We start from the raw sequence: 57,671 nt of genomic DNA, 5'->3' as shown, positions 1-57,671 counted from the left end.
TTTACCGTGGCCGCAAAGGAGTAGCGGGTATTCACCTGGCTCTGTTCATGCAGCGCATCCTCGAATGGTTACCGCTGCAGCCAGACCCGGTGCCCGCCACACCGGAGGGACTTACCGATTTCGACTCCGCACTGCGTGGCGCACACTTTCCCTCCATCGCGGGTCCCGACATTGCGCTCGCCCGGCTGAAGTACGACGAAGCGCTTGAGCTCCAACTCGCCGTTGGTGCACGTAAACGCACTCAAGCGAGTCTCACCGCTCCGGCCTGCACGGAGGTCACCGGAGGGCTTCGCGACGAGCTACGCCGAGGACTGCCGTTTTCGCTTACCGACGGTCAGGTCGCGGTCGCGGCTGATATTGCGCACGACATGTCGCAGACCAGCCCTATGAACCGCCTGCTGGCAGGTGAAGTCGGCTCGGGTAAGACCGTGGTGGCCCTGCTGGGAATGCTGCAGGCCGTCGATGCCAGCAGACAGTGCGCGATGCTGGCGCCGACGGAAGTACTGGCCCAACAGCACTACCGCTCACTGACAGCGATGCTCGAGCAGGCTGGAGTAGCCGTCACTGTGCGACTGCTGACGGGATCGATGTCGACGAAGGAGCGCCGGGCAACCCTGCTGGAGGCGGTCAACGGGGAGGCGGACATTGTCGTCGGCACGCATGCGCTGCTCAGTGAGGGCGTGGAGTTCTTCGATCTCGGACTGGTAGTTGTCGATGAGCAGCACCGCTTCGGTGTGCGCCAGCGCGACCAGCTGCGCAGTAGGGGACGGGGCGGAATGACACCGCATCTGTTGGTGATGTCGGCAACCCCGATTCCGCGCACGGTAGCGATGACCATTTTTGGCGACCTCGCGGTATCGCAGTTGACGGAATTGCCAAAGGGACGGCAGGAGATCCAATCCTTTGTCGTACCGACGTTGGAAAAGCCACGCTGGGAGGCACGGACCTGGGAGCGCATTGGGGAAGAAGTGGCCAAGGGTAACCGCGCCTTCATTGTCTGTCCCCGCATTACCCGCGATGAAGAACAATTCCTCGACGAGTCTGTGGAAGCGGTGTTCGACCGCGCGCAGAAGAAACTGCCCGGTGTTCGTATCAGTCAGTTGCACGGCAATATGGCACCGGAGGACAAAGACCGCGTGATGCAGGCCTTTGCCACAGGACAGCTGGATGTGCTCGTGTCCACCACTGTTATCGAAGTCGGCGTGGATGTACCAGAGGCCACAATCATGATGATTCGCCGCGCCGAGAGCTACGGTATCTCGCAGATTCACCAGCTGCGCGGTCGCGTCGGCCGTGGTGACCGGGGTGGACTGTGTTTCCTGTGTACACACACGCATTCGCAGACACCGGAGCGTACCCGGTTGGAACGCATTGCCGCCACCACCGATGGCATTCAACTGGCGGAGTTGGACCTGGCCACGCGTAGTTTTGGCGATCTACTCGGCGATGACCAATCGGGATTGGCAACTGGCCTCGGCCTGGTGGATCTCACCACCGACGGCGAGATTATCGAGCGCACTCGGCACGACGCCACGGCTCTCCTCGACGGCAACGAGAAGCTTGTGGCGGAGCTTATCTCCGATATTGATGAAGAGCAGTCGAACTACTTGGACCGCTCCTAGTAAGACCTAAGTAGACTGTTGGGCATGGTAAATGTCTGTGCACCTTTTGCAGGAGTAGTCCGCTGGGAGGTCGCCGAGAAAGACTCGGTGACGACTGGTCAGGTCATTGCGGTCGTCGAGGCCGTCAAGCTAGAAGCGCCGGTTTTAGCGCCCTGCCCGGGTACGGTCGCGGAGGTGGCGGCAGATCAATTTGTGGATGTCGAAGGTGGTCAGCTGCTGGCACGAATCACGCCAGCAACTCACAGCGCGACGGCACAGAACAACGGCAACGAGAACACATCGCACGAAGGGAAGTAGATGACCCGCATTATTGCAGGTGAGGCGCGCGGTCGCAGACTAGTCGCACCCAAGGGAGAGACCACTCGGCCAACCAGTGACCGCGCGAAAGAAGCCATCTTTTCGTCCTGGTCCACACGCTTTGGGTTAGAGGGAACTCGCGTTCTCGACTTGTTCGCGGGCTCAGGTGCGCTCGGTTTGGAAGCGGCTTCCCGTGGCGCGCGTTCCGTCGTATTGGTGGAAAACGACCCGAACGCCATTGCCGCCATTGAAAAGAACATTCACACCGTGGGGCATCCCGATGTGGCCGTATCTCCGATGAAAGTGTCGTCGTACCTTGCGGGCGCGCCGGGCGAGCCTTTTGACCGCGTCATCGCCGATCCTCCCTACGAGCTGGCGGGGGAGGCCGTTACAGAGATGCTGGAGGCTCTGCGCAGCTTCCTCGCGCCGGGCGCGGTCGTGACTGTGGAGCGTCACCGCGATGACGAGGAGACGCAGTGGCCCGAGGGCTACGAGCAGCTCCAGCAGAAGCTGAAGCGTCGCATTCACGGTATGGCGCGGTTCGACACCGCTATCTACAACGCTTAACGTTCTTCTTTACGCTTTACGACGGCCAAAGGTGGTTTGACCTCTATGACTCACGCATGCTGCCCCGGTTCCTACGATCCCATGACCTCTGGTCACCTCGATGTGATTGAGCGTGCCGCGCGCCAATTCGATCAGGTGACCGTGTTAGTTACCCACAACCCGAATAAGCAGGGCATGTTCAACGTCGAAGAGCGCATGGACCTCATTCGGCAGTGCACGCAGCGCTTGGACAACGTGCGGGTGGACTCCTGGGCGAAGCTGTTGGTGGACTACACCTCCGCGCAGGGGATTACCTGCCTGGTCAAGGGACTGCGCTCGGCAGCAGACTACGAGTACGAGGCTCCTATGGCACAGATGAATCGGCGCATGACTGGCATTGAAACTCTCTTTGTGGAGGCTGATCCGAAGTACGGTCACGTGTCGTCGACACTGATGAAGGAAGTTGTTCGGTACGGCGGTTCGGTGGAAGGCCTAGTTCCTGAGCCTGTCTTGCACGCCCTGCAGCTCAGACTGAAGTAGCATATAAGTCATGTTTCGCGTCTTCGAATCTCTTGATGAACTGGTCCAGATCCTAGAAGAGGCACACGGCGTGCCACTGTCGGCCAATTGTATGGTCCCGCGTCAGCGTGTTCTCGAGTTGCTCGATGAACTGAGGGATGCTTTCCCTGCTGAGCTCGATGACGCGCAGGATGTCTTGGACCAGCGGGATGAGATTATCAACGATGCTGAAGCCCGGGCGAACAACACCATTTCGTCTGCGGATGAAGAAGCCCATCGTATTGTCGACGAGGCAGAGGCCCGCGCTAATCACACCGTCGAGGATGCCAATGCCCACGCGGCTGGCACCGTCGCGGCCGCTGAGGACGACGCCCGTCGTCTCCGCGAGGATGCTCAGCACGAGTACGACAGCATTGTGGATCGTGCTTCTGCCGAGTCCGATCGCCTGATTCACGCTGGTAACGAATCCTACGAGCGTTCCGTTGCGGAAGGCCGTGAGGAGCAGGCTCGCCTGGTCGCTGAATCGACGGTCGTCCGCGAGGCCAACGACGAGGCGAATCGTCTGCTGTCCGACGCACACGCGGATTCCTCTCGCCTCCGCGAAGAGTGTGACCGTTACGTTGACTCCAAGCTCGCCGAGTTTGAGCAGACCCTCCAGGAGACCCTGCGCAATGTCGGTCGTAATCGCTCCGTACTGCGTTCGGGTGCCGGTGCCGTCGGCGGTGGTGCAGGTGCGCAGAACGCGCCGTCTTCCTTCTCTGATGGCCAGGAACGCCGCCGGTACGAGCGTTAGGGCATCTTCGGGGTAGACTGAGGTCTATCATGACTGACTCATCCCCATTTATTCTGGACGTTTCTACATGTCTGCAGGACGACATGCCCGAACAGTTCCGCAAGGTAGGCGATAGCCCTGTTCGCGTCGGTGCCGAGATGATTGGTATTGCCGAAGGCGAGGAGGTTGTCGTTGACGGCATTGTCACGAACCTCGGCAGTGGCGTCATGGTTGACGCGACTGTGACTGCCAAGGCCACCGGTGAGTGCGTGCGCTGCCTAGCCCCGCTGAATCCGGAGCTCAGCTTCCATATTTCGGCTGTCTTTTCCAACAACGAGGACTTCATCACAGGCGACGATGCCGAGGAAGAAGACCTTGAGGACGAAGTTGGTCAGATCGTCGACAATACGGTGGATATCACTCAAGCCGTCATCGATGAGGCGGGCTTGAATCTGCCCTTCAATCCGACCTGTCTGGATTTCGGTTCCAGCTGTGCTGAGTCGGACTCGGAAGTTCCGGAACCAGACGGCATCTCGGGTGAAGAGGAGCGTATTGATCCGCGTTGGGCTGGCCTGGCGGAAAAGTTTGGCTCGCTCGGGGACGATAAGTAATCGACGACGACTTAGACGAAGACTTTAAAGGAGATATAACGGATGAGCCGCAAGCGTCGGCTAACCGGTGAGGCGGCTAGAAAGGCGGCCTTTGAGGCCGTCGATCACGCCCCGCTGCTGGAAAAACTCGGTGTTGAACTACCAGAGGAGTCCCTAAAGCTCGCTCTGACCCACCGCAGTTTCGCAAATGAAAATGGCATGCTGACCAATAACGAGCGTCTAGAGTTCCTGGGCGACGCCGTGCTGGGCATGTGCGTTGCTGAAGAACTCTACCGTCGTTTCCCGGACCGCGCTGAGCAGGATATTTCCAAGATGCGCGCAGGTGTCGTGAACATGTACGCGCTGGCTGACCTGGCCCGCAGCATCGGATTGGGGGAGCACATTCTCCTCGGTCGCGGTGAGAAGGCCACCGGTGGAGCGGATAAACACTCAATTCTCGCTGACACCACCGAGGCGCTGCTGGGTGCCATTTACCTGCAGCATGGCTTTGAGGTTGCCCGCGAGACCGTTCTTCGCCTGTTTAACCAGATGATTGACGATGCCCCGACGGAGTCTCGCGGTCGTGACTGGAAGACGCTGTTGCAGGAGCGCCTGGCAGCCAAGCAACTACCGGCTGCTGAGTACACCGTGCGCACCACCGGCCCCGACCATGACCTAACTTTCTACGTTGACGTGCTGGTTGACGGCGTGGTTAAGGGCAGCGGTACCGGCGCCACGAAGAAGGAAGCCGAGATGCACGCCGCGCATCAGGCGCATACTGCACTGGCATAATGCCCGAGCTTCCTGAAGTCGAGTCCGTACGCCGCGGTCTTGACGCTTATGTCGTCGGTGGCCGCATCGACGATTCCTTCGTCTACAACGCTCGTGCCGTGCGGCGCCAACCCGGTGGTGCCGCAGAATTTATCGGTCGTACGCGCGGGCGCACGGTTATCGCTACGGATCGCCGCGGCAAGTTCATGTGGCTCACGCTTGACGACGACTCCGCAATCGCCATCCACCTGGGTATGAGCGGCCAATTGCGTGTGGAAGCTCCGTACACGCCCGATACGCTGCCCGGACGCCACACCAGGGCCGCATTTGACATAGCCCTGCCGGACGGCGCTCGGCACCTAATAAACTTCAACGATCAGCGCACCTTTGGTTGGGTCTGGGCCTGTGAATTGGTCGAATCCCACGGTCGCTTTGTTCCGGAACCCGCAGCCAAGATCGCCCCCGATCTATTGGAGCCAACTGTCGATGTGGTTGCACTTGCACACCGCATGATGAAGTCGCGTTCGCCAATCAAGGCCGTATTGCTCAATCAGAACATCGTGTCCGGCATCGGCAACATTTATGCCGACGAAATGCTTTGGGCAGCGAAGGTCGATGGGCGCGTGCCGGCGTGCGACCTTTCGGTCCGTCGATTAGCGAAACTTCTGCGGGAGGGCCAAGCGGTACTTCAGAGGGCGCTAGCGGCCGGCGGCACGAGCTTTGATGCACTATATGTGCATGTCAACGGCGAAAGTGGCTATTTCGAGCGGAGCTTGAACGCCTATGGCCAAGCGGGGGAGCCGTGCTCGAGGTGTGGGCGCGCAATTGTCCGTCTGCCATTTGGGAATAGATCGAGTTATCTGTGTCCCACCTGTCAGCGCTAGAATTTCCTTATGAGTTTCATGGAGCAAGCAACCGACTGGGTAAATGCTTGGAATGACAAGTATTGGCTGTTCATGATTCTGCTACTCAGCGGTGCAGGCCTGTACTTCTGTTGGCGGACCATTGTGGTGCAGCTTCGGTACATCCCGGAGATGTTCAAGGCAATTGCCGAAAAGCCGTCTGACATCTCCGAGGGGGTCAAGGGCATCTCGGCCTTTAAGGCCTTCACAATCTCTGCTGCCTCGCGTGTCGGTACCGGTAACGTCGCAGGTGTGGCGGTGGCAATCACTACGGGTGGGCCAGGTGCCGTGTTTTGGATGTGGCTACTCGCTGCGATTGGCGGTGCTACCAGCTTCGTGGAGTCGACGCTGGCGCAGCTGTACAAAGTCCGCGATAAGGACTCCTATCGAGGAGGGCCCGCGTACTACATCACCAAGGGGCTAGGGGAGAACTGGCGCTGGATGGCGTCGCTGTTCGTCATCGCTATCACGGTGACCTATGGGTTCGTGTTCAACGCGGTGCAGTCCAACTCGATTACGGCGGCTGTGGCTGAGTCAACTGGTCTGGATACGCCGATTCTTAAGTTCTGTGTCGGTGTAGTGCTGGCGATTCTGGCCGGCGTCATCATTTTCGGTGGTGTGCAGCGTATTTCGGCGGTGACACAGATTATCGTGCCGATTATGGCCGTGGCTTACATTATCCTCGGCCTGATTGTCTTGGCTCTCAACATCACCGAGGTGCCGGGCATGATCAAGCTGATTTTTGAGCACGCCTTCGGTATCCGTGAGATCGCTGGTGCCGCTGTCGGTACCGCCATGATGCAGGGTATTCGCCGTGGTCTGTTCTCCAATGAGGCCGGTATGGGTTCCACACCAAATGCGGCGGCGACGGCGTCGGTGTCGCACCCGGTCAAACAGGGGCTCATCCAGACGATGGGCGTCTACTTCGACACCTGGGTCGTCTGTACTATCACCGCAGTTATCATCCTGTTGTCCGATCCGACCTTCGGCGGCGATGCGGAGGGCACCGCGTTGACTCAGGCTGCGCTGTCGGCGCAGGTGGGTACGTGGGCCATCCACGCGGTCACGGTTATCATCTTCTTCCTCGCGTTTTCCTCGCTGGTGGGTAACTACTACTACGCCGAGGCGAATATCCCGTTCCTGTCAAAGAGCAAGGCTGTTTTGAACACCGTGCGCGTCCTGGTTATCCTGTGCGTGATTGGCGGAGCTGTCGGTTCCGTGCCGCTTGTCTGGTCGCTTGCAGATACGTTCTCCGCACTCATGGCCACCATCAATATCATTGCCATTCTTCCGCTGGGTGGCGTAGCTGTCGCGCTTCTGCGGAACTACTCCGAGCAGAAGGCCAAGGGACTTAATCCAGTATTCCACCGCGATGATCTGCCAAATCTCCGCGGCCACGACAAGATCGAGTGCTGGGATGGTTCCGACCCGATGACGGTGCGTGAGTCCGATGCCGCTTAACGACGTCCGCCTCACCGCATGGGTACACGGACGTGTTCAAGGTGTCGGTTTTCGCTGGCACACCCGCGCGACGGCACTGGAGTTGGGGCTGGTTGGTTACGCCCAGAACTATCCAGATGGTCGGGTGTTAGTTGTTGCCGAAGGATCGCGGGCAGGCTGCGAGAGTTTGCTCGCTTGGCTGGAGGGGCCGAATACTCCTGGCAATGTGACGGCAGTGGTGCCCCTATGGCAGGAACCGAAGGGTGCATTGAGCACGTTTGACCGTCGTTAAGCGGGTGCTAACTGCCTTCCTTTCCCCCATCTCGGTGTAGGAAGCCGAAAAAATCGAAAAAGTTTTATCCCTCGCTCTGTGTGATTGATTTTGCGCAGGTAGCGAGGGATTTTTCGTGTCTTGGGGTAGTCGGTTGGGACGCTAAAGAGCTCTCGGAGCGCTAGAAAATTACGCAAGTGAGAAAAAGAATACGCAAATACGGAAGAAGAGTGGTTTAAGTTAATAACTACCTACTGACAGACAGGGGAGGCAGAAATGACGCCTGAAGAAGTAATTGCACAGTCGGGAAACTCAGCGTGGATGCTAATCTCGGCTTCGTTGGTCTTGCTCATGACACCGGCGCTCGCGCTGTTCTACGGCGGCATGTCGCGACAAAAGTCGGTGCTCAACATGATGATGATGAGCTTTGGTGCTGTCGGCGTTGTCGGTGCCATTTACGTGTTGTGGGGCTGGTCGATGTCCTACGGATCGCAGTCGATCGGTGGTGTATTTGCCAACCCGTTCGAGTTCTTCGGACTGCGTAATTCGATTACGGATGGCGACGGCAACTACATTGCGGGTGCAAATGGTTACCCGAACATCATTGACATTGGATTCCAGCTCACGTTCTGCTCTATCTCCGTGGCGCTGATTTCTGGGGCGCTGGCAGAACGCGTGAAGTTCTCCACCTGGTTAATCTTCGTCGGTTTCTGGACAACGCTGGTGTACTTCCCAATGGCCTTCATGGTTTGGGGCGGTGGACTGCTAAGTCACTCTGCAGAGAGCCTTTCGGCAAAGCTGTTTGGGACCGCTGACGGCGAGGCTGCCATCGCTCCAATTGACTTCGCTGGCGGTACGGTTGTGCACATTGCTGCTGGTACCGCCGCCTTGGTGCTGGCGATTATCGTCGGCAAGCGCAAGTCTATCGACGGTAGCCAGCATCGCCCGCACAACCTGCCACTCGTCATGCTCGGTGCTGCACTGCTGTGGTTCGGCTGGTTCGGCTTCAACGGCGGTTCGGCATTTGCTGCCGACGGTGTCGCTGGTCTGGCATGGCTAAATACGACGGTGGCAGCGTGCCTAGGCATGCTCGGCTGGATTTCACTCGAACGTTTTCGTGATGGACATCCCACTTCGCTGGGTGCCGCGTCGGGTGTTATCGCAGGGCTTGTGACTATTACTCCGGCCGCAGGAGATATGAACCCGGTGACTTCAATCATTCTGGGCTATATCGGCGGTGTGCTGGCTTGCTGGGGCGTTGGTTTAAAATACAAGTTCAACTTCGATGACACCCTGGATGTGGTTGGTCTGCATCTGGTTGCAGCTATGTGGGGAACGATTGGTGTTGGCCTGCTGGCTAACGATCGCGGACTGCTTACCGGCGGTGGCATCGACGGCCTTAAATTGTTCGCCATCCAGATCGTTATTGCGGTCATCGCAGCTGTGTTCTCGGGCGTGCTGACGTACATCATTGCCCGAGTTCTGAAGGTAACCGTCGGCTGGCGAATCCATGGTGAGCAGGAACATTCTGGTATCGACGTCGCTCAGCACGGTGAGTCGGCCTACACGTCGGCCAAGCAGCCGGCTGCGTAAACAAGGCTGTGTAAACGAGGCTGTGAAAACAAGTGGGTCCTTGGGTTAATTCAGCTCCAGTCCACAACTGCAGGTAAGATAATGCCCCATGTATTTGAAATCGCTGACTCTGAAGGGCTTTAAATCCTTCGCTTCGGCGACGACGATGAAATTCGAGCCCGGCATCTGCGCAGTTGTCGGTCCGAATGGATCTGGTAAGTCGAATGTCGTCGACGCCCTCGCGTGGGTTATGGGCGAGCACTCCGCCAAGACCCTCCGCGGCGGCAAAATGGAAGATGTCATCTTCGCGGGTACTTCCGGGCGAAAGCCCTTGGGGCGCGCGGAGGTTACTCTTACCATCGACAATTCCGATGGAGCACTTCCCATTCAATATAAAGAAGTCTCTGTCACTCGACGCATGTACCGCGACGGCGCCAGCGAATACGAAATCAACGGTTCTCGCGTCCGCCTCATGGACGTCCAAGAACTCCTCAGTGACACCGGCATCGGCCGCGAGATGCACATCATCGTCGGCCAGGGCCGGCTTTCTCAGATTCTGGAGTCACGGCCTGAGGAACGTCGTGCGTTTATTGAAGAAGCTGCAGGCGTGCTCAAACACCGCCGTCGCAAGGAAAAAGCGCAGCGCAAACTGCAGTCGATGCAGGCCAATCTCGACCGACTGCAGGATCTGACAGGTGAGCTTTCCCGTCAGCTCAAACCGCTAAAACGTCAGGCTGAGGCTGCCTCTCGCGCTCAGACTGTGCAGGCGGACCTGCGCGATGCCAAGTTGCGTTTGGCTGCCGCGGACTTCGTGGACTTGCAGGACAGCCTCAATGACATTGCTGGTCAAGCCAAGCTCATTGAGGAAAAAGTAGAAGCTGCCACGGAGCGAGCTGAGATTGCCGCTGAGCGCACTGCAGAACTTGAAGCCGAATTGGAGGACATCACTCCAGCTGCCGACTCCGCTCGTGACCTATGGTTCCGACTCTCCGCACTCGGTGAGCGTATTCAGGCGACAGCCCGCATTGCCGCCGATCGCGCGGCCGACCATTCCGTCGCTCCGTGGGTAGGCCCAGATCCGGACTTCCTGGAGCAGCGTGCTGACGATGCCGCCACCGAAGAAGCCACGCTTGCAGAGGCAGAGGCAGAGGCTCGCGAAAAGCTGGAGGAAATCCGAGAAACGCTTTTCGATGCCGAGGAAACCTTCCGCGAAGCCGAGGCCGAGCACCTCGCTGCTGTTCGCGCTATCGCGGACCGTCGCGAAGGAGTGGTTCGCCTCATTTCCGCAGAAGAATCTCTGCGCACTCGCTTGGAAGCCGCCGAAGCCGAAGCTGCACGCCTTGTCGAGCAAACCAATGAGGCCGACGAACGCCGGGCCGATGCCACCGAAGCCGTGGAAAACGCCGCACAGGAACTAGCTGAGGCCGAATTCGAAGGTCCCGAGCTGCAGAGCGCGTATGAACAGGCTAACCGGGAAGCAGAGCTGGCCTCTACACGGTTGAAAGAACTCCGTGCTGACGAGCGCGACCTCGAGCGCAGCGTCTCAGGTTTGTCCGCCCGCATCGAAGCTCTAGAGACCGCCCGCACCGCCGCTGCCAACGACGGCACCGCGTGGCTACGCGAAAAGCACGAGCTCGGCGTTCTCTCTGAAGTCATTGATGTCGACGCTGGCTGGGAGAAGGCGCTCACCGCAGCCCTCGGCGCAGCCGCCGAAGCACTGGTCAGCGAGGGCAGCGGAGATTCGCTTATCGACGAGCTGGTGGCCGCGGGCAAAGGCAGTGCCGTCGTTATCAATTCTGCGGATGCATCTGATTCTTGGCGCTTGGACATCACTTTGCCCGCACAGGCCTCCTGGCTGCTCGACCATGTGACAGTGCCTGCGGAGCTTTCGGGTTCGTTGACCTCTCTGCTGGTTGATGTCGTGGCCTGCGACGACGAACTCGTTGCCCGTGAGCTGGTGACGCAGGATACTCGACTGCGCGTTGTTGACCGCGATGGTGTGCTGCGTGGCTCTGGTTGGGTAGCTGGCGGTGCTGGTGGGACTGCATCAGGTGTGGAAATCGCCGCCGACATTGCTAAGACTCGCGATGAACTAGCAGAAGCACAGGTGCGTTTGAGTGACCTCGGTGGTGTGCTCTCCGGCGCACAGGCCGAAGAAGAGGACCGCCGCACTGACGCTGCGGCTGCCCGTGCCGCGCTGCGTGAGCATCAGAGTCGTATGAAGGTCCTCACGGATACCCGAACTCGGGCCACGGCGCAGCTGTCCGGCGTGGTGCATGATGCCGAACGCGCTGAGCAGCGCGGAGCCGAAGCCGCGGACCGAGTAGCGAAGCTCCAGAAGGAGTTGGCGGAGGTTGCGGACCGCTTGGCTCGCGTTGACCGTGACCCCGAGGAGGGGGAACCGTCGACAAGCGAACGTGACCGCGCCTCGGAGGCTCTGACGGCAGTGCGCGCCATGGAGACAGAGGCGCGTCTGTCGCTGCGTACGGCAGAGGAGAGACTGTCGAGTGTACGAGGTAAGGCCGAGCGGCTTCGACGCCAGGCTGCGTCGGAGCGCGTAGCGAAGGCGCGCCATGAGCAGGCGCAGATGGCTAAGGTTGCCCAGCGCGAATTGGCAGAAGTTGTCGCGGAGCTGGCTGAGGATTTGCATGCGAAGGTCAACGTGTCGTTGGCGCGGGCAGAGGCCGATCGCGACGATGCCGAGGCGCAGAAGAAGACGGTGTCGCAGGCACTATCGGCGGCCCGGACGGAGGCAAATGCGGCGCAACGTGAGCTGGCACAGCTAACGGATTCCGCGCACCAGGGAGACATCGCCCGTGCACAGGCGCAGGTCCGCGTGACCGAAGCTGCAGAGCGCATCGTCGACCAGTTGGGGCTGTCTGTCGATGACCTGCTCGCGGATTTTGCTCCTGATGAGAACTTTGACCGCGCAGCCGTGACGAAGCAGCTCAAACGGGCGGAGAAGGATCTGCGTGTGCTGGGCCGCGTCAACCCGTTGGCGCTGGAGGAGTACAAGGCGATGGAGGAGCGCTACTCTTTCCTATCCACGCAGCTCGATGATGTCCTCAAGGCCCGCCAGGACCTCACCGATGTTGTCGAGGAAGTCGATGCCACGATTCTGCAGCTCTTCACAGACGCGTGGAACGATGTCGAGGCAGAATTCCCCGCGGTCTTTCAAACGCTTTTCCCGGGCGGTGACGGACGACTGGTTCTCACTGAGCCTGACAACCTGCTCACGACAGGTATCGAGGTTGAAGCCCGCCCACCGGGCAAAAAGGTCAAGCGGCTGTCGTTGCTCTCCGGCGGCGAGAAGTCGCTGACGGCGCTGGCAATGCTCGTCGCTATTTTCCGCGCGCGCCCGAGTCCCTTTTACGTACTCGACGAGGTGGAAGCCGCACTTGACGACGTTAACCTGCGTCGCCTTATTGCGTTGCTCGAGGAACTCCGCGCGACCAGCCAGCTGATTGTCATTACGCACCAGAAGCCAACAATGGACGTTGCGAATGTGCTCTACGGTGTGACCATGCGGGGCGATGGTGTGACTCGAGTAATCTCGCAGCGAATGTCACCGGCATCCGCAACTCCGTCGACAGGAGCGGAGTAGGCGCGGAGTAAGTGAGGAAGAGTCGTTGATACTGCATAATGAGAGTTATGACTCCAACTCAGTGGATACTCCTTGTCGTCGCGATTGTCGTTATTATCGCGCTGCTTTTTGTTGTGGGCTATGTCCGCAGGAAGAACCAGCGCATTTCCTTTGCGAAGGAAGATACTAAGGAACTCACCCAGCAGGAGAAGTCTGGGAATTACCAGGCCACTAGTGGTTTTAACTTCGCTCCGGCCGGTGGTGGGATTGATACCCGTGAGAAGCAGCCGGTTGAAAAACCGATGCCGAAACCGGCGGAAAAGCCGATTGAAAAGCAGGCTCCGGAGCCAGAGGAAAAGCAGGCTGATAAACCTGCCGATCAGCCAGACAGTTCACTGCTGAAACCAGAAGGCCGACTGGTTATTCCGGATAACCCCACCGAAATGGAGGGGGATTATGACCGCGTAATGCGGGAAATCCCAATCGATTTGCCTACGGCCGGGGAAGAGGAATCAAAGCCCGAGCCGGAACCACAACCAGAGCCGCAAGCAGAGCCTGAGGTAGAGGTAGTTCCTGCTCCTGAACCGGAGCCGGAACCGGAACCGACTCCCGAACCAGAACCGACGCCAGAGCCGGAGCCGACGCCAGAGCCAGAACCAGAACAGCAGATTGACTCCATCGACCCGGCTGAGGGACGTCTGGGTCGCCTGCGCGGTCGTCTGTCCCGGTCGCAGAATGCAATTGGCCAGTCTGTGCTCGGCATCTTGGGCGCGGGTGACCTTGATGAGGACGCGTGGGAAGAGGTCGAGGACATCCTGGTGATGGCTGACCTCGGTGCGGCTGCGACGCAGCGTGTCGTCGATAAGCTGCGCGAGCGTATTGCCAGCCAGAAGGTGAGCACGGAAGAGCAGGCACGCGCCCTGCTGCGTGAGGTGTTGATTGAGGAGTGCCAGCCTGAGATGGACCGCTCCATCCGCGCACTTCCGCACGAGGGCAAGCCCGCAGTGATTCTGGTGGTCGGTGTCAACGGCACGGGTAAGACCACGACGACGGGCAAGCTGGCTCGTGTGCTGGTTGCCGGTGGCCACCGTGTTGTTCTCGGTGCAGCGGATACCTTCCGTGCTGCTGCAGCCGACCAGCTGGAAACCTGGGGGCGACGCGTTGGCGCGGAAACGGTTCGTGGCGCTGAAGGCGCGGATCCTGCTTCTATTGCATTTGAGGCAGTTGCTCACGGTATCGAGTCCGGCGCTGATGTGGTGCTCATCGACACCGCCGGCCGCCTGCACACCAAGGTCGGTCTGATGGACCAACTGGACAAGATTAAGCGCGTGGTGGAGAAGAAGGCTCAGGTTGACGAAGTCATCCTGGTTTTGGATGCGACGGTTGGCCAAAATGGTCTACTGCAAGCTCGTACTTTCCGGGATGTCGTAGACATCACCGGCGTTGCTCTGACCAAGCTGGACGGTACCGCGAAGGGCGGCATTGTATTCCAGGTGCAAAACGAGCTCGGCGTGCCGGTGAAGTTGGTTGGCCTTGGTGAAGGTGCTGACCACCTAGCGCCGTTTGAGCCGGAGAGCTTCGTAGACGCACTGCTCGGCGGCCGCAAATAGTAACTAACATCGATGAGTGAGTTTTCCATCGATTGGTGAGTACAGCGTCGGCCGTGGTCCCGGCAGAAATAAAGGCCTCGGCGCCACCGCGTAGATTTCTGTAGAGGATACGCGGGGCTCCGAGGCCTTTACTGTTGAGGTGCTAGGGATCTAGCGGAGAGTTGTGCTAGGAATCCTTAGAATTCTTGCGTGCGAAGCGGGTAGCTGCCACGCCACCGACCAGGAGTGCGAGAGCCGCACCGCCGAGGGCAGTCGCCTGAACACCAGTGACCGCTAGACCAGTGTTCTTGGTCCCGGTTTGCTTACCGTCATTCTTAGGGTCGTCGGGCTTGTCGCCTGGATTTTCCTCCCCAGGATTCTTGTCGTCCCCAGGCTGTTCGTCACCTGGGTTTTCATCATCACCCGGTGCGTCGTCGTCACCTGGGTTTTCATCATCACCCGGTGCGTCGTCGTCACCTGGGTTCTCATCGTCGCCAGGGTTCTCATCGTCGGAAGTTGGACAGTAGCCGTAGACTCCGGTTGCCGGGTCGATCTTGCTCATATCACGCGGGGAACCGTCGGGGCACGTTGCGGTGTCATCGACTCCCGGCGGAATTCCGTCATTCTCTGGGGCATCTTCATCAGGCTCCGGAGTTGGGCCGGAATCATCTGAAGTGCCACAAGCGCCGTAAGCTCCGGTTGCCGGGTCAATCTTGCTCATGTCACGCGGGGAACCGTCGGGACAGGTCTGGGTGTCCTCAACGCCCGGTGGGATGCCATCGTTCGATGAACCTCCTGGATCCGGGTTTGCAGCGTCATCTACACACTGGAAAGTACCGCCAACATTTTCAAAATGTTGACCGGCGGGGCATTCCGACGGAGCGGGGTCAGGAATCTGTGCGGTGGCGGCACCAACGCCGATGAGCATGCCGGCTGAAGCGGCAGCGGCCACCATGGTCGAAGAGAGCTTCTTCATTTGGAAACCTCACAATGCCTTAGGAAAGCCCTGCAATCAATGGGCTTAAGGGGGAACACTGTTCACGCTTTTGATTCTAATAACTAATTACAGTCTTTGGTGGCATGAGTTTGGGGAGGGGGTAAAGCAAAATTGTTGACTCGTCCAAACCCCAGTAAGGGAAAGTGGGAACTTATATTTACAACGCTGAGTGAGTACACCCGCTGTGATTGGAGCGTTTATAGAACTCGCCACTATCGGCTCGGTATGGGGCTTTTCTGTCTTCGCTAATGGATCCGAATCTTCTAATGTCTTATAGTTTTCGCTCATCCTCGCTAGCGAAGCGTGGTATCTGGTCGTGTCGGGGTGGCGAAAGGCGGGTGGGGCGTAGAGGTTTGGTAAAAAATCGGTGCCTGTGGGGTTTATGCTTCGAGCTAAAGGAGTTATGACTTTTCGGAGGTATGACGCACAAAAATGCTCCCGATGCTGAATTTGCATCAGGAGCATTTTATGTTTCGCTAGCGGGGTAGAACCCTAAGCTTCTTAGCGGTTCTTGCGGGCGATGCGGGTAGCGGCGACACCGCCGACCAGGAGAACCAGAGCGGCTCCGCCCAGGGTGGTGGCGTCAACGCCGGTGGCTGCTAGGCCAGTGCTCTGAGTGGAAGAAGCCTTCTTGGACTCAGAGCTATTCTGCTCAGACTTCTTGGAGTCTGAAACCTTCTTTACGTTCTCGGAAGAGGTCGTCTTCTTGGGCTCGGACGCCTTCTTCTCAGCCTTTTCCTTGGCCTTCTTCTCTTCCTTCGTGCACTTGTTTTCGTTCTTGCACTCAGTAGAGATCTTGATGTCAACGTTTACCTTGACATCCTTGCCGTCCTTACCTGGCTTACCGTCCTTGCCGTCTTTGCCCGGCTTGTCGGTATCCGGCTTGTCCGTGCCTGGCTTGTCGGTATCCGGCTTGTCAGTATCCGGCTTGTCCGTGCCTGGCTTGTCCGTGCCCGGCTTGTCAGTATCCGGCTTCGTCTCGTCCTTGACGCAGACACCGAAGACGTTGGGGTTGCCCGGGACTGGCTTGCTCATGTCGAAGTGCTCGCCCTCCGGACACCGCTTATCAGAAATGCCTGGGTTCCCGAGGTCGCCCGGCTGGGGCTCATTGTCACCCGGTGTTTCAGGCTTAGGAGCTTCCTGGTCTGCGACGCACTGGAAGGTTCCGCCGACGTTTTCAAAGTGCTGGCCGTCTGGGCACTTGTCTGGCATCGGGGCCGGAATTCCGTCAGTGGAATCCTGCTCAGGATGGTCTGCAACGCACTGGAAAGTGCCGTCGACGTTTTCGAAGTGCTGGCCGGCGGGGCGCTCGGTCGGCATTGGGTTCGGAATCTGTGCAGTAGCGATGCCTGCGCTTGCAATTATGCTGGCGGAGAAGGCGGCGGCGATAGCCGTAGTGAACTTCTTTATGAAAACCTCTCAAGGATTCAAACGGTCAGAGGTCAATGAATATGATTTCGCCGTTCATCCCTCATTGTGCACGGCGGAAAATAAAACCAGGACAACAGCGGTTAACTAGGTTCATGATTAACCATAAACCGGTTGATATATGAATGGCATTGGAGGTAGTTATAGGAATAGCTCCAGGTGCGCAGTGGCGCACTTCGACCTGCCGCAATGCTGCCGGTTTGCAATTTGACCGACACCATTTCGGGGGAAGTGTGCACTAAGGTCGCCCTTAGTGAAAGTTAGCTACTGGCGTTATTTGTCTGTTACTTAACTGGTGGTAGTTAGATTGTGTAAACGTTCTTTATGCAGTAGGGCAACCCTGTCTGGGGTCGTGCTTAATTATCACGTTAAAATAATGAATAGCAATTTAACGTTCCCGGGGGTAGGAGAAAGTCACCCTATTGCCGTTTTCTACTTCCCATTGGGCACACCCGAATTGGGGTGTTTAGGGTGGATGGGCTGCAATAGTTGTCGATAGGCGAAGCTGTAGATATGTGCCAAACGGAGTGTCCAGCGGGTACGGTAGAACAGTTAAGAAAAGACAAGGCAAAAGGGGAGCTGGAAACTTGTTTGAGTCTCTTTCCGATCGTTTGACGGGTGCCCTGCGGGGGCTGGGTGGGAAGGGTCGCCTGACTGAGGCGGATATTAACGCCACCGCCCGTGAGATTCGGCTGGCTCTTCTGGAAGCCGATGTCTCCCTCGAGGTTGTCCGTACCTTCATCAAGCGCATCAAGGAACGCGCTAACGAAATTATTGGCAGCCAGACGGTCAACCCGGCCAACCAAATCATTGAGGTTGTCAATGAGGAACTGATCAATATCCTCGGTGGCGAGACTCGACGTCTCAATATGTCGAAGCAGCCGCCGACAGTCATCATGCTGGCCGGTCTGCAGGGCGCTGGTAAGACCACCTTGGCCGGTAAGTTGGCCAAGTACCTCACGGATCAGGGGCACACCCCAGTTCTCGTTGCTTGTGACCTGCAGCGCCCAGGTGCGGTGCAGCAGCTGGAAATCGTGGCTGAGCGTGCAGGCGTGCCGTGCTTCGCGCCGTTCCCGGGAACCAGCCTCGATTCCACCCATGAAATGGGCACCAGCGAGGACAACCCGGTTGACGCCGCGTTCCGTGGCCTCGCTTATGCTCGCCAGCATCGCCACGATGTGGTGATTATCGATACCGCAGGTCGCCTTGGTATCGACGAGGTACTGATGAAGCAGGCCCGCGATATTCGCGATGCCATCAATCCGCATGAAGTTCTGTTTGTCATCGACTCCATGATTGGTCAGGACGCGGTAGAGACCGCCAAGGCCTTCCGAGACGGCGTTGACTTCACCGGCGTTGTCCTGACCAAGCTCGATGGCGACGCGCGCGGTGGCGCTGCTCTGTCTATCCGTGAGGTCACCGGTAAGCCGATTCTGTTCGCCTCCACGGGCGAGAAGTTGGAGGACTTTGACGTCTTCCACCCAGACCGCATGGCCAGCCGCATCCTGGGCATGGGTGACCTGAAGACGTTGGTTGAGGTCGCTTCCAAGGAAATCGATCATGAGCAGGCTGCAAAGTCCGCCCAGAAGATTGGTTCGGGCGAGTTGACTCTCGAGGACTTCCTCGAGCAGATGATGATGGTCCGCAAGATGGGCCCAATCGGCAACATCCTCAAGATGCTCCCCGGCGGCGCGGAAATGTCCAAGGCCGCGGAAATGGTCGATGAAAAGCAGCTTGACCGCATCGAGGCGATTATCCGCGGTATGACTCCGGAAGAGCGCGAGAATCCGAAGATTCTGAACGCTTCACGACGTCGTCGTATCGCCAACGGTTCCGGTGTGTCTGTTTCGGAGGTTAACCAGCTCATCGAACGCTTCAATGAGGCGCGGAAAATGATGGCGCAAATGGCCGGCCGATTTGGTATGGGTGGTGGTCGCCCATCGAACCGCAAGGCCAAGCGTGGTCGAAAGGGTAAGGGCAAGAATAAGCGCAAGGGCGCTAACCGGGGACCGACGCCGCCGAAGGCAATGCGCGGTGGCGGAATGCCCGGTATGCCTGGAATGCCGGGTATGCAGGGCATGCCGGGTATGCCTAGCATGGCTGAACTGCAGAAGCTGCAGAAGCAAATGGGTAACCAGCTGCCAGAAGGTATGGAGGACTTTGACCTCAACAATCTCGACTTCGGGAAGGGCAAGAAGTAGCAGGGACTAGAAGTAGCTAATCCCGCAAGGCCTTCTGAATCTGGCGGTCCATTTCAGGACTGAAAGTGGCCGCTAGTTCATCGGTGATGTGATTGCTGTCGCGGTAGACGTAGATATTGCCGATGACCTTACGGCAGGTGGTCGGACCGCAGAAGATGTCGGAAAAATCTAGACTGTGCCCGTTGGGGAAGTTCGCAAGAATCTCCTCAGCGGGATTTTCTGCATTTAGGGCAGTTTTGCGGTGGATAGTGCAGTCTTCTTCCGCTTCTTCGCACACGCTGGGGGAGAACTGACTCAAGTCCTCCCGTAGCGCCCACGGGTTATCGCGGATGGCGAAGAAATCAATTCCGCGTTCTTGTAGCGCAGCGAAAAACGAGACATAGCCATCCGGTGTGTAATCGCCCGGCTGCGGGGGGTCCGCCTGGAATAAGGGCCTGGTCGAAGTGGTGAAAACCATCTCTGGTTGAATCTCATCAATTTTCTGCAGAGCCTCGAAAGTCCAGGCCACGCAGACATCGCCGACTCCGTGGATTGGTTCTAAGGTCGCGGGACAGCCCTGTCGAAGGAGAACAACCACTCGGTACCCGTTGTTTTTGCCGTAGGCATCGATTGGGGCGAACCAGTGTTCCATGTGCGAGCCCCCGATGATGACGATCGATTCACTAGCATCCGGATCACCATAAACACACGGCTGGGTCTCATCGCGCCAACGGCGATTCGGTGGGAAGTATCCGACGTCCTCACCGCCTGTCGCAAGGCAGCCATCGAGGGCAGGTTCCGGCCAAAGGTCAGTGATGAAATCGGTATTCGGCTTTGTGGCTGCCTTGGGGACCTCGTACCCGTCGGTAAGCGCGAGTGCACCTGGATAGACTGCTGGATCTAGGCCGGTGGCGGAGGCGCGATCGACGCGTACCTGTTGCACGTTGACAAGGCTGGACATGCCGACCAATGCAATGACGACAACAGTGCCGACTACCGCTTGACGACGGGCCGGGCGACGATGCTTAATTGCGTGGATTGCATCGCCGACGACGGGCTGAGTCCGGGTCGGTCGGCGAGTCGATTGAGCCAGCGGCAGCTCGACATACTTGTTGGTGAGCTTGGCCAAAATGAAGGAAACGACGATCACTGCGGTGCCAAGCTTCAGTCCCGGAGTATCGCGGTTTAGGTAGTTTATGGCCAGGATGAGAAGAGGCCAGTGCCACAGGTAGAGCGCGTAGGCGCTCTGGCCTATCTCGCGCATTGGGCGGCTGGCCAGGAACTTGGAGATCCAACCCGCCTCGGGGCCAGCGATAATAATTAGCGCAGCACCTCCGAGGGGCCATAGCGTCCAAGGGCCTGGGAACTGTGCGGCGCCGTCGAAGATGAAACCGGTGGAGACCACCAGTGCGAGGCCGATACCTGCTAACAGCACTCGTAGAGGCTTGGGCATGGGGATGGAGCCCCGGACAAGAATCAGTCCGAGTAGTGCGCCGAGGCAGAGTTCCCAGAGGCGGCTGACAGTGGAGTAGTAGTTCCACCCCTGGTTCTCGGAGTGCATGTAGAAGGCATAGGCAAGCGAGCCGAGAGTGATAACTGTCAGCAACGGGGTGAGGATTCGGCGGAGTCTACCGCCAGTAGCGTCGGTACGCTTCGCCTCCACTGGTGAGGTGACAGTCCCGACAATCCGAGATGAGCGCGTCATCCAGGCGAGTAGGAAGATGAGCAAGATTGAGCCGAGGTAAAACTGACCCTGCACCGACATTGACCACAGGTGCTGCAGTGGGGAAGTTTCGCTCTCTGCGGCAGCGTAGTCCGAGCCCTGGAGTGCCAGTTCATAATTTTGGTAGTAGAGCAGGCTGGCGCGGAGTTGCTGGGCAATGTCGATGGTGCGAAGTGATGGAATGAAGTAAATGACAAACAGGGTTGTCGCAAAGAGGACCAGCACCAGTGTCGGGATTAGGCGACGCAGCGTGCGCCAGATGCTCCACCATGGATTGATGGACTGCCGGGGGTTGATGGCATTGCGGTACTGCGCGCCGAAGAAGAAAAACCCGGAGAGCAAGAGGAATACGTCCACACCACCGGAAACGCGGCCGACGTAAACGTGGAAAAGGACTACGAGGGCAATTGAAATGCCCCGTAGTCCGTCCAAGTCATACCTATACTGGGTGCCGGTGGTTTTCATAGAATGTTACGTTACCGCACTGTCAACGACGTCCAGCTTTAGTGGGTGTGCAGCGTTTCGAGTGCGCAGTTTTGTTAATTTCCAAAAACTGCTGGTAACATACCTCAAGTTGTCTCAATGAGAACCCTCAGCTGAGGCACGACTGCGAATTCATCGGATCCGGCCACGGCCGCCCGGTGGTCACGCGCAGTGTAAATATCCCAAGGGCAAAACCGGTCCGAGGCACTTCGGTAGTTATTACTCGTGAGCTCGGATGCATAAGTATTGTCCAGTGACATAGAAGAAAGAGGAAAACCTCATGGCAGTCAAGATTAAGCTGCAGCGCCTGGGTAAGATTCGTACCGCTCAGTACCGCGTTGTCGTTGCTGATGCTCGTACCCGTCGCAACGGTGCGGTTATCGAGAACCTGGGCATCTACCAGCCGAAGGAAGAGCCGTCGATCATCAAGATTGACTCCGAGCGCGTTCAGTACTGGCTGGGCGTCGGTGCACAGCCGACCGAGCCGGTTCTGGCTCTGCTGAAGGTCACCGGCGACTGGCAGAAGTTCAAGGGCCTCGAGGGTGCAGAGGGCACCCTGAAGGTTGCTGAGCCGAAGCCGACCAAGCTCGAGCTGTTCAACAAGGCTCTGGAAGAGGCCAACAACGGCCCGTCCGCTGAGGCCATCACCGCTAAGCGCCGCGAGGCCAAGGAAGCAGCTAAGGCTGCTAAGGAAGCTGAGGAGGCCGCAAAGGCTGCCGAGGCTGAGGCTGCTGAGTCCGAGGCTTCCGAGGACGCCGAGTAATAAGGACGCTGAGTACGCCGCTTAGCTAATCCGGGCGCTACCTTATACTTCAAGACGAAGTGTTAGGTGGCGCCTTTTTTGCTTTACGCGGGTGTTTTACAGAGCCTTTATAAGAGAGGGAGTGTGCGCGTGTCGGTAGCTGACATGGTGCTTATTGGCCGAGTAATTAAGCCCCACGGTGTACGCGGGGAAGTCGTCGTCGATGCGACAACGGATGACCCGGAAGGGCGTTTCGCAGTCGGGGCCACGCTGTTGGGTGTACAGGCCGGCCGTGAGGAACAGCTGACTGTTAAAGCGGCACGCCCGCACCAGGGGCGTTTGCTGGTTCGCTTCGAAGAGATTCCGGGTCGCAATGAGGCCGAGCGTCATCGGGGTATGAAGTTTTATGCCGAGCCCGTCTTCGAAGACGAGGACTTTTACGACTTTGAACTCGAAGGCCTGCGCGTTGTCCACAACGGCACCGATATCGGCGAGGTCACTTCTATTGTTCGTGCTCCCGCTCACCGTCTCCTTGAAGTCACGCTTGACGGCGGCGGCCGGGAGGTTCTTATCCCTCTGGTAGAGGAAATCGTTCCGGAAGTAGACCTTGAGAATTCTACCGTCACCATCACGCCACCGGAAGGACTGTTGGAGCTGTGAGCTTACGTCTCGATGTAGTCACAATCTTCCCGGAGTACCTCGAGCCACTGCGTCATGCGCTGCTGGGCAAGGCAATCGAACAGGACATTTTGAGCGTCGGAGTGCACAACCTGCGCGACTGGGCGACAGGTGTACACCAAGCCGTGGATGACTCGCCCTACGGCGGTGGCCCCGGCATGGTTATGAAGCCGGATGTCTGGGGTCCCGCCCTCGACGAGGTCGCGACGCTGAAAGCGGAGCAGTCGCTGACATCCGCTGTGCCACATTTGGACAATATCCGCCATGATCAAAAGCTGGGTTTGGCCGAGGAATCTTCCTATGCTGCAGCGGAAGTGCCGTCGTTAAGCGAAGAAGATTCAGCGAAGCCCCTGCTGATTGTCCCGACCCCGGCGGGCGAGCCGTTTACGCAGCAGATGGCGCAGGAGTTCTCACACGAGGAGCACATTGTGTTCGCGTGCGGGCGCTACGAGGGCATTGACCAGCGCGTTATTGATGATGCCGCTAATCGTTACCGCGTGCGTGAGGTCTCTATTGGGGACTATGTGCTGATCGGCGGGGAAGTAGCGGTGCTGGTGATTGCCGAGTCCGTCGTGCGGTTAATCCCAGGTGTGTTGGGCAACCGCAAGAGCCACGAGGAGGACTCTTTCTCTGACGGTCTGCTCGAAGGGCCGTCCTACACCAAGCCGCGCGAGTGGCGTGGACTGGAAGTGCCGGACGTTCTCCTCAGTGGCAATCACGCGCTGGTGGACCGTTGGCGGCGCGATCAGTCACTCATTCGCACGGCCGAGCGTCGTCCGGATTTGCTTGCCGACGTCGACCTCAGCGCCCGTGACCAGGAAACAATTCAAGAGGCCATTGGGGAAGTAACCGAGGAGAACTGCTAGTGGCACGTGTTCGAATTGCGCGACCCCGGCACGTCATTGGTTGGTTAGCTGTCCTCGGGGCACTGGCGTGGTTCACTCAAACGCAGCTGGCGGGGAGCGTAGATCAGTCGTTTGCGGGTTGGGTCAGTGACCTGCATGGGGCACGGGATGGCCGCGTCGATAGTTTGATGCTGACTTTGAGCGAGATTATCCGGCCGATTTACGTCGCGCCGGTCACACTTGTTGCTGCGGCACTCCTATGGTTCCGCTTCCGTGCGTGGGCGTTGCTACTGCCGGCGTCATTCGGTTCGTCGATTGCGGTGACTTATGCCATGAAGTGGTTTTTGGGCCGCGACCGACCGGGCGAGGAGTTCTCGCTGGTCAACCTGCACGATGCGGCGTTTCCTTCTGCACATGTGGCAGCGGTTACCTCCAGCGGCATGGCCGCGATGCAGCTGGCCATCCCCGTATTGCGGCGCACAGCCCGCAAGCTGCTCGACCTGGCCATCATCGCGCTTATCGGTGCTGTGGCACTGTCGCGCGTGTGGGTCGGGGCGCACTGGCTCACCGATGTTATCGGCGGCCTCATCGCCGGAGTTATCGGCTTAGCAGTTGCGCTGCTAGTTCTTAGGAGATGGCCACGAGCACGGCGCTACGCGCTGCCTTAGTCTCCTCGTAGAAGGCCACGAGTTCGCGGTACCGCTGTGTCGCAGTGGCTTCGTCGATAAGCGAACCGTTGTCTGTGATGCGGGCGTCTAAGTCGATGTTTGCCAGCGTCTGGTGCACGTCGCCGACGCGATCGGCGCGGATGACTGCAGACAGCGGCTTGCGGCAGACGCGGTCGGCGCCGAGGATGGCCTCCGCCAGCGGGTCGCCGAGCGCCTGGCCGTCGATGGGATTGCCGGTCAGGGTGCGCAGCAGGGACTCCCAGTCCGTGTCGATGTCCAGGGCGTCTTCGTCCGGAACGTCGACGAAGTGCTGCAGAATAATCTTCTCCGCGCCGTCGTTAACAAGCCCCGCCGTGCCGCCGTCGCTGGTCGCCGCAGGTGCTGCGACCTCAACTAACCGCGCTGCCTCCTCATCGGAAATGCGCAGGTATTCGGCACAGAGTTTCTGCTTCATGGGGCTCCTTTTCCGGTGTTAACTGCGAGCCTTCTGTGGGGCGTTCGCCAATTGGTACTTCCACGATAGTAAAGTTGCCCGGGTGATTTCATCAGTAATTGCCCGAGAACTCGCCGCCACTGGTGCGGACGTTGCCGAAAGTGCCGTCGCCGCCGCTATCAAGCTTCTCGACGAAGGCAACACCGTGCCTTTCATCGCCCGCTATCGCAAAGAAGTAACCGGCGGGCTCGATGACACACAGCTGCGTTTCATCGAGGAACGCGTCGTCTACCTGCGCGAACTAGAAGAGCGCAAGCAGACGATTCTCGCCGCCATCGAAGAGCAGGGAAAGCTTAACGACGACCTCAAGGCCGCCATCCTCGCCTGCGACACCAAGGCACGGTTGGAGGATCTCTACCTGCCGTACAAAAAGAAGCGCAAGACCAAGGCCGATATTGCGCGTGAGGCCGGGTACGAACCGCTGGTGGAGGAGCTACTGGCCGACCCCGCCGCGGACCCCGAGACTCTGGCCACTAAATACGGCGAGGCAGCTGGTAAGGATGCGAAGGACGCTCTGACCGGTGCCCGTGCCATTTTGGTCGATCGCTTCGCTACTGATGCTGATTTGGTTGGCTCTGTCCGTGAGCAGGTGTGGTCTTCTGGTTCCGCCGCCGCTGCCGTGGTGGAGGGCAAGGAGACTGCGGGCGCGAAGTACCGCGACTACTTCGAGCACAACGAACCGCTGGAGACCATGCCCAGCCACCGTGTGCTGGCCGTGCTGCGTGGAGAGGCCGAGGGCATCCTGACTCTCAACATCGATGCGGGTGAAGATGAGACCTACGAACACATGATTCGTGAGGCCTTTGAGCTTCCCGACGGCGGTGCCTCCAAGTGGATTGACCAGGCCGTTCGTTTCGGCTGGCGTACCAAGTTGGAAGTGTCCGCTGCCCTCGACGCCCGCACTCGACTGAAGGAGCGCGCTGAGGCTGAAGCCGTGGATGTCTTCGCCCGTAACCTGCGCGACCTGCTGCTGGCTGCCCCTGCTGGTCAGCGCGCCACTCTCGGCCTGGATCCGGGATACCGCAATGGTGTGAAGTGCGCCGTTGTCGACTCCACCGGCAAGGTGCTCGACACTGCCATCGTCTACCCGCACCAGCCGCGCAATGACTGGTCTGGCGTCAAGGAGCAGCTGGCCACTCTCTGTGCCACGCACCGCGTGGAGCTCATGGCTATCGGCAATGGCACCGCTTCCCGCGAGACCGAAACCCTGGCCCGCGAAATAGCCGATCTGATTGCTCAGGCCGGAGGCCAAAAGCCGACCCCTGTGGTGGTCTCTGAGGCCGGTGCTTCCGTGTACTCCGCATCGTCCCTGGCCGCAGCTGAGTTTCCGGACATGGATGTCTCTCTCCGCGGTGCTGTGTCGATTGCCCGCCGCCTGCAGGACCCGCTTGCCGAGCTCGTCAAAATCGATCCGAAGTCCATCGGCGTCGGGCAGTATCAGCACGACGTTTCCCAGACCAAGCTCGAGCACTCTCTCGATGCCGTGGTGGAGGACGCCGTGAATGCTGTCGGCGTGGAGGTCAACACCGCTTCCGCACCGCTGCTCGGTCGCGTTGCTGGCGTGTCCTCGACCGTTGCGGACAATATCGTCGCCTACCGAGACGAAAACGGCGCCTTCACCTCCCGCAAGGAACTGTTGAAGGTTCCGCGTCTCGGTCCCAAGGCCTTCGAGCAGTGCGCTGGCTTCCTGCGCATCCACGGTGCCACCAACCCGCTGGATGCCTCAGCTGTGCACCCGGAGTCCTACCGCGTCGTCGACGCCATCGCAGCGTCGGCTGGCGTCAGCGTCCAGGAGCTCATCGGCAACTCCCGCGTCCTGTCCAAGCTGCGCGCTGCAGACTTCGTCGACGAGTCCGCAGGTATCGGTCTGCCCACCGTCCAGGACATCTTGACTGAGTTGGACAAGCCTGGCCGCGATCCGCGTCCCGAGTTCGTCACCGCCACCTTCAAGGAAGGCGTGGAGAAGGTCTCCGATCTTCAGCCCGGTATGATTCTCGAGGGCACCGTCACCAACGTCGCGGCCTTCGGCGCCTTCGTCGACGTCGGAGTCCACCAGGACGGTCTCGTCCACGTCTCCAACATGGCCCGCGGTTTCGTCTCCGACCCACACGAGGTCGTCCGCTCGGGCGAGGTGGTCAAGGTAAAGGTTCTCGACGTTGACGTCGAACGCAATCGCATCGGTCTATCGCTCAGGCTTGACGACGACGCCTCGGATGCCAAGCCAAAGCGTGGCGGCGGTCGCCGTGAAGGTCGTGGTGATGGTCGTCGTGGTGATGGTCACGGCAAGGGGCGCAAGCGCGGTTACCAGAACAAGAAGCAGGGCGGTTCCATGGCCGACGCGCTGCGCAGGGCAGGCTTTTAGCGCTTGATCTGTTAGCGCATAGCCTGTTAGCGCATAGCGTCGATGCGGCTGTTAATCTCTCCCGCGACAGTCGCAGCCATTCCATCCGGTACGACGATGGTGTAGTTGGAGCCTGAGGTCTCAATCTTGACGGCCTCGCCCGACCGGGCCGCAACGCTGATGCGACCGTCATTGCCGAGGCGAAGGCCAATACCGCCACCATCGGCCCAGTTATATTTCCCCGGTGCCGCGTACTTAACGGTTCGAAGCTCGATGCGGTGCTTCATCTTCAATGGTCCGCAACCGTTAAAAATAGTGATGGAATCTGTCTTTGGGGCGGTATCTAGTGTCATGCCGGTCTCATATGCAATGAGGAATAGCGGCGTGCACAGCAAGAAAATAATGCCGAGGCTTGGCAGGAACACTGCGAGCGCTACAGACACCACGCACCAGACTGCAAGGGCGACCTTGACCCCCTTAGAGATGGTCACACTGACATCGATGGGAGTTGGGTCTCCTTCTCGATGGGGCAACTGTGGCGATGTCGGCTCGGTGACCGTGGCGTCGGTAAGCGAGGAGTAGTCCTTGAGGCGGCGCGTCACGAATAGGGCAGCTGCTAGGCCGATGACGTCACCGGCGATTGCATAAATCCAGCCGATTCGGGCGGTCGTCGGATCCGTCGTGTCGAGTTGCGGGATGATAATCGCGAATTCAATGCCGATTAAGAAGCCGCAGAGGGCGAGATTGGTTATTGCAATTGGCTTGCGTACGACAAGCGGCGTTCTGGTCTTGGCGCCGAGCCAACCGATCTGTGCACATGCGATGACGATGATGGCCATAATCAAGGTGCTTTGAATCGGCGGCATGAAACCGTTGGGGGTGTCGCTGCCGCTCCAGTGCGTTGCTATTTGTTCCGGTAGCCGATCGGAAATAGCAATCACCCATAGAAGCTGTGCAGTGGCCAGTGCACACGGGGCGATGATTGTTCCTCGAACAATCCAGGGGTCAAAGCGTGGAATCTGTGGCATGGAGACAATCTATCAGTGGGGGGATGCTTTGTGGCGACGGTCGGCGGCGGTCGGCGACGGTCGGCGGCGGTCGTTATTGGCGTGCTGTATCAGCGTGATGTTCTAGCGCGCCGTCTTAGCGTGCGCGGCCTGTCGCAAGAATATGCACCTCGCGACAATCAATATCTCACTCGAAAAGACGAGCGAAAAAGTTTCACCAAAAGGGTTGCATAATCGAACGAGAGTGCTAAAATGGTGCTATCAAGAACAAAAGTACTTGAGCTTCTCTTCTTGGCGTTGGGCTAGTGATATTCACTGGTCGCCGACACCGAGTGGGGTTGGGGCTTTGGGGGAACAATGTCTGAAAAAGGTAGTCCGGCCAAACAACCGTCCGATGTTTACCAAGCGGCTCTGCTGCCTGAAGCGCCGCAGTTTTTCCACGAGTCATCCACGAACCAGTTGGCGGTGGCGGGCATCCAACGCAACCGCTTGGAGCTGGGTATAGCTTGCGGTTGCACGCCGAAGTCGCTTGAGGTTGATGTGGATGCATACATTGCTGAAATCGCGCCCGAGTTGGGTATTTCCCGCGGTAAAGCGCTCGAGTATGTAGAGGTCGGCATTCAGTTAGCGCGCATGCCCCGGCTGGGTGCTTTCGTCAAGGCTCGTGCGCACTTACCTTTTCGGCATCTGCTCACTATCGCTCGCGCGACAGCGCCGCTCCATGATCCAGAGGTGCGCGCAGCTGTTGAAGAAGAAAATGCCCGCTTTGTCATTCCTCGCAGGCAAGGTGAAGTTCTCCGGGGAGTTCGCAGCCTGCATAAGTTCCTGCAACGGGTTATCGAAGAAATTGAACCTCAGCTTCGCCCCAAAAACCTTCCGGGTGATGTTGATCCGCTGCTTCCCGCAGGAGAACGCGAAATAGTAGGAGAGAGCATCGGTTTTGAAGACGGCGACAACTTCGCGGAAGTTTTTATGGAGCTGGAAAAGACCCGCGCTCTCGAATTTAAAGCCACTCTCCAAGCTATTTCCACCTCGGCGGGCTGTACTCGCGTCGAAGCTCTGACGCATCTCATCCGTGGTACCGCCGAAGCAAAGATTGTTCTCAACCTGTACTGTCCCGCCACAGAAGAACGCCCTCGCACTGCCTGGCTCGGTGGCGTGGGGTGGATCTCGCAGTTGGCAACGCAGGCGTGGATTGACAAGGTTACGCATATCCGCTTGCTTGCCGACGAATCCGCTGAGGGCTACGCGCCAACCGAAAGTCAGAGGGCCTTCGTTAAGGGTCGGGACGGCACGTGTCGTTTCCCAGGCTGTGATGTGCCTGCGGAGCTCTGCGACATTGACCATATTGAGCCGTATGACAAAGAGCGCCCAGCCGAGGGCGGGGCAACGGAAACGCCGAACCTCCACTGCCTCTGCCGCCGACATCACAACATGAAAACGGCTGGTCTGTGGAATGTTGCACGTGATCGAGATGGGGTGGAACTGTGGACGTCGTCAAGCACGGGCAAAAAGGCGGTGAGCCTGGAAGATGGGCCGCTCGCCGGGCACGGACGCTACACCTTTGACAAGCGGGGATTGCGGATAACGCAGGCACTGGAAGAATATAACCAGTACCGCCAAGAGCTGATTGAACAATCGCAGAAGCTGGTCGAGGAAGCGCGCAAGGGTGAAGACACCGACACTCCCGACACGCCTGACATCGACACGCCTGACACCGAAGAACCGCCCAACGCGAATGAGTTTGGTTTCTGACCAGGGGGTGTGTAATAATTTCCAGGTTGTCTTTATAGGCAGCTTTACCTGTTTCGGGCATGAACCGGCCGAGCGTCCCTCTGTGGGAAAGCGCCGCCAGGGTCCTCTGTCTATGCAAAAAGTAAAGGAATAAGTTTCCATGAACATTCTTGACAAGGTTGATGCAGCATACCTGCGCGACGACATTCCGGAGTTCCGCGCTGGAGACACCGTCGAGGTCGACGTAAAGATTGTTGAAGGTAAGACCGAGCGTGTTCAGGTCTTCAAGGGCGTCGTTATCCGCCGCCAGGGCGGTGGCGTCCGCGAGACCTTCACCGTCCGCAAGGTATCCTTCGGTATCGCTGTTGAGCGTACCTTCCCGGTGCACTCCCCGAACATCGACGAGATTCGCGTTGTCTTCAAGGGCGACGTTCGCCGTGCGAAGCTGTACTACCTGCGCAACCTGCGCGGTAAGGCTGCACGCATCAAGGAGCGCCGCTAGTTTTTCGGCGCAAAATAATCCCCATCGAGTGTTGAGCTCGGTGGGGATTTTTCTATCGCGTATAGTCTTTTCCCATGACCGACGACGATTCGCGCGAACAGACTGACGGCCAAAAAGAAGACCGTACTGAAGGCTTGAAAGGCTTCCGGAAACTTGACGAGGAGCCTGAAAAACACACTCCGTGGTACATCGAGATTCCAATCATTATCGTGATTGCCCTGCTCATAAGTGCCGGTGTGCAGTCCTTTATCGGCCGCGTCTACGTGATTCCATCCGAGTCGATGCAGCCGACGCTCAACGGATGTGTTGGGTGCACCGGTGACCGCATTTGGGTGGATAAGGTTTCCTACCAGTTCTCAGATCCCAAGCCCGGCGATGTTGTCGTCTTTAATGGCCCGGAGTCCTGGAATAGTAACTACGTGTCACAGCGTTCTACTAACCCGGTGGCGAACTCGCTGCAGACGGTTGGATCCTGGATTGGCCTTGTCGCCCCGGATGAAAATGCGTTGGTCAAGCGTGTGATTGCCACCGGCGGGCAGACTGTGCAGTGCCGGCCAGGAGATCCCGGCATCATGGTCGACGGCAAGATGACAGACCAGGATTTCATTAAAACTCCGGCAGACAAGCCGGTGGTGGATAATCTTGGCTCAGAGCAGTGTGGTGGTCCTTACTTCGGGCCGGTAACAGTGCCGGAGGGGCATCTGTGGGTCATGGGTGATAACCGCACCAACTCCGCGGACTCTCGCTATCACATGGGTGACGAGCTGCAGGGTACTGTGCCGCTGGATAACGTCGTCGGCAAGGTGCAGGCAATCATTCTGCCGTTTAACCGAATCGGTGGCGTCGATGATCCGGACATCCAGCACAACTAAATCCAGCACAACTAGTCAGCACAGTCTGCTCGCGCCGCCGGCGCCGAAACTGCGGAGGTTGAAGCAGTCGCGCACGATGGAGGTCGCGCTGGCAAAGCGCGGCTTTGGGCCTGTAGCTGGGGTCGACGAGGCTGGCCGTGGCGCCTGTGCAGGCCCGATAGTTATCGCCGCCTGCTGCCTTCCCGAACGCCCCATCGCAGAGCTGGATAAGCTCACGGATTCTAAAAAGCTCACGCCAGCCGCACGCGAACGGCTCTTTCCGCTCATCCAACGCTTCGCCACCTCTTTTTGCGTGACGACGATCCCCGCGTCTTACATCGACCAATTCGGCATCCAGGACGCGAATGTCACTGGAATGCGCCGCGCGGTAGCCGGGTTGGGGCAGCGCCCTGGCTACGTGCTTACCGACGCACTCAAGGTGTCCGGCTTCACGGCACCCTATTTGCCCGTGATTGGCGGTGATTCCGCTTGCCGATGTATTGCTGCTGCGAGTGTCTTAGCCAAAGTCACCCGCGACCGCATTATGGTTGACCTATCGGAGAAGTATCCGGACTATGGTCTGGCGGGGCATAAGGGCTACGGCACGGCATCGCATATGGAAGCGATTTCACGCCATGGCGCAACCCCGGAACATCGGTGGTCATACCGCAATGTGCGCTTGGCGCACGCGGAGTATCTTGAGCACAACGAATAGACCAACATGTACAAAAAGAGCAACATGTAAACACTCGAAGGAGCCGTCGCGGTCGTGAGCGCAGAAGATCTAGAAAACTACGAGGCCGACGTTGAACTATCCCTGTACAAGGAGTTCCGCGATGTCGTTAGTCAGTTTTCGTACGTTGTTGAGACGGAGCGCAGGTTCTACCTTGCCAACGCTGTGGAGCTAATCCCGCACAACAGCGAAAACGAGGTCTACTTCGAGCTGCGGATGTCGGACGCCTGGGTGTGGGATGTCCACCGCCCGGCGCGGTTTGTCCGCTACGTGCGCGTCATCACTTTCAAGGACGTCAATATCGAGGAACTGGATAAGCCTGACCTTCGACTGCCGTAGATTTTATAGCTTTTCATCTCTTGGTATGGCTAGCTGTTAACAGTTATCCACAGTCGAAAAATAATCCACAGTTAGTGCCTTCCGAGCATCCATCGGAAGGCCTTTGTCATGCCCGCTGTGCAAGAGTGTTTCCGAACTGCCAAGGCGGCAAAAGTCTAGGCAGTAAACAGCCTAGGCACAATTCAACGGGGAACCAGGGGGACCGGGGGCTATGACACAGAACTTTGAAGAACTGACAACGAGACAGCTCGGCGCGTTTGGGGAGGATTTCGTCGCTGAGATGTTGGAGGATCAGGGGTGGGAAATTATTGCTCGGAATGAGCGCGTCGGACGCTATGAACTTGATCTTATTGCTGAAGACGTCGACGGCAGGCTGCATTTTGTGGAAGTAAAAACACGGCGCAGCTCGCGAAGTAGTCAGTTTGGGGACGGCAGAGAGGCCGTCACGGCAGCAAAGCTTCGTCATTTGTACAAGGCAGCGGCGCAGTGGCGGTCAGAAAGCTCTACCTACTGGTTGGAGTCCGTAGTTATCGACTGCGCAGAAGTCACAGTGTCCAGTCCTTCGTCCGGTCCTCCAGTCGTAGCGGTTACGTACATTCCCGCAATCTGCGACGCGGCGACTATGTGGGACTGCTAGATGACTGTCGGTACAGCTCTCGCAGTCAGCCTCAGCGGCATTGAGGGAACTATTGTGCAGGTCGAAGCCGACGTTGGGCGTGGCTTGCCGGGAATGTATATCGGTGGGCTCGGCGATGCCGCCGTCGGGGAAGCCAAGCATCGCGTGCGCACGGCGGTTGCTAACTCGCAGCTGCCCTGGCCGAAAACAAAAGTCGTGGTTAGTCTGTCGCCGGCGCATATCCGCAAACACGGCACTAGCTTTGACCTCGCCATCGTCTGCGCCATCCTAATCGCAACCAGGGATGACATGGAGGCTCGCGGTCGTCTCCGCCACACGGTGCTCATTGGCGAACTCGGGCTCGACGGTTCCATTCGCCCGGTGCGTGGAGTTCTGCCGCAAGTCCTTGCCGCCCGCGAGGCCGGTGCCCGTTGGGTCGTCGTGCCCGCCGCTAACGCTGCAGAGGCCGCGCTTGTCGACGGCATTGCCGTCTGCACCGCAGCCGACCTCACACAGCTATGGGGCTGGGTACTCACCGGATCAGGTTTGACGACCGCGCTTAACGACGACCCCAGCGAACAAGCCTTCTCAGTAGACCTAGCCGATGTCGATGGCCAACCTGAGGCCCGCTTCGCCCTCGAGGTAGCGGCAGCAGGTGGGCACAATCTGTTCATGCAGGGTTCTCCGGGAACTGGAAAGTCCATGCTCGCTGAGCGCTTGCCCACAATCCTGCCGCCATTGCAGAAGTGGCAGCAGCTCGAGGTCACCGCGCTGCATTCGGTGGCCGGAGCGCTCGATATTACGGACACTCTTGTCCAACATCCACCGTTTGTGGCACCGCATCACAGCGCGACTGTGGCAGCGCTAGTCGGCGGCGGTGCTGTGCCCAAACCCGGCGCGATTAGCCTTGCCCACCATGGGGTGCTCTTCTTGGACGAAATCACCCTCATGCGCCCGGCGGTATTGGATGCGTTGCGGATGCCGATGGAAAACGGGGTGGTCGTCCACCTGCGTACGCACCATCGAGTGACCTTTCCGGCGAGAACACAACTAGTCATGGCGACTAATCCGTGTCGGTGCGGGGCGGCGTATGCCAGCGAATGCACCTGCTCTAGTAGCGAGCGAGCCAAGCATGGTCGCGCATTATCGGGCCCGCTACGCGATCGCATGGACCTCAACGTCACGCTCAGTCCTGCCGGAGCCAAGCTGGGCATTGAAAACAAAACAAACAATGAGCCCTCCGCAGCCGTTCGTGATCGAGTACAGGCCGCACGTGACCGTGCCTGCCACCGATGGCAGGCCCTGGGGCTTGCCGAAGAAGCAGCCGTCACCAACGCGAGTGTGCCACGCTCGCTTCTCCGTCGTCACGCGGGACTGGACGAAGAGGCGATGGCGTTGTTGGACTTTCAGTTGAGGAACGGAGAGATTACCCAGCGGGGAGTGGACAGAGTAATCGCAGTGGCGTGGACGCTCGCAGATCTCGAGGGGGTCGACGCGTTTACCTTCGAGCATGTGCAACGCGCCTGCCAACTGCACGCCCGCGAGGGCGGCTAATTCAACGAGCGGCTAATACAACCGAACCATTATCAAGGGGGAGAAAATGGACGAAATTCACGCGTGGGCTTATCTGAATCGTGTGGTAGAGGCGACGCATCCGCAGATTGTGCGGCTCGTGACGGAGTTTGGGCCGGTAGAGGTAGCGGAAAGGATCAAGGCTCGCGCCGGGCTGCCGGAAAGTCTACTCAATACGACGCAAGCGCGGGCCCAGGTTGACCAAAGCGGCCACGATTTGGAGCTGGCGGCAGCGATGGGGTGGCGCCTTATTTATCCGGGACGCCCAGAGTGGCCGGGGGAGCTGCTGTCCTGCTTTACGACGCTCGAAGTCCGTGACCGCGCAGATGCGCCACCACTTGCGCTGTGGGTGCGTGGCCGTGACTTGCGGGAGATGCTCAGTGAAGCGGTGGCGATTGTCGGAACGCGGATGGCCAGCAGCTACGGGACACAAGTGGCGGCCCAATTCGCGGGGCAGTTCGCGAATGCGGGGGTTAGTGTCATCAGTGGTGGTGCGTTGGGGATTGATGCCGCGGCGCATCGAGCTGCGCTCGACGCTGGCGGCACTACGGTTGTGGTCGGAGCGGGTGGTGTAGGGGTTGACTATCCGCGGGCGCATGCAGAACTCTTCGATCGGATTGCAGAGCGGGGTGCGCTGGTCACGGAGTATCCACCGGGAGTGCGACCTGCGCGACATCGGTTCTTGACTAGGAATCGGCTGGTAGCGGCCCTATCACGAGCAACCACAATCGTCGAGGCGGGCTGGCGTTCAGGGGCGCGCAACACAGCGCACTGGGCAGTGAGGTTAAACAAGCCCTTGGGAGCAGTGCCGGGACCGGTGACGCTGCAAACTACCTCTGGCTGTCATGACCTAATCCGCAGTGGCGAGGCTGTACTGGTGTGTAGTGCCGACAATGTGCGGTCGCTGTATCGGTCAGTTGGCACAGTGAATGAGGATGCTCAGCTCGAATTGTTGTGGGAAAAGTCGGCGGTGCAGAAGCTTTCTCGAAACGAGCTCGCTGTCTTCGACTCCCTGAATTCTGCGGAGCCAACGCCAGTGGGTGAAGTCGCCGCGCAGGCGGGATTAGCCGTAGCGCTTACGACACATTTGTTGTTGGAGCTGCAGGGACAGGGGCTGACCAATCGAGTTGAGGGTGGGTGGTTGCGCCAGGAACAGAAGCGCTAGTGAGGCATTAGTAAAACCTTCTGCAAAGAAACTCGAAAAAATCTTGAATTAGATATTGCAATTCTCTGTACACTCAGTAATATAGGCAAGGCAAGCCTAAGTAACTGTTACGGAAACGGGCTTGTGACATGGGTGAGGCAATAGGGCAGTGGCTCTGGCGAAAGTCGGAGTCACTGCCTTTTCCGCTGTCTGGTGAGGTCTCGCTGTGTGCATCTACTAAGGTCAGAACCGTGAAGCGCGCAACCGATAAAGATGACACGGCTGAGCCGGATTTTGGGTTATCCGCCAATATTGAGGCCGTACTCATGGATTTTCTCGATGAGCTGACTTATTCCCGCAGACTCTCCGGCGCAACCGTCCGCGCCTATCGAGCCGATCTCATCCCCCTCCTCGCCGGCCTGAACCACATCAGTGAACTCTCCACCCCTGTCATCCGTGCGCACCTCGGTGCGAAGCATGCGGAGGGTGCTGCGCGGTCATCGCTGGCTCGCTTAACGACGTCTATTCGGCAGTTCTGTAGCTGGCTTGTAGCTCGGAAACTTCTCGATGCTGATCCGTCGCTGCGGCTGTCAACACCGAAGAAGCATCAGCATCTCCCGGAAGTGCTCTCGCCGGAGAAGGTTGAGGCAGCAATCGAGAAAGTCTCTTCTGAGGACAGTGCAGTAGCGGCACGCGACTTGGCCATCGTGGAATTGTTGTATGCCACTGGGATGCGTGTAGAGGAGCTGTGCAAGGCCGACGTCTCTGATGTCGACTTCTCCCGCCACATCATCTCGGTAGTGGGTAAGGGTAACAAGCAGCGCATCGTGCCCTTTGGGGCGCCAGCGGAGGCGGCGCTCAAAGGCTGGCTCCAGGTGCGTGGAAGCTTCCATGCTTCCGCACAGGCCGAACATGCGCTTTTTCTCGGTGTGCGTGGAGGTAGGTTGAATCCGCGGCAGGCGCGCCGAGTTATTCATAAATGGGCTGATGTTTCACCGCATGCGCTTCGGCACTCTGCGGCCACGGCCATGGTGGAAGGTGGCGCTGACTTGCGTGTGGTGCAGGAGATGCTCGGCCATTCGAGTCTGGCGACCACACAGATTTATACCCACGTCTCAGCGGACCGCCTCCGTGAAGTACATAAGCGGGCACATCCGCGCGCTTAACTGCGCACGGGCTTGAGTACGATTGGCCTCCGCTGTATCAAATCCAGCGGATTGAGATAGTCCTTGCCGCGCAGCGCACCCCAATGCAGGCCCGGTTCGGGATGTTTGGCGCTGACCACAAGATGGCCAATCACCTGGCCTGCGGCCACGCGGTCTCCCTTTTTTAGTGCGGTATTTATGGGCTGATAGGTTGTGCGGATGCCATCGGCGTGCATGATCGACACGGAAGTCATTCCGGCAATCGAACCGGCGAAATGTACCACACCGGGAGCTGAGGCGCGGATTGGCTGATCCGGGGAGGCGTTCAGGTCAACTCCGCGGTGCCCAGACTGCCAGCGTTTTTCCGGTGGGGCGTAGTCGCGTAGAACTTTGCCGTGGACAGGGAAGGTATGCGCAATAGTGGATATTGGTTCGCCGGTAGCTGCAGGTGGGCTTGGGGGTGTTGTTAGCGCGACAGCGAGCACGAATAGCGCTAATGTGCGCATTAGCGAGCGCCTGAAACTCTGCTTGGTCGTCATGCGCGATAGTGTGGCGGACGCTGCACTCGTCGACAAGCGGCAGGGCATTGCAAACGGTTCTAGCTGTGGATGACTTTTTGCCCTGTGGATAGCAGGGTGTGTCAGATATTGCGACCTGCGCGATGTATCAGATAAGATGACGCTCGCGGTGTCTGCCTTAATGGGCGGTCATTAGCACAAAGACTACGCGCGCGACCCATTCCGGCTGGTTCACGGGTGCTCGGCAGGATATCTGTCGGGTGTGAGGCAGCGGGGGAGCGCTAGGGCACAGGGAAAGCCTGTGCGTGAACTGTAACCACCTATATCGGATAAGAAAGGAAGGGAAGCAGCCGCAGCCCTAGTCAGGCTGGACGTGAGGATCTTCCCTGAATATGACATGGCTGTTGTATCCATGCGAGAACTGCTCGATGCAGGTGTCCACTTCGGTCACCAGACCCGTCGTTGGAACCCGAAGATGAAGCGTTTCATCTTCACCGAGCGCAATGGCATCTACATCATCGACCTGCAGCAGACCCTGACCTACATCGACGAGGCTTTCGAGTTCGTCAAGGAGACTGTCGCTCACGGTGGCAACATCCTGTTCGTCGGTACCAAGAAGCAGGCTCAGGAAGCCGTTCAGAACGAGGCAGAGCGCGTTGACATGCCGTACGTCAACCACCGCTGGCTCGGCGGTATGCTGACCAACTTCGCCACCGTTTCCAAGCGCCTGGCTCGCCTGAAGGAGCTTCAGGCAATGGACGCTGCTGAGAACGGCTACGAGGGTCGCGGCAAGAAGGAAATCCTGATGCTGACCCGTGAGCGCACCAAGCTGGAGCGCACCCTGGGCGGCATTCGCGACATGTCCAAGGTTCCGTCCGCACTGTGGATTGTTGACACCAACAAGGAGCACATCGCTGTCTCCGAGGCTAAGAAGCTGGGCATTCCGGTTGTTGCCATCCTGGACACCAACTGCGACCCGGATGACGTTGACTTCCCGATCCCGGGCAACGACGACGCTATCCGCGCTGCTTCCGTGCTGACCCGCATCATCTCCACCGCTGTTGAAGAGGGCCGCAAGGCTCGCGCTGAGCGCGAGGCCAACGCTGCTCGCGAAGCAGCAGGCGACGCTCCGATCGAGTCCGCCGCTGAGAAGACCGACCAGGCTGCAGAGATGGACGCCGAAGGCTCCACTGCAACTGAGACGGCATCCGCTGAGTAAAGCTGAACTTTCTAACCACCACAAGTTCTAACCACCACAAGGAGGAACGCCCAGCATGGCGAATTTCACTGCTGCTGACGTCAAGAAGCTCCGTGAGCTGACCGGCTCCGGCATGAAGGCTTGTAAGGACGCACTCGTCGAGACCGACGGCGATTTCGACAAGGCTGTCGAGATCCTGCGCATTAAGGGCGCAAAGGACGTCGGCAAGCGTGCAGAGCGCACCGCTGCCGAAGGCCTGATTGCTGTTTCTGGTAACACCATGATCGAGGTCAACTCCGAGACCGACTTCGTTGCTAAGAACCAGGAGTTCATCGACTTCGCCAACAAGGTCGCCGACGCTGCCGCAGCAGTCAAGGCAAACTCCCAGGAAGAGCTCGCAGCTGCTGACCTCGACGGTCAGACCGCAGCTGACGCTACCCAGGAGCTCTCCGCAAAGATCGGTGAGAAGCTGGAGCTGCGTCGCGCCGCTACTCTCGAGGGCGACAACATCGCTGTCTACCTGCACCGCCGTGCAGCCGACCTGCCGGCAGCTGTCGGTGTTCTGGTTGCTTACACCGGTGAGGGAGAGGGCGCTGCAGAGACTGCTCACGCAGCAGCTATGCAGGTTGCCGCTCTGAAGGCTCAGTACCTGTCCCGCGAGGATGTCCCGGCGGACCGCGTCGAGGCAGAGCGCGCTGTCTACGAGAAGATCACTCGCGAAGAGGGCAAGCCGGAGCAGGCTATCGCCAAGATCGTCGAGGGCCGTCTGAACGGCTTCTACAAGGACGTTGTTCTGCTGGAGCAGCCGTCTGTCGCTGAGAGCAAGAAGACCGTTAAGCAGCTCATGGAAGAGGCTGGCGTTACCCTGACCGGTTTCGTTCGCTTCGAGGTTGGTCAGCACTAATTCGCTGTAATTTGTGCTCTAGCCTCTAGCTGCTAGCTAGTGTGAATGCCCCATCCGGTTGCTTCGGGTGGGGCATTTTGCTGCCATGTTGCCGACAATGCGGAGCGTCAAGTGTGCCTTGCTGTCGTGACCGGGTAGACTCGTCTGCGACTTTTTAAACGGTGTGAGAAAGGTGCATGGTCATGGCAGAATCTGTCGAGCGCAATGGCTTCAAACGTGTGATGCTCAAGCTCGGTGGTGAGATGTTCGGTGGCGGCAAGGTTGGCGTTGACCCGGACGTGGTGCAAAACGTTGCCCGACAGATTGCGGAAGTTTCCCGAAAGGGCGTCGAGGTCTGTGTCGTCATCGGCGGAGGTAACTTCTTCCGTGGCGCACAGCTTCAGCAGCGCGGCATGGACCGCGCACGCTCTGACTACATGGGCATGCTGGGCACGGTCATGAACTGTCTGGCTCTGCAGGACTTCCTCGAGCAGGAGGGCGTGGACTGCCGCGTTCAGACTGCAATCAACATGGCACAGGTCTCGGAGCCGTACCTGCCGTTGCGTGCTAAGCGCCACCTGGAGAAGGGGCGCGTGGTCATCTTTGGTGCAGGTATGGGTATGCCGTACTTCTCCACCGACACCACCGCCGCCCAGCGCGCCCTGGAGATTGGCTGCGAGGTGCTGCTGATGGCCAAGGCTGTTGACGGTGTCTACTCGGCCGACCCACGTGAGGTGCCGGACGCAGAGCTGTTCGACGACATCACCCACCGTGAGGTTCTGGAACGCGACCTGCGCGTTGCGGACGCCACCGCTTTCTCCCTGTGCATGGACAACAACATGCCGATTCTCGTGTTTAATCTGCTTACCGACGGAAACATTGCGCGCGCGGTAGCCGGTGAGCAAATCGGTACTCTCGTCCACAGCTGATAAATTTGTTCGTAATACGTTCTTTCCACAGAACGCTCTAGAACTATCTAGAACCCGCGTAGAAACCCGAGGTTAAAAACACAATGATTGATGAAGTCCTGCTTGACTGTGAAGAAAAGTACGGTAGCTCCGTAGAACACTGCCGCGAGGAGCTGACCCACATTCGCACTGGCCGTGCGAACCCGACGATGTTCAACGGCGTTATTGCGGAGTACTACGGTGTTCCGACTCCGATTACCCAGATGGCTACCATTTCGGTTCCAGAGCCGCGCATGCTGCTGATTAAGCCGTATGAGCTGAGCGTCATGGGCGACATCGAAAACGCGATTCGCAACTCGGACCTGGGTGTGAACCCGACTAATGATGGCCAGGTCCTGCGCGTAACTATCCCGCAGCTGACCGAGGAGCGCCGTCGTGAGATGGTTAAGGTCGCACGATCGAAGGGCGAAGACACCAAGATCGCGATTCGCAATGTCCGTCGTAAGGGCATGGAAACTCTGAAGAAGATTCAGAAGGACGGCGACGCTGGTGAGGACGAGGTGCAGGCAGGCGAAAAGGAGCTGGACCAGGTCACCAAGAACTACGTCGAGCAGGTGGACTCCTTGGTTGAACGCAAGGAAGCGGAACTGATGGAGGTTTAGGCCTTCACATTCAACCGGGAGAGGGGATTTGAGGCGCCAATGCCAACGTCGAAGCCAGCGTCCAATAAGGAACGTGTTCTAGACGAGCTACGGCTTATTAAGCCACGTAACTCAGCAGGCCGAAACTTGCCGGTTGCAATCACGGTGGGCGTAGCACTTGGTGCAGTCGTCATCATCGGCTTGCTGCTGGGGGCGCTCGCTTGGACCGTTCTGGTCGCCGGGGCGGTTGGTCTCGCAACCTGGGAGGTCTGCGAGCGGCTCCGTGAGTCCGATTGGCAGGTCCCTCGCCCGGTACTGATTCTCGGCGGACAACTGATGGTGTGGTTGTCCGCCTACTGGGGGATTGACGGTTTGGTGATGGGTCTGGCCGCGACCCTGATGCTCTTGCTCGTCGTCCGCCTGTTCTTACACGGGATGGCCGAAGCGCCACGGAACTGGCTGCGGGATGTCGCCGTCGGTGTTTTCGTGATTATGTGGATTCCATTCTTTGCCGCGCTAGCAGTGCAGCTGGTACGCATGGACAATCCCTGGGGAGTTGATCCTCGTCTGGTCATTGTGACCTTCATGATTGGCGTTATCTCAAATGACGTCGGAGGCTATGCCGCTGGTGTAATGTTCGGAAAGCATCCGATGGCCCCGAAGGTAAGCCCTAAAAAATCCTGGGAAGGGTTCGGCGGCTCTCTTGTACTCGCCACCATTACTGGAGCGCTCTGTGCGATCTTTATGTTGCACGCGCCGTGGTGGCAGGGCATCGTGCTGGGCATCGCCCTGGTTATCTCGGCCACGCTTGGTGACCTGATGGAGTCCCAGTTCAAACGAGATCTGGGGATTAAAGATATGTCCTCGATTTTGCCGGGCCACGGCGGTCTGATGGACCGCCTGGATGGCATGCTGCCATCAGCCGCGATGACGTGGCTGATATTGCAGCTTTTCAGCCTAGTTTAATTTGGCTGGTTCAATCGGCCTTTAGTTGCCGCCCTTACGAATCTGGCGGCGCAAATCAAACATTCGCCAGCCACCGATGAGTGCGGTGATGAGGGCACCGAGGATGGCAGCGAAGAGCATTCCGACGCCGACTGGGAAGTTCCAGGTCCAGCCGAACAGGTTTAGTGCGGTCTCCTGCTGATTCTGCAGAATGAACACCAGCAGTACGATCAGCAAAATTGCACTGATGACCAGGCCAATCCACATTGAGCCCGCAGTAGTCTTTTTCACCTTGCGCCGGCCAGGGGCGGGCGCTGGCTCGGGTGTGGAGTCCTTCTCTGTCGTCGCGTCAACGACTGGCTCTGGAAGGTTGTCCTGCTCAGGTGCAGGAGCCACGGAATCATTTGGGGAGTACGACGGGGCATCGTCGAAAAGCGGACTGTCGTTATTCGGCTGATTAGCGTTAGTCATACCTATTATTCAACACGTTTTAGCAGGTATGTACCACTTGTAAAGGTCTACTTAGTTGCGGCTGCCTAGACACTCATTAGGCCAAAACCGTCATTACATGCGAAAATGGGTGCCATCATGGCATCTTCACTTCCAATCGTTCTTAAAGCTCCACGTCGCGGCATGCCCGCGACCCATTTTGCGGACCTCGATGTTGAGGAACGGAAGGCTGCGGTCAAGGAACTGGGCCTGCCGGCCTTCCGTGCCGATCAGATTGCCCGGCACTATTACGGTCGGCTTGAGGCTGACCCTATGACGATGACTGACCTACCAGAAGCAGATCGGCAAAAGGTCAAGGACAGTCTCTTCCCACCTCTGTTGACTCCCGTTCGCCACATCACCTGTGACGACGGCGAGACCCGTAAGACTCTGTGGCGTGCAGGTGACGGTACGCTGCTGGAATCCGTGCTGATGAAGTATCCAGGGCGTGCGACCCTCTGTATCTCCTCACAGGCCGGTTGCGGTATGGCATGCCCATTCTGTGCGACGGGTCAAGGCGGTCTGCAGCGTAATCTCTCCACCGCGGAGATTGTCGACCAGGTTCGTGAGGCCGCTGCCACTATGGCAGCTGAGGGCGGTCGTCTGACCAACATCGTATTCATGGGCATGGGCGAGCCGCTCGCGAACTACAAGCGCGTTCTCGCCGCCGTCCATCGCATTACGCGGCCCTCGCCGGAGGGATTCGGCATCTCGATGCGCAATGTCACCGTTTCTACGGTCGGTTTCGCGCCGAACATCCGACGGCTTGCCGACGAGGACCTGTCAGTAACCCTCGCAGTGTCTCTGCACACTCCGGATGACGAGCTTCGCGACGAGCTGGTACCGATCAACAATCGCTTTACAGTGGCCGAGGTACTTGATGCAGCTCGCTACTACGCAGACAAGACAGGCCGTCGCGTATCTATTGAGTACGCTTTGATTCGTGATATTAACGACCAGGATTGGCGTGCAGACCTGTTGGGTAAGAAGCTCCACAATGCTCTGGGCTCACGTGTCCACGTCAACCTGATCCCGCTCAACCCAACTCCGGGTTCGAAGTGGGACGCCTCCCCGAAGAAGCAGCAGGAGGAGTTCGTCCGCCGCGTACAGGCCCAGGGGGTACCGTGCACGGTCCGCGATACCCGTGGCAACGAGATTGCGGCAGCGTGTGGTCAGCTGGCGGCCGAAGAGGTTTAGTCGCTGAATAGCAAAAGATCCGCACCGAATTCGGTGCGGATCTTTTTGTGCGCTGTAGCGCTATAGAGCTGTTGGTATAGAGCTGTTAGGCCAGACTTTCTGCAAAAGTGGCTAACTCTACTGGTTCTGGCCTTCCGGCAGGCGGTTCCAGGAGCGCAGCTGAGAGTCGGTCAGGTTAGCGTAGACGCCAGTGCCGTTTACCTGGTCGCGTGCCCACTCCGGCTCAATGTGGCCTTCCGGCTTGTTGTGACCCGTAACGGTGCGAACCTGAGAACCCTGCGGGGCGAACAACTGCAGCAGCAGGCCAATAGCAATCAGGGCGGCGATGGCGACCAGCCACCAGTTCTCGACGTTGCCCTTGTGGTTACCAATGGTCATACCCAGCAGGAAAATCACGGAAATCCAGCCGGCCTTCTGCATAGCGCTCTTGCTAATGCCGTGCCAGCCCCACTTCGCCGACGGCTCGTCGAGGGTGCTGACGCCGCGGTAAATTTCTTCCTTTGGCTCGTGGTTGCTCACTTGAAAGTCCTCCTGTTAACACTTTCGGCGAATTGCACTCTATATGCAGTTCAGTCTATCTGCGGTTTTGCTGAAAGCGACTGAGCGCATTTTCAGACAATCTTGAGTATCGGGTGTAAGGATACCTTAGAACTTGCTGAAATTGGGACTTAGCCCGGCCGGAAACTGTTCGCCGGTGTGCTCGTTTGCCCAAAGTGGGGGTAGGGTGAGCACTCGTGACATTTCTTCTTGGAGTTTTACTCTTCGCAATCGGCATCGCGGTGACAATCGCCCTTCACGAATGGGGCCATCTCACCGCAGCTCGACTGTGTGGAATGCGAGTGCGTCGGTACTTCATTGGCTTCGGCCCAACGCTGTTTTCCTTCAAGCGGCATCACGCCGCGGCAGGTGGGCATGACACCGAGTATGGAGTAAAGGCAGTTCCGTTTGGCGGATTCTGCGACATCGCAGGCATGACCGCAATGGATCCAATCGATCCTGCCGAAGAGCCCTACGCCATGTACAAGAAGCCGTGGTGGCAGCGCATTATCGTGATGCTCGGTGGGGTGGCGATGAACCTCATCGTTGGATTCATCATTCTTTACTTCATCGCAGTGACGTGGGGTTTGCCCAACATGGGTAAGGAAATGGCTCCGCGCATTCAGGCGGTACAGTGCGTCTCGCCGGCACAGCGGACCGACGGCACTCTGGAGCCTTGCACTGGCTCCGGCCCCGCAGAGCGTGCAGGGCTGCGTGCTGGAGACGTAATCGAGAAGATCAATGGCACCAAAATCACGTCCTACCCCGAAGCTGTGTCCCTCATCGGCAGCTCTGCAGGTGGCGACATCAAAATGACCATCGACCGCAATGGCACATCCCAGACGGTCACGGTCACCCCGGAAGTCGTCAAACGCAAGACTAACGACGGCCAGGACATCGACCAGCCAGCGATTGGTATCGCCTTCCAGCGCCCAGAGACTATCCTCCACGAGTACAACGCAGTGACCGCCATCGGCGGTGCGGCCAGCTTCACAGGCAGTCTTTTTGGGGCGGTTTGGAACGGGCTGCTCTCCATCCCGGAGAAGGTTCCCGGTGTGGTTGCGTCCATCTTCGGCGCTCAGCGTGATCCGGCCAGCCCCATGAGTGTCGTCGGTGCTTCGCGTGCCGGCGGTGAATTGGTGGAGATGAACCAGTGGCCTTCATTCTTCCTACTGCTGGCCAACCTCAATTACTTCCTGGCCGTGTTCAACCTCGTGCCGTTGCCGCCACTCGACGGTGGCCACATCGCCGTTGTTATTTATGAACGCATTCGCGATCGAATTCGCAAGGCATTCGGTAAGCCAGCGCTTGGGCCTGCCGATTACACCAAGCTTATGCCAATTACTATGGCCTTTACTGCGGTTTTGCTGGTCTTCGGCGTTCTGGTTATGGCCGCTGATGTGGTCAATCCAATTGTGCTGAACCGCTGATAGCAGGTTGCGGCGTGCCAGCGTCGTCGTAAAGCAAAGCGGTGCTAACGTCAGCCCACATGGAACAAACTTCGCGCCGCAAGCCCCTGCTTCGCAGTATCTCGGCTGTGGCAATCACGGGTCTGGTGTTGTCATCCGCCGCGTGTACGCCGCGGCCTGACACCGGGCGCGAGGTGCTAGAGGAATTCCTGGGGGCGCTGGCGGGAGGGGACGTTGCTAAGGCGGCGGCACTGACTGATTACCCGGACTCCGCTGAAGGGGATCTGAAGGCGGCCACTGCCGGACTCCAGCCGGAGGGGCTTGAGTATGAGATTGCGGGTATCGATTCCAGCTCGAATCAGTCCTCGGCCGAAGTCGCCATGAATTGGCAGCTACCGCATCAGCGACGCTGGGGATATGACACCACTTTCACACTGACCAAGACTGAGACTGGGCAACGGGATTGGGCATTGCGCTGGTCGCCAGCATCCCTGCATCCACAGCTGGGGCGTAACCAACACCCAGAATTGCGCACTATCGCAGCTCCACGTCCATCTGTGGTTGGCTCGGACGGTGCGGCCTTGCTAGAGCCAGGGACTGTGCACCGGGTAATTCTCCATCGTGATGGGGCGGAGAATGTGCAGTCGTCGATTAATCGGGCGGCGACGGTTATCAATAATGAAATGCCGGAAAATGGTCCGAAGCTTGACGCGCGAGCAGTGGGGGAGCAGGCGGCTGGTGGGAAGGGTAACTTTTCGCTGATTGTGCTGCCGGGATCCACGCCACAGCGAGTCAAGGATGAGCTCGCGGACATCGACGGAATTTCTGTTAACGATGAAGCCGCTATGGTGCGACCCGACCCGGGGTTTGCGCCTGATTTGATGAGCCGCGTGGAAAAGCTAGTGGACACTGGTGATCACGGTGCCGATGGTTGGAATATCGTGGCGGCCAACGAGGGCGGAGCAGTCGTCGGCACGCTCTATGAGGTGTCTCCGGATGTAGCGCCGGCGGTGCAGGTATCAATTAGTAAAAAGGTGCAGGACGCAGCGCAAAAGGCAGTCGATACGCGGCAAGATGCTAAGGCAATGCTGGTGGCTGTGCAGCCGTCTACGGGCAAGATTCTGGCGGTAGCACAGACGGCGGAAGCAGACAAGGACGGCGACCTTGCGCTGATGGGACAGTTCCCGCCGGGATCGACGTACAAGATTGTCACTGCCGCCGCAGGTGTGCAGCACGAGGGGCTAAATGCGGGATCGACTGTGCCGTGCCCAGGTTCGATGGAGATCGGGCCGCGTATTGTCACCAACTACAACGGAAGTGGTGTCGGGAATACCTCGCTGAGCGATGCGTTCGCGCGGTCTTGCAACACCACGTTTGGCAACATCGCTCACAAGTTGGCGCCAGGGCAGTTCAAGGAGGAGTCCAAGAACTTCGGCATCGGCATCAACTACCACATCGCGGGCCTCGACACTATTACCGGCAGTGTGTCTGATGGCAGTGATGAAGTCGAGCGTATCGATGCGGGCTATGGACAGGGCAGTGACTTGGCCAGCCCGTTTGGCATGGCGCTGGTTTCCGCGACGGTGGCGGCCGGACGCACTCCGACACCGTCACTCGTGCCAAGCGCGGGAACCTGGCAGTCGCAGGTATCAAAGCCACTGCCGCCTGAGGTTTTGAATGAGGTTCGCACACTCATGCGGGCGGTGGTGACCTCTGGTACTGGTTCGGCCATTGCCGGTCGAGGTGAAGTCTATGCAAAGACCGGTGAGGCCGAGTACGCTGGCGGCTCCCATGCTTGGTTTACTGGCTACCGCGATGATTTGGCCTTTGCCACGCTCATCGTTGGCGGTGGTGGTTCGGAGCATGCCGTGGCGATTACCGATGCCTTCTTCGCCAATATGGATGAAGGTTCGGGGGACGAGGGCTAGAGCATTTCTGGCTTTGAAACCGGCACAGGCCGAAAGGCTAATCCGGGGGTAGGGGTAGAGTATGTTCCATGACTCAGCGTTCTCCACTTACTCAGCAAAAGTCCACACCAATTCGCACCGTTCCGGCACATATTGAACGGCCGGAGTACGCCTGGAAGGACGAGGTTCAGGAAGGTGTCGGCGAGCCGCTGGTACAGACTCCGGAAGATATTGAAAATATGCGAGAGGTCTCTCGCATTGCTGCCAACGCGTTGGTGGAGGCCGGCAAGGCCGTAGCTCCGGGCGTGACCACGGATGAGATTGACCGAGTGGTGCACGAGTACCTGTTAGATCACGACACCTACCCGTCCACGTTGGGGTACCGCGGTTTTGAGAAGTCGTGCTGCGTGTCTCTCAATGAGATTGTCTGCCACGGTATTCCGGATACTCAGGTCATTGAAGACGGCGATATCGTCAATGTCGACGTCACCGGATACAAGAACGGTGTCCACGGCGACACCAACGCGACTTTCCTCGCCGGCAATGTCTCGGAGGAGCACCGCCAGTTGGTGGAGCGCACTTACAACGCCACCATGCGCGGCATTAAGGTCATCAAGCCGGGCCGTGAGATCAATGTCATCGGCCGCGTGATTGAGTCCTACGCTAAGCGTTTTGGATACAACACCGTTCGGGACTTCACCGGTCACGGTGTCGGGACCACGTTCCATAATGGTTTGATTGTCCTGCACTACGATGAGCCGAGCCAGGACACCATTTTCGAGCCGGGCATGACCTTGACTGTCGAGCCGATGATTAACCTCGGTGAGCTGCCGTACCACATCTGGGATAACGGCTGGACTGTGCAGAATGATGACTTCAAGTTCACCGCTCAGTTCGAACACACGGTGCTGGTGACCTCCGACGGCTATGAAATCCTCACCCTGCCGGATGAGCAGAACGTGCCAGGCCAGTTCCAGACTGGTTGGAAGCCCGAGGCCTAAGCGGTGCAGGCTCCTGCAGCTCTGATTGCCGGCTGCACCTCAGATGCCGGTAAGTCGGTTCTGGTCGCCGGCATGTGTCGGTTGCTCGCGCGACGCGGAGTGCGCGTCGCGCCCTTCAAGGCGCAAAACATGTCCAACAATTGCGCTGTCACGCTCGACGGCGGCGAGATTGGGCGCGCACAGGCTCTGCAGGCGTTGGCCTGTGGGCTGGAGCCGGATGTCTCCTTTAACCCGGTGCTACTCAAGCCGGGTTCGGACCACACCAGTCAGGTGGTGGTGAAGGGCAAGGCTGATGGGCATGTGAGCGCTCTGACGTACCGGTCGCGGAGAAAAGCGCTGCGCGGAGTAGTTGCGGAGGCTTTGGAAGAGCTGCGGGGGCAGTTCGATGTCGTCCTGTGTGAAGGCGCTGGCAGTCCTGCCGAGGTCAATCTGCGAGAGTCAGACATCGCCAACATGGGGTTGGCGGAGCTCGCTGATTTGCCCGTAGTGGTCGCCGGTGACATCGACCGCGGTGGGGTGCTTGCACATTTCGTCGGCACGCATGCAATTCTGAGCCCCGAAGACCGCGCGCGGATTACCGGTTTTATCGTCAACAAGTTCCGGGGCGATGTTTCGCTGTTGACGCCGGGATTGGACGTAGTGCGTGAATACACCGGTGTACCCGTACTCGGCGTGGTGCCTTTTATTCCAGGGCTGTGGATCGATGCGGAGGACTCGCTCGGCACAGTCGCTGGTGCGTCGGTTGGGCCGGCGAACGCACCGCTGGGCACGGAAACGTTGTCCGTGGCCGCCATTCGCTTGCCGCGCGTGTCCAACGCCACCGATATCGAGGCGCTTGCCTGTGAACCAGGGGTACACGTGCAGTGGACGGTCGATCCGTCGGTCGTTGCTCGCGCCGACCTGGTCGTGTTGCCCGGGACGAAGTCGACGGTCGCTGATCTCGAGTGGTTGCGCGAGCGTGGGCTTGACGACGTGCTAGAGAACCGAGCCGCCCGGGGGCTACCGCTGATTGGCATCTGCGGTGGGTTCCAAATGCTCTGCGACACCATCGCTGACTCGGTGGAGTCGGCAGCCGGGACCGTGAACGGGCTTGGCGTGTTTGATACCGACATTGAATTCGCGGGGACGAAGACACTGGTGAGTCACCCGGATGGCTCGTACGAAGTGCACAATGGGCAGATCGTGCGAAGCAGTGAACATCCTTTTATCACTGAGCCTGAAGAAGGGGCGCGGCGTGGCATGGTGATGGGCACGCACCGCCACGGCTACCTGGAAAATGATCAGGCGCGCCGTGAGTTGCTGATGGAAGTAGCAGTTGCCGTCGGTCGGGACGGCTTCGAGGTCAGCTCTACTACTTCGTTTGCCGCAGAACGGCTGCGGCAGGTCGACATGTTGGCCGATGCAGTCGAGGAGTACCTGGCTGGGCCGGCATTGGCCCAGGCCACAGGCATTGAGCAGCTGGGCTAGTTATCGAACTCCAGGCCCAGGATGGCGTTTTCAATCAGCTCGGGCAGCGCTGGGTGAATCCAGTGCTGGCCTGTGACAACTTCGCGCACATCCATCTCGAAGCTCATCATCTGGATGCACTGCTGCACTAGAGTGGCAGCCTGCTCGCCGATGAAGTGCGCACCCAGCAGGCGGCCTGTGGCGCGGTCCGCAATCAGTTTGGCAAAGCCGTCGCGATCCTCCAGTGCCCAGCCGTAGGCAACGTCGCCGTAATTCTGTACCTTCACGGTAATGTCGGTGCCATTTTCCGCAGCCCAGGCGCGAGCTTCGTCCTCGGTCATACCGACCTGACCGATCTGCGGATGTGAGAAGACTGCCGACGGAATGTAGCGGTGGTCAAATTCGCGCAGGTCGGACGGGTTCAGCACGTTGTGGAAGACCACCTTGGCCTCATGGTTGGCAATATGCTTCAGCTGGTACGGGCTAGAGACATCGCCCAGCGCCCACACACCTTCGGCAGAGGTGCGACCATACTGGTCAACCTTGATGCGACCATCGTCGTGCATCTCCACACCACCGGCTGCAAGATCCATACGGTCACCGTTGGGGATGCGTCCGGTTGCCACTAGCAGGGCATCGGCTGTGAGCTCCGTGCCGTCGTCAAGCGTGGCCGTGACGATCTCGCCCTCCTGGGAGAGTTCAGTGATGGAGGTGTTCATACGGATGTCAATGTCGCGGGCGGCAACCTCGTGGAAACGCTCAGAGATAGCGGCATCTGAGCCACGCAGCATGACATCGGAGCGCACTAGCATGTGCACCTTCGTACCGAAGGATGCGAAGACGTGCGCGAACTCGCTAGCGATGTAGCCGCCGCCGACGACAATCATTTCGCGCGGAAGCTTGTCGACGCGCATGATGTTCTCGTTGGTGTAGTAATCCACCCCGGACTGCGCGATGAGGCCCGGGACATGCGGGCGGGAGCCTGCAGCGATGATGATGTTGTCGGCTGTGATGTCGACGGTTTCCTCGCCGATGCCAGTGCGAATAGTGCGCGGGCCGACGAACGTTGCGTGGCGGTCGTAGACATCGATATTGGGAGTCTCGTCCCCGCGGCGGTATGCCTCGCCGCCGTCGGCAATCTGGTCGACGCGCTGGGCGAAAACGCGATCCTGGATTTGCTTGAGATCAACGGAGTTGAAGGTGCCGTGCACGCCCAGGCGGCTGGCCTCGCGGATGTTGCGGGCGGCATCAGCGGCCAGAACGAACATCTTGGTGGGAATACATCCAACGTTGAGGCAAGTACCGCCGAAACGTCCTTCCTCCACCAGAGCGATACGGACATTGTCGTAGTCCGGGGCCGGAATGGAATTGCCGGACCCTGTTCCGATAATGATGACGTCGTAGTGGCGTGGGGTAGCCTCAGGCGAATTCTCAGTGGTCACAAGCACTCCTAGCATTCTGGTCAAACTAGTTTGGTTCAACCGTACTGAATGCTGATTTATTCCGAGCTCCTATTTTGAGCTGCCTCCCGGATTGACCGTGGTAAGGAACTGGAAGGTCTCATTGAAAGCGCGATCTAATGCTTCGGGCGCGGAGAGATACACGTCGTGGAGGGCACCCGGAATCGCGACGTTGCGAGCCTGTGAGCCCAGGTGGGCAGTGGCATCGGCAATTTGTTCAGTGTTGAGAACAGAGTCAACGCGACTGAGCTCCGGGGTGTAGTCGGAACCGAGAAGGTAGTTGTCCGAGTGGAGGACGAGCGTCGGCACGCCGGTGTCGATACCGCGGCTGACACGTTGTTGGCCGACGATGATGGCATTGAGCCAACGCCAGTTCTTGTCATGGCCAGCCAGCGGCTTGAAAGTACGGTTGTACTCCCAGCGTCCCTGGTGATCGGCGCTAATGGATTTGCCATAGCCGCCCGCAGACTGCACCGGAATAAGACTGTTGGGGCGAATCCGCGACATAACGCGAGTCACTAGCGAGTACACGGGAGCCTTTGCCCGGGAAACGTGCAGAGTCAGCCACGGTGAGTTCAAGACGGCAGCCGTGACGGAAATATTGGGTGCTTGCGGGCAATGGCCGCCTGTGCTTCGTAGCCAATCGAGCCAGAGAACGGCAATCAGACCGCCAGTGGAGTGCGCATTAACAGTGACAGTTGTATGACCGGCGTGGTCTAATACCGCGAGTGCGCCGTTGAGATCCTCGAAGTAATTCGTTAAATCGCTGCAGCCGTGCCAAGTCTGCCCCGGTTGGTGAGCGCGCCCGCACTTGCGCAGGTCAATAGCGTAAAAGGCGTAGCCTTCGGCGTGGTACCGCTCCGCCACGTGCTTCTGGAAGAAATAATCCGACATCCCATGAATCCATAGAACCGCCGGACGCGTTTGGAAGTCGCTTGCCGACGAGTCGGGGCAGTAGCGAACCAAAACCGCGCGTACGGATCCCTCACCGTCGGGGTCCTGGCCGAGTTCGATGACATGGTGGCTGTAGCCCTCGCCTAGGTTATCGGGGTTAAAGGTGGGGGTAACGAAATCGGGAATATCGGTAGTCACAGGGTCAAGCCTAGCGCCGATTACCGGGGGTAGTGGGAATGTGTGCCACAATAGATTATGGACTGAGACGGTAGCTCTCTTTTGCGTCTTTAGTTGTGTGCGCGCATGTGAGCGAGCGCTAGTTTGAATCACTAATCAAGTTAGTAAGGATGTTGACAGCAAAATGGCTGATAACAAGCTTCCTGCTTCCAGTGGCGACGAGGTAGATGTCGTCCTCATCGGTGCAGGTGTAATGAGTGCGACGCTGGGTGTGCTGCTCAAGGAGCTCGAGCCATCCTGGTCACAGGTTCTGTTCGAGCGTCTCGATCAGCCCGCCAAGGAGTCTTCCTCCCCGTGGAACAACGCTGGTACCGGCCACTCTGCTCTGTGCGAGCTGAACTACACGCCGGAGAAGAACGGCAAGGTCGATGTAACCAAGGCTAAGCTCATTAATGAGCAGTTCCAGGTTTCCCGTCAGCTGTGGACCTCGCTGATTGAAAACGGCACCCTGACTGATCCGAAGGAATTCATCAACCCAGTTGATCACACCACCTTCGCTCAGGGCCCGGAGCAGATGGCGTTCATGCGTCGTCGCTACGAGGCACTTGAGAAGGAGCCGCTGTTCCACGGTCAGGAGCTCATTGAGGATCCGGATCGTTTCGCTGAGTACCTTCCGCTGATGTCCGAGGGGCGTGACTTCTCCAAGCCGGTCTCCGCTATTCGTAACCCGAATGGTACGGACGTTAACTTCGGTGCACTGACCAAGCAGTACCTGGCCGCACTGTCCGATATGGGTACTGAAATTCGCTACGGACACGAGGTCACCGGTCTGAAGCGCGACGGTTCCAAGTGGATTGTCACCGTGAAGAACCTGCACACCAAGGACGTTCGCACCCTGGTTGCCAACTTCGTCTTCGTCGGTGCCGGCGGTGACGCGCTGCCGCTGCTGCAGAAGGCTCGTATTAACGAGATTCGTGGTTTCGGTGGCTTCCCAGTCTCCGGCCAGTGGCTGCGCTGCACCAACGAGGAAGTTATTGCCCAGCATGACGCCAAGGTCTACGGTAAGGCTTCCGTCGGCACGCCGCCTATGTCGGTTCCGCACCTGGACACTCGTGTTATCGACGGCAAGCGTGGTCTGCTCTTTGGTCCGTACGCCGGCTGGAACATGAAGTTCCTGAAGAACGGTAACAACCTGGACCTGATTAAGTCTCTGCGTCCGGCCAACCTGCCGTCCATGATGGGTGTTGGTGTCCAGGAGATGGGGCTGACCAAGTACCTGATTACTGAGGTTCTGAAGGACTTCGACGCACGTATTGAGTCCCTGCGTGAGTACGTCCCGAACGCTCGCCCAGAGGACTGGGAGCTGATTGTCGCTGGTCAGCGCGTCCAGGTTATTAAGCCGATGAAGGCTCCGGTCTTCGGTACCCTCGAGTTTGGTACCGCGGTCATCAACTCGTGGGACGGCACCATTGCCGGCCTGATGGGTGCATCCCCGGGCGCTTCCATCGCTCCGGCCGTGATGATCAGCCTGATTGAGCGCTGCTTCGGCCGCCACATGGGCAAGTGGGCTCCGAAGCTGAAGGAGCTCGTCCCGTCCTACGGCACGCACCTGGCTGATGACCCGGCTCTGTTCAAGGAGGTCTGGGAGGCTTCCCAGAAGACCCTGAAATTGGAGCGCTAAGCACTCCGCTGAAGAGCTTCAAAGAGTTCAATTAAGCCAACATTTTCTACCCCGCTGTGAGCCATCCGCTCGCAGTGGGGTAGAACTGTGTTTATGGAAAAAATCACGTCAGCTACCACTGCACAGACAGAGCCCACTTTTCCCTTTACTGCGATTGTCGGGCAGCAGCGACTACAGCTTGCGTTGATTCTGACCGCCCTATCCCCGGAGATTGGCGGCGTGGTAATCCGCGGTGAGAAGGGCACAGCCAAGACCACTACGGTCCGCGCATTGGCGCCATTTCTCAGCGGATCGTTGGTGAACCTGCCACTCGGCGCTACGGAAGATCGAGTCGTGGGCTCCATTGATGTGGAGACCGTCCTGACGACCGGACACGCACAGTTCAATCCAGGACTACTCAGCGCGGCTGACGGCGGCATTCTCTACGTCGACGAGATTAACCTGTTGCCGGACCACCTCGTTGACTCCGTTCTGGATGCTGCAGCCACCGGACGTGTGGTTGTTGAACGTGACGGCATCTCGCACTCTGCTACCTCCAGGTTCGTGTTGGTCGGCACGATGAACCCGGAAGAGGGTGAATTGCGTCCCCAACTTCTCGACCGCTTCGGTCTCGCCATCGACGTCACTGCATCCAAGGACCCGGGTGTCCGCGCGGAAATCGTCGCCCGCCGCCTCGACTTTGACGCCGACCCGGAGAACTTTGTCACGCGGTTCGCCACCGACGACGAGGCACTACACGCTCGCATCGATCGCGCACGCGCACTGCTTGGCGACGTCGAATTGACTCCCAGCATTCTCGGTCAAATTGCCACCGTGTGCGCTGCTTTTGATGTGGACGGGATGCGTGCCGACATCGTCATTGCGCGTACCGCCCGCGCCCACGCTGCCTGGCGAGTAGCCGGGGATGAGTCGGCGCAGCCGGAACCTGGCAATCCAATTGAGATCACTGCGGAAGACATTAAGGTAGCTGCCGAAATGGCACTGCCGCACCGTCGTCGCCGTGACCCCTTTGATGAACCAGGACTGGACCAGGAGCAGCTCGACGATGCTCTGCAGGATGCAGAGGAGCAGTTCCGAGATGACCAGAATCAGCCAGAGTCGAGTCCGGAGTCGGATCCGGAATCGAACCCAGAGCCCGAGGTTGATCAGGCCTCCCAGTTCGACTCCAACTCCGAACCTCAGGAGCCACAACAGTCGAGTTCTGCGGGAGCGAAGGGAGGTCGCGCCGCTGAAGGCGCCCCCTTTCGCCGTTCGTAAAATCAGCGTTGACGGTGTCGGTCAAGGGGATTCCGGTCGGCGTTCCAAGGCCATTGGGCCCCGAGGCAGCACCATTGGTGCCCAGCGGGGAGGCCATGGTCTCCACGTGCCGGCGACAGTGCTGGCGGCGGCCAATCGTGGCGCCCGCATAGGCGGCTCCATGATCCCCCTGGAACCTGAGGACGTTCACGGCGCTATCCGACAGGGAACTGAGTCCAATCTGGTCGTCTTTGTCGTGGACACCTCAGGTTCCATGGCCGCACGCGACCGACTGGCAGCTGTCACCGGCGCGGTCACTTCGCTGCTGCGTGATGCCTACCAAAGCCGCGACAAAGTCGCTGTCATTACTTTCCGCGGGAATAGTGCCGAAGTGGTTTTACCACCGACCAAGTCCATTGATACCGCGGTGCGTCGTCTCGCAGACGTCCGTACTGGTGGCCGAACCCCATTGGCCGAAGGACTGTTGAAGGCGCACGAAGTGGTGGTGCGGGAAGCGCACCGGGAGCCCACGCGCCGCGCAATCATGGTGTTGCTCTCCGATGGCCGAGCAACAGGTAAAAATGGGTTGCAGCAGGCCAGGGCCGTGGCCGCAAAGATCCGTCGTCAAGCGTTGGCGGCGACGGTGGTTATCGACTGCGAACGCTCACGCGTGCGTCTGGGGCTAGCACAGGAACTCAGTGTCGAATTAGGGGCGACCTGCATAAACCTTTCCGAGCTCAATGCCGAGGCCGTGGCGGGTGTGATCCATGCCTATCATCGAGACCATGGCACAAGGAAAGCTTGACCCCAAATCAATTCCCAACGATGGACTGACCACCAGGCAGCGTCGTATGATTCCGATTACTGCGGTGCATACGGGCCCAGGTAAGGGAAAGTCCACCGCGGCATTCGGTATGGCGATGCGCGCGTGGAATCAGGGGATGAATATTGGTGTCTTCCAGTTTGTGAAGTCGGCAAAGTGGAAGGTTGGCGAAGAAGCAGTCATGCGGCGGTTGGGCGAGCTTCACGACGACACGGGAGAGGGCGGCTCGGTCGAATGGCACAAGATGGGCGAAGGCTGGTCTTGGTCGCGTAAGCAGGGCACTGAGGAGGATCATGCTGCAGCTGCTGCCGAGGGATGGCAGGAGATTAAGCGGCGCCTGGAAAATGAGGTGCACGATTTCTACGTCCTCGACGAGTTCACCTACCCAATCAAGTGGGGTTGGATTGATGTCGACGATGTGGTGGAGACCTTGAAGAACCGACCTGGGCGTCAGCATGTGGTGATGACTGGCCGCGATGCGGATCCGAAGCTCGTGGAGGTCGCGGATCTGGTGACGGAGATGAGCAAGATTAAGCACCCGATGGATGTCGGACGTAAGGGACAAAAGGGCATCGAGTGGTAGCGCCTGGAATTGTCATCGCGGCGACAGCTTCAGGCACGGGAAAGACGACAATCTCCACGGGTCTGATGCGTGCACTGTCGCGTCGTCACGCGGTGGCACCTTTCAAAGTCGGACCCGACTATATTGATCCTGGCTATCACGGGGTAGCCGCTGGTCGTCCCGGGCGCAATCTGGATTCCTTTATGTGCGCGACTGAGATGATTGGGCCGCTCTACGCACACGGAGCTGCCGATAGCGATATTGCGGTGGTTGAAGGCGTTATGGGGCTTTTCGACGGCCGCATTGGTAACGATCCGCTATCGGTGGAGGGGTCGACAGCCGAGATTGCCGCGCTGTTGGGACTTCCGGTGGTGTTGGTTATTGATGCCCGGCATATGTCGCAGTCGGCGGCGGCCGTTGTCCACGGTTTCTCCACGCTTCGCACTGACGTCCGTGTCAGTGGCGTGATTATTAATCAGGTGGGCAGCCCGCGGCATGCGGACATCATTACCCGTTCTGTGGAGGCCATGGGTGTCGAGGTGCTCGGCGCTATTCCGCGAGTGACTGATATTGAGGTGCCCAGCAGGCATTTGGGGCTGGTCACTGCAGTCGAGCAGGGTGAGCAGCTAGAAGCGGTCATTGAATCGATGGCCAACTTGGTGGAGACGTACATCGACATCGACCGGATTATCCAGCTTGCCCGGCAGCCCTATCCAGCTGAGCCATGGGATCCTGCACAGTTCGTTGCACCGCTGGCTACTCAGCGCCGAGTGCGCGTGGCAGTCGCGGCGGGTCCTGCGTTCTCGTTTACCTATGCAGAGCACCGTGAGCTATTGCGGGCTGCTGGAGCCGAGGTCGTGGATTTTGACCCATTGGTTGACGAACTGCCGGAAGCCGAAGGCTACATCGTGCCCGGTGGATTCCCGGAAGAGCATGCCGACGCGTTATCTGTTCGTGCTGACATTCGCCGCGATCTACGTCAGGCTGCCGACGATGGTGCGCTGATTCACGGTGAATGCGCGGGGCTGCTCTGGCTGCTTGAAGATCTCGGTGGGCGCCGTATG

The 57,671-nt window shown here is 58.7% G+C and carries 53 protein-coding genes (1 of these 53 running past the window's edge); 43 read left to right on the top strand and 10 right to left on the bottom strand.

Annotation, left to right across the window (positions count from 1 at the left end):
• From HMPREF2708_RS07020 to ftsY, 13 genes are all read left to right on the top strand, one after another.
• Positions 1-1,622, top strand: partial view of an ATP-dependent DNA helicase RecG gene (locus tag HMPREF2708_RS07020; protein WP_070833656.1) — the 3' portion only. Its footprint begins 529 nt before the window's first position; only the last 1,622 of its 2,151 coding nucleotides appear in the window; its start codon lies off the left edge, out of view; the stop codon is at positions 1,620-1,622.
• A 24-nt stretch (positions 1,623-1,646) separates the two neighbouring features.
• Positions 1,647-1,919, top strand: coding sequence for an acyl-CoA carboxylase biotin carboxyl carrier protein subunit (locus HMPREF2708_RS07015; RefSeq protein ID WP_070833655.1), 273 nt, complete (start codon positions 1,647-1,649; stop codon positions 1,917-1,919).
• Entirely contained in the window at positions 1,920-2,486 is a 567-nt protein-coding gene (gene rsmD / locus HMPREF2708_RS07010) for a 16S rRNA (guanine(966)-N(2))-methyltransferase RsmD (protein WP_070833654.1), read from the top strand. It abuts the gene before it with no gap.
• A 45-nt stretch (positions 2,487-2,531) separates the two neighbouring features.
• Positions 2,532-3,005, top strand: coding sequence for a pantetheine-phosphate adenylyltransferase (gene coaD, locus HMPREF2708_RS07005; RefSeq protein WP_070833653.1), 474 nt, complete (start codon positions 2,532-2,534; stop codon positions 3,003-3,005).
• A gap of 10 nt (positions 3,006-3,015) precedes the next feature.
• Positions 3,016-3,777, top strand: coding sequence for an SPFH domain-containing protein (locus HMPREF2708_RS07000; RefSeq protein ID WP_005509588.1), 762 nt, complete (start codon positions 3,016-3,018; stop codon positions 3,775-3,777).
• A gap of 29 nt (positions 3,778-3,806) precedes the next feature.
• Entirely contained in the window at positions 3,807-4,367 is a 561-nt protein-coding gene (locus HMPREF2708_RS06995; protein WP_070833652.1) for a YceD family protein, read from the top strand.
• A gap of 42 nt (positions 4,368-4,409) precedes the next feature.
• A complete protein-coding gene (gene rnc, locus HMPREF2708_RS06990; protein WP_038628630.1) occupies positions 4,410-5,138 on the top strand; it encodes a ribonuclease III in 729 nt (242 codons plus the stop codon).
• Positions 5,138-6,001, top strand: coding sequence for a bifunctional DNA-formamidopyrimidine glycosylase/DNA-(apurinic or apyrimidinic site) lyase (gene mutM, locus HMPREF2708_RS06985; RefSeq protein WP_070833651.1), 864 nt, complete (start codon positions 5,138-5,140; stop codon positions 5,999-6,001). The genes rnc and mutM overlap by 1 nt, the downstream gene beginning before the upstream one ends.
• Positions 6,002-6,019: 18 nt before the next feature.
• Positions 6,020-7,480: an alanine/glycine:cation symporter family protein gene (locus tag HMPREF2708_RS06980; RefSeq protein WP_070833911.1), complete on the top strand. Its 1,461-nt coding sequence runs from the start codon at positions 6,020-6,022 to the stop codon at positions 7,478-7,480.
• Entirely contained in the window at positions 7,470-7,751 is a 282-nt protein-coding gene (locus HMPREF2708_RS06975; RefSeq protein ID WP_070833650.1) for an acylphosphatase, read from the top strand. Before HMPREF2708_RS06980 ends, HMPREF2708_RS06975 begins: the two co-directional genes overlap by 11 nt.
• A 255-nt stretch (positions 7,752-8,006) precedes the next feature.
• Positions 8,007-9,323: an ammonium transporter gene (locus HMPREF2708_RS06970; RefSeq protein WP_070833649.1), complete on the top strand. Its 1,317-nt coding sequence runs from the start codon at positions 8,007-8,009 to the stop codon at positions 9,321-9,323.
• A gap of 88 nt (positions 9,324-9,411) precedes the next feature.
• Complete coding sequence (smc, locus tag HMPREF2708_RS06965) at positions 9,412-12,906, top strand: chromosome segregation protein SMC (RefSeq protein WP_070833648.1); 3,495 nt, start codon at positions 9,412-9,414, stop codon at positions 12,904-12,906.
• A 47-nt stretch (positions 12,907-12,953) separates the two neighbouring features.
• Positions 12,954-14,495: a signal recognition particle-docking protein FtsY gene (ftsY, locus tag HMPREF2708_RS06960; protein ID WP_070833647.1), complete on the top strand. Its 1,542-nt coding sequence runs from the start codon at positions 12,954-12,956 to the stop codon at positions 14,493-14,495.
• Positions 14,496-14,661: 166 nt separating this feature from the next.
• Here ftsY and HMPREF2708_RS06955 read toward each other — a convergent pair whose 3' ends face one another.
• Together HMPREF2708_RS06955 and HMPREF2708_RS06950 are read right to left on the bottom strand one after the other, a co-directional pair.
• Complete coding sequence (locus HMPREF2708_RS06955; RefSeq protein WP_070833646.1) at positions 14,662-15,450, bottom strand: intestinal mucin; 789 nt, start codon at positions 15,448-15,450, stop codon at positions 14,662-14,664.
• Between the two features lie 522 nt (positions 15,451-15,972).
• On the bottom strand, positions 15,973-16,791 hold the full coding sequence (locus HMPREF2708_RS06950) for a hypothetical protein (protein ID WP_070833645.1): 819 nt from the start codon (positions 16,789-16,791) through the stop codon (positions 15,973-15,975).
• Positions 16,792-17,486: 695 nt separating this feature from the next.
• On the opposite strand from HMPREF2708_RS06950, the gene ffh reads away from it, so the two are divergent.
• On the top strand, positions 17,487-19,100 hold the full coding sequence (gene ffh / locus HMPREF2708_RS06945) for a signal recognition particle protein (RefSeq protein ID WP_070833644.1): 1,614 nt from the start codon (positions 17,487-17,489) through the stop codon (positions 19,098-19,100).
• A 16-nt stretch (positions 19,101-19,116) separates the two neighbouring features.
• On the opposite strand, the gene HMPREF2708_RS06940 is transcribed toward ffh, so the two are convergent.
• Positions 19,117-21,267 carry an acyltransferase family protein gene (locus HMPREF2708_RS06940; protein ID WP_070833643.1) on the bottom strand — a complete coding sequence of 717 codons (2,151 nt, stop codon included), beginning with the start codon at positions 21,265-21,267 and terminating at the stop codon, positions 19,117-19,119.
• A gap of 298 nt (positions 21,268-21,565) precedes the next feature.
• On the opposite strand from HMPREF2708_RS06940, the gene rpsP reads away from it, so the two are divergent.
• The 4 genes from rpsP to HMPREF2708_RS06920 all read left to right on the top strand — a co-directional run bounded on the left by rpsP (position 21,566) and on the right by HMPREF2708_RS06920 (position 24,218).
• Positions 21,566-22,048, top strand: a complete 483-nt coding sequence (gene rpsP, locus HMPREF2708_RS06935) for a 30S ribosomal protein S16 (RefSeq protein ID WP_038628648.1) — start codon at positions 21,566-21,568, stop codon at positions 22,046-22,048.
• 144 nt (positions 22,049-22,192) lie between these two features.
• The gene (gene rimM / locus HMPREF2708_RS06930; protein WP_070833910.1) at positions 22,193-22,687 is read left to right on the top strand and encodes a ribosome maturation factor RimM; all 495 of its coding nucleotides are present in this window, start codon (positions 22,193-22,195) and stop codon (positions 22,685-22,687) included.
• Positions 22,684-23,571 carry a tRNA (guanosine(37)-N1)-methyltransferase TrmD gene (trmD, locus tag HMPREF2708_RS06925; protein WP_070833642.1) on the top strand — a complete coding sequence of 296 codons (888 nt, stop codon included), beginning with the start codon at positions 22,684-22,686 and terminating at the stop codon, positions 23,569-23,571. The genes rimM and trmD overlap by 4 nt, the downstream gene beginning before the upstream one ends.
• Positions 23,571-24,218, top strand: a complete 648-nt coding sequence (locus HMPREF2708_RS06920; RefSeq protein WP_070833641.1) for a phosphatase PAP2 family protein — start codon at positions 23,571-23,573, stop codon at positions 24,216-24,218. Before trmD ends, HMPREF2708_RS06920 begins: the two co-directional genes overlap by 1 nt.
• Here HMPREF2708_RS06920 and HMPREF2708_RS06915 read toward each other — a convergent pair.
• On the bottom strand, positions 24,178-24,672 hold the full coding sequence (locus HMPREF2708_RS06915) for a DUF1877 family protein (protein ID WP_070833640.1): 495 nt from the start codon (positions 24,670-24,672) through the stop codon (positions 24,178-24,180). The genes HMPREF2708_RS06920 and HMPREF2708_RS06915 overlap by 41 nt on opposite strands.
• An 82-nt stretch (positions 24,673-24,754) precedes the next feature.
• Between HMPREF2708_RS06915 and HMPREF2708_RS06910 the strand changes: the two genes are divergently transcribed.
• On the top strand, positions 24,755-27,073 hold the full coding sequence (locus HMPREF2708_RS06910) for a Tex family protein (protein WP_070833639.1): 2,319 nt from the start codon (positions 24,755-24,757) through the stop codon (positions 27,071-27,073).
• A gap of 26 nt (positions 27,074-27,099) precedes the next feature.
• Here the strand turns inward: HMPREF2708_RS06910 and HMPREF2708_RS06905 are convergent, their stop codons facing one another.
• Positions 27,100-28,080, bottom strand: a complete 981-nt coding sequence (locus HMPREF2708_RS06905; protein ID WP_070833638.1) for a DUF1648 domain-containing protein — start codon at positions 28,078-28,080, stop codon at positions 27,100-27,102.
• A gap of 336 nt (positions 28,081-28,416) precedes the next feature.
• Between HMPREF2708_RS06905 and HMPREF2708_RS06900 the strand changes: the two genes are divergently transcribed.
• From HMPREF2708_RS06900 to HMPREF2708_RS06860, 9 genes are all read left to right on the top strand, one after another.
• Positions 28,417-29,814 carry an HNH endonuclease signature motif containing protein gene (locus HMPREF2708_RS06900; protein ID WP_070833637.1) on the top strand — a complete coding sequence of 466 codons (1,398 nt, stop codon included), beginning with the start codon at positions 28,417-28,419 and terminating at the stop codon, positions 29,812-29,814.
• A gap of 139 nt (positions 29,815-29,953) precedes the next feature.
• Positions 29,954-30,295, top strand: a complete 342-nt coding sequence (gene rplS, locus HMPREF2708_RS06895; protein WP_048735522.1) for a 50S ribosomal protein L19 — start codon at positions 29,954-29,956, stop codon at positions 30,293-30,295.
• A gap of 74 nt (positions 30,296-30,369) precedes the next feature.
• A complete protein-coding gene (gene lepB, locus HMPREF2708_RS06890) occupies positions 30,370-31,167 on the top strand; it encodes a signal peptidase I (protein WP_048735525.1) in 798 nt (265 codons plus the stop codon).
• Between the two features lie 49 nt (positions 31,168-31,216).
• Positions 31,217-31,861 carry a ribonuclease HII gene (locus HMPREF2708_RS06885; RefSeq protein WP_083321908.1) on the top strand — a complete coding sequence of 215 codons (645 nt, stop codon included), beginning with the start codon at positions 31,217-31,219 and terminating at the stop codon, positions 31,859-31,861.
• 54 nt (positions 31,862-31,915) lie between these two features.
• The gene (locus tag HMPREF2708_RS06880; RefSeq protein ID WP_005509529.1) at positions 31,916-32,218 is read left to right on the top strand and encodes a DUF2469 domain-containing protein; all 303 of its coding nucleotides are present in this window, start codon (positions 31,916-31,918) and stop codon (positions 32,216-32,218) included.
• Between the two features lie 211 nt (positions 32,219-32,429).
• Complete coding sequence (locus HMPREF2708_RS06875; RefSeq protein ID WP_070833635.1) at positions 32,430-32,855, top strand: YraN family protein; 426 nt, start codon at positions 32,430-32,432, stop codon at positions 32,853-32,855.
• Complete coding sequence (locus tag HMPREF2708_RS06870; protein ID WP_070833634.1) at positions 32,856-34,388, top strand: YifB family Mg chelatase-like AAA ATPase; 1,533 nt, start codon at positions 32,856-32,858, stop codon at positions 34,386-34,388. It abuts the gene before it with no gap.
• A 46-nt stretch (positions 34,389-34,434) separates the two neighbouring features.
• Positions 34,435-35,571: a DNA-processing protein DprA gene (dprA, locus tag HMPREF2708_RS06865; RefSeq protein WP_070833633.1), complete on the top strand. Its 1,137-nt coding sequence runs from the start codon at positions 34,435-34,437 to the stop codon at positions 35,569-35,571.
• Positions 35,572-35,876: 305 nt separating this feature from the next.
• Positions 35,877-36,716 carry a tyrosine recombinase XerC gene (locus tag HMPREF2708_RS06860; RefSeq protein WP_371326299.1) on the top strand — a complete coding sequence of 280 codons (840 nt, stop codon included), beginning with the start codon at positions 35,877-35,879 and terminating at the stop codon, positions 36,714-36,716.
• Here the strand turns inward: HMPREF2708_RS06860 and HMPREF2708_RS06855 are convergent.
• Entirely contained in the window at positions 36,713-37,234 is a 522-nt protein-coding gene (locus HMPREF2708_RS06855; protein WP_070833632.1) for a murein hydrolase activator EnvC family protein, read from the bottom strand. The two genes, HMPREF2708_RS06860 and HMPREF2708_RS06855, sit on opposite strands and share 4 nt — an antisense overlap.
• Before the next feature lie 376 nt (positions 37,235-37,610).
• On the opposite strand from HMPREF2708_RS06855, the gene rpsB reads away from it, so the two are divergent.
• The 5 genes from rpsB to HMPREF2708_RS06830 all read left to right on the top strand — a co-directional run bounded on the left by rpsB (position 37,611) and on the right by HMPREF2708_RS06830 (position 41,809).
• The gene (gene rpsB / locus HMPREF2708_RS06850; RefSeq protein WP_070833631.1) at positions 37,611-38,432 is read left to right on the top strand and encodes a 30S ribosomal protein S2; all 822 of its coding nucleotides are present in this window, start codon (positions 37,611-37,613) and stop codon (positions 38,430-38,432) included.
• A gap of 55 nt (positions 38,433-38,487) precedes the next feature.
• A complete protein-coding gene (gene tsf / locus HMPREF2708_RS06845) occupies positions 38,488-39,315 on the top strand; it encodes a translation elongation factor Ts (protein ID WP_070833630.1) in 828 nt (275 codons plus the stop codon).
• Between the two features lie 182 nt (positions 39,316-39,497).
• Positions 39,498-40,223, top strand: coding sequence for a UMP kinase (pyrH, locus tag HMPREF2708_RS06840; protein WP_005509726.1), 726 nt, complete (start codon positions 39,498-39,500; stop codon positions 40,221-40,223).
• A gap of 83 nt (positions 40,224-40,306) precedes the next feature.
• A complete protein-coding gene (gene frr / locus HMPREF2708_RS06835; protein ID WP_070833629.1) occupies positions 40,307-40,864 on the top strand; it encodes a ribosome recycling factor in 558 nt (185 codons plus the stop codon).
• 39 nt (positions 40,865-40,903) lie between these two features.
• Positions 40,904-41,809, top strand: a complete 906-nt coding sequence (locus HMPREF2708_RS06830) for a phosphatidate cytidylyltransferase (protein WP_070833628.1) — start codon at positions 40,904-40,906, stop codon at positions 41,807-41,809.
• A gap of 21 nt (positions 41,810-41,830) precedes the next feature.
• Here HMPREF2708_RS06830 and HMPREF2708_RS06825 read toward each other — a convergent pair whose 3' ends face one another.
• Positions 41,831-42,259, bottom strand: a complete 429-nt coding sequence (locus tag HMPREF2708_RS06825) for a lipopolysaccharide assembly protein LapA domain-containing protein (RefSeq protein ID WP_070833627.1) — start codon at positions 42,257-42,259, stop codon at positions 41,831-41,833.
• A 117-nt stretch (positions 42,260-42,376) separates the two neighbouring features.
• Between HMPREF2708_RS06825 and rlmN the strand changes: the two genes are divergently transcribed.
• On the top strand, positions 42,377-43,474 hold the full coding sequence (gene rlmN / locus HMPREF2708_RS06820; RefSeq protein WP_070833626.1) for a dual-specificity RNA methyltransferase RlmN: 1,098 nt from the start codon (positions 42,377-42,379) through the stop codon (positions 43,472-43,474).
• 117 nt (positions 43,475-43,591) lie between these two features.
• Here rlmN and HMPREF2708_RS06815 read toward each other — a convergent pair whose 3' ends face one another.
• Positions 43,592-43,993: a DUF2631 domain-containing protein gene (locus HMPREF2708_RS06815; protein WP_038628682.1), complete on the bottom strand. Its 402-nt coding sequence runs from the start codon at positions 43,991-43,993 to the stop codon at positions 43,592-43,594.
• A 215-nt stretch (positions 43,994-44,208) separates the two neighbouring features.
• Here HMPREF2708_RS06815 and HMPREF2708_RS06810 point away from each other — a divergent pair, with 215 nt between their 5' ends.
• The 4 genes from HMPREF2708_RS06810 (at position 44,209) to HMPREF2708_RS06795 (ending at position 49,795) form a co-directional block, all read left to right on the top strand.
• Entirely contained in the window at positions 44,209-45,441 is a 1,233-nt protein-coding gene (locus tag HMPREF2708_RS06810) for a M50 family metallopeptidase (RefSeq protein ID WP_070833625.1), read from the top strand.
• A 59-nt stretch (positions 45,442-45,500) separates the two neighbouring features.
• Complete coding sequence (locus HMPREF2708_RS06805; RefSeq protein WP_070833624.1) at positions 45,501-47,348, top strand: penicillin-binding transpeptidase domain-containing protein; 1,848 nt, start codon at positions 45,501-45,503, stop codon at positions 47,346-47,348.
• Positions 47,349-47,416: 68 nt separating this feature from the next.
• Positions 47,417-48,328, top strand: coding sequence for a type I methionyl aminopeptidase (gene map / locus HMPREF2708_RS06800; protein WP_048735567.1), 912 nt, complete (start codon positions 47,417-47,419; stop codon positions 48,326-48,328).
• A gap of 3 nt (positions 48,329-48,331) precedes the next feature.
• The gene (locus tag HMPREF2708_RS06795; RefSeq protein WP_070833623.1) at positions 48,332-49,795 is read left to right on the top strand and encodes a cobyric acid synthase; all 1,464 of its coding nucleotides are present in this window, start codon (positions 48,332-48,334) and stop codon (positions 49,793-49,795) included.
• Here HMPREF2708_RS06795 and mtr read toward each other — a convergent pair.
• Both mtr and HMPREF2708_RS06785 read right to left on the bottom strand, forming a co-directional pair.
• Entirely contained in the window at positions 49,792-51,231 is a 1,440-nt protein-coding gene (mtr, locus tag HMPREF2708_RS06790) for a mycothione reductase (protein ID WP_070833622.1), read from the bottom strand. The genes HMPREF2708_RS06795 and mtr overlap by 4 nt on opposite strands.
• Before the next feature lie 54 nt (positions 51,232-51,285).
• Entirely contained in the window at positions 51,286-52,326 is a 1,041-nt protein-coding gene (locus HMPREF2708_RS06785; protein ID WP_070833621.1) for an alpha/beta hydrolase, read from the bottom strand.
• Positions 52,327-52,489: 163 nt separating this feature from the next.
• Between HMPREF2708_RS06785 and mqo the strand changes: the two genes are divergently transcribed.
• The 5 genes from mqo to HMPREF2708_RS06760 all read left to right on the top strand — a co-directional run.
• Positions 52,490-53,986: a malate dehydrogenase (quinone) gene (mqo, locus tag HMPREF2708_RS06780; RefSeq protein WP_070833620.1), complete on the top strand. Its 1,497-nt coding sequence runs from the start codon at positions 52,490-52,492 to the stop codon at positions 53,984-53,986.
• 93 nt (positions 53,987-54,079) lie between these two features.
• Positions 54,080-55,243, top strand: coding sequence for a magnesium chelatase ATPase subunit I (locus tag HMPREF2708_RS06775; RefSeq protein WP_070833619.1), 1,164 nt, complete (start codon positions 54,080-54,082; stop codon positions 55,241-55,243).
• 106 nt (positions 55,244-55,349) lie between these two features.
• The gene (locus HMPREF2708_RS06770) at positions 55,350-56,027 is read left to right on the top strand and encodes a vWA domain-containing protein (protein WP_246840368.1); all 678 of its coding nucleotides are present in this window, start codon (positions 55,350-55,352) and stop codon (positions 56,025-56,027) included.
• Entirely contained in the window at positions 56,008-56,628 is a 621-nt protein-coding gene (gene cobO, locus HMPREF2708_RS06765; RefSeq protein ID WP_070833907.1) for a cob(I)yrinic acid a,c-diamide adenosyltransferase, read from the top strand. The genes HMPREF2708_RS06770 and cobO overlap by 20 nt, the downstream gene beginning before the upstream one ends.
• On the top strand, positions 56,622-57,671 hold a 1,050-nt coding region (locus HMPREF2708_RS06760), incomplete at its 3' end, for a cobyrinic acid a,c-diamide synthase CobB (RefSeq protein WP_070833618.1). The genes cobO and HMPREF2708_RS06760, both read left to right, overlap by 7 nt.

Origin of the sequence: Corynebacterium sp. HMSC073H12, assembly GCF_001837775.1 — a bacterium.
In the GTDB taxonomy this organism is placed as follows: domain Bacteria; phylum Actinomycetota; class Actinomycetes; order Mycobacteriales; family Mycobacteriaceae; genus Corynebacterium; species Corynebacterium amycolatum.
This window is presented reverse-complemented; position numbering and strand designations above follow the sequence as displayed.

Excerpts from the sequence above, each read along its gene's own strand:
- HMPREF2708_RS07015 (WP_070833655.1), top strand. The coding sequence starts at position 1,647 with ATGGTAAATGTCTGTGCACCTTTTGCAGGAGTAGTCCGCTGGGAGGTC.
- rsmD (WP_070833654.1), top strand. The coding sequence starts at position 1,920 with ATGACCCGCATTATTGCAGGTGAGGCGCGCGGTCGCAGACTAGTCGCA.
- coaD (WP_070833653.1), top strand. The coding sequence starts at position 2,532 with ATGACTCACGCATGCTGCCCCGGTTCCTACGATCCCATGACCTCTGGT.
- HMPREF2708_RS07000 (WP_005509588.1), top strand. The coding sequence starts at position 3,016 with ATGTTTCGCGTCTTCGAATCTCTTGATGAACTGGTCCAGATCCTAGAA.
- HMPREF2708_RS06995 (WP_070833652.1), top strand. The coding sequence starts at position 3,807 with ATGACTGACTCATCCCCATTTATTCTGGACGTTTCTACATGTCTGCAG.
- rnc (WP_038628630.1), top strand. The coding sequence starts at position 4,410 with ATGAGCCGCAAGCGTCGGCTAACCGGTGAGGCGGCTAGAAAGGCGGCC.
- mutM (WP_070833651.1), top strand. The coding sequence starts at position 5,138 with ATGCCCGAGCTTCCTGAAGTCGAGTCCGTACGCCGCGGTCTTGACGCT.
- HMPREF2708_RS06980 (WP_070833911.1), top strand. The coding sequence starts at position 6,020 with ATGGAGCAAGCAACCGACTGGGTAAATGCTTGGAATGACAAGTATTGG.
- HMPREF2708_RS06975 (WP_070833650.1), top strand. The coding sequence starts at position 7,470 with ATGCCGCTTAACGACGTCCGCCTCACCGCATGGGTACACGGACGTGTT.
- HMPREF2708_RS06970 (WP_070833649.1), top strand. The coding sequence starts at position 8,007 with ATGACGCCTGAAGAAGTAATTGCACAGTCGGGAAACTCAGCGTGGATG.
- smc (WP_070833648.1), top strand. The coding sequence starts at position 9,412 with ATGTATTTGAAATCGCTGACTCTGAAGGGCTTTAAATCCTTCGCTTCG.
- ftsY (WP_070833647.1), top strand. The coding sequence starts at position 12,954 with ATGACTCCAACTCAGTGGATACTCCTTGTCGTCGCGATTGTCGTTATT.
- HMPREF2708_RS06955 (WP_070833646.1), bottom strand. The coding sequence starts at position 15,450 with ATGAAGAAGCTCTCTTCGACCATGGTGGCCGCTGCCGCTTCAGCCGGC.
- HMPREF2708_RS06950 (WP_070833645.1), bottom strand. The coding sequence starts at position 16,791 with ATGCCGACCGAGCGCCCCGCCGGCCAGCACTTCGAAAACGTCGACGGC.
- HMPREF2708_RS06940 (WP_070833643.1), bottom strand. The coding sequence starts at position 21,267 with ATGAAAACCACCGGCACCCAGTATAGGTATGACTTGGACGGACTACGG.
- rpsP (WP_038628648.1), top strand. The coding sequence starts at position 21,566 with ATGGCAGTCAAGATTAAGCTGCAGCGCCTGGGTAAGATTCGTACCGCT.
- rimM (WP_070833910.1), top strand. The coding sequence starts at position 22,193 with ATGGTGCTTATTGGCCGAGTAATTAAGCCCCACGGTGTACGCGGGGAA.
- HMPREF2708_RS06915 (WP_070833640.1), bottom strand. The coding sequence starts at position 24,672 with ATGAAGCAGAAACTCTGTGCCGAATACCTGCGCATTTCCGATGAGGAG.
- HMPREF2708_RS06905 (WP_070833638.1), bottom strand. The coding sequence starts at position 28,080 with ATGCCACAGATTCCACGCTTTGACCCCTGGATTGTTCGAGGAACAATC.
- HMPREF2708_RS06900 (WP_070833637.1), top strand. The coding sequence starts at position 28,417 with ATGTCTGAAAAAGGTAGTCCGGCCAAACAACCGTCCGATGTTTACCAA.
- rplS (WP_048735522.1), top strand. The coding sequence starts at position 29,954 with ATGAACATTCTTGACAAGGTTGATGCAGCATACCTGCGCGACGACATT.
- lepB (WP_048735525.1), top strand. The coding sequence starts at position 30,370 with ATGACCGACGACGATTCGCGCGAACAGACTGACGGCCAAAAAGAAGAC.
- HMPREF2708_RS06875 (WP_070833635.1), top strand. The coding sequence starts at position 32,430 with ATGACACAGAACTTTGAAGAACTGACAACGAGACAGCTCGGCGCGTTT.
- HMPREF2708_RS06870 (WP_070833634.1), top strand. The coding sequence starts at position 32,856 with ATGACTGTCGGTACAGCTCTCGCAGTCAGCCTCAGCGGCATTGAGGGA.
- dprA (WP_070833633.1), top strand. The coding sequence starts at position 34,435 with ATGGACGAAATTCACGCGTGGGCTTATCTGAATCGTGTGGTAGAGGCG.
- HMPREF2708_RS06860 (WP_371326299.1), top strand. The coding sequence starts at position 35,877 with ATGGATTTTCTCGATGAGCTGACTTATTCCCGCAGACTCTCCGGCGCA.
- HMPREF2708_RS06855 (WP_070833632.1), bottom strand. The coding sequence starts at position 37,234 with ATGACGACCAAGCAGAGTTTCAGGCGCTCGCTAATGCGCACATTAGCG.
- rpsB (WP_070833631.1), top strand. The coding sequence starts at position 37,611 with ATGGCTGTTGTATCCATGCGAGAACTGCTCGATGCAGGTGTCCACTTC.
- tsf (WP_070833630.1), top strand. The coding sequence starts at position 38,488 with ATGGCGAATTTCACTGCTGCTGACGTCAAGAAGCTCCGTGAGCTGACC.
- pyrH (WP_005509726.1), top strand. The coding sequence starts at position 39,498 with ATGGCAGAATCTGTCGAGCGCAATGGCTTCAAACGTGTGATGCTCAAG.
- frr (WP_070833629.1), top strand. The coding sequence starts at position 40,307 with ATGATTGATGAAGTCCTGCTTGACTGTGAAGAAAAGTACGGTAGCTCC.
- HMPREF2708_RS06830 (WP_070833628.1), top strand. The coding sequence starts at position 40,904 with ATGCCAACGTCGAAGCCAGCGTCCAATAAGGAACGTGTTCTAGACGAG.
- HMPREF2708_RS06825 (WP_070833627.1), bottom strand. The coding sequence starts at position 42,259 with ATGACTAACGCTAATCAGCCGAATAACGACAGTCCGCTTTTCGACGAT.
- rlmN (WP_070833626.1), top strand. The coding sequence starts at position 42,377 with ATGGCATCTTCACTTCCAATCGTTCTTAAAGCTCCACGTCGCGGCATG.
- HMPREF2708_RS06805 (WP_070833624.1), top strand. The coding sequence starts at position 45,501 with ATGGAACAAACTTCGCGCCGCAAGCCCCTGCTTCGCAGTATCTCGGCT.
- map (WP_048735567.1), top strand. The coding sequence starts at position 47,417 with ATGACTCAGCGTTCTCCACTTACTCAGCAAAAGTCCACACCAATTCGC.
- mtr (WP_070833622.1), bottom strand. The coding sequence starts at position 51,231 with ATGCTAGGAGTGCTTGTGACCACTGAGAATTCGCCTGAGGCTACCCCA.
- mqo (WP_070833620.1), top strand. The coding sequence starts at position 52,490 with ATGGCTGATAACAAGCTTCCTGCTTCCAGTGGCGACGAGGTAGATGTC.
- HMPREF2708_RS06775 (WP_070833619.1), top strand. The coding sequence starts at position 54,080 with ATGGAAAAAATCACGTCAGCTACCACTGCACAGACAGAGCCCACTTTT.
- cobO (WP_070833907.1), top strand. The coding sequence starts at position 56,008 with ATGGCACAAGGAAAGCTTGACCCCAAATCAATTCCCAACGATGGACTG.